Annotated in this window: 51 protein-coding genes and 1 riboswitch (2 of these 52 cut by a window edge); of the genes, 20 read left to right on the top strand and 31 right to left on the bottom strand. The window is 55.7% G+C overall.

Annotated elements, in window-relative coordinates:
* The 16 genes from DWZ82_RS03090 to DWZ82_RS15060 all read right to left on the bottom strand — a co-directional run.
* A protein-coding gene (locus DWZ82_RS03090) for a conjugal transfer protein (protein ID WP_118478650.1) crosses the window boundary here: on the bottom strand, window positions 1–904 show its 5' portion. The gene continues 2 nt to the left of window position 1, outside the view; 904 of the gene's 906 nt are visible here — the first part of the coding sequence; it begins with the start codon at window positions 902–904; only part of the stop codon is in view: it crosses the left edge, with 1 base visible at window position 1.
* 18 nt (window positions 905–922) lie between these two features.
* Window positions 923–1957 carry a lysozyme family protein gene (locus tag DWZ82_RS15955; protein ID WP_199667363.1) on the bottom strand — a complete coding sequence of 345 codons (1035 nt, stop codon included), beginning with the start codon at window positions 1955–1957 and terminating at the stop codon, window positions 923–925.
* On the bottom strand, window positions 1957–4098 hold the full coding sequence (locus DWZ82_RS03080; RefSeq protein WP_118478648.1) for a CD3337/EF1877 family mobilome membrane protein: 2142 nt from the start codon (window positions 4096–4098) through the stop codon (window positions 1957–1959). The genes DWZ82_RS15955 and DWZ82_RS03080 overlap by 1 nt, the downstream gene beginning before the upstream one ends.
* A 3-nt stretch (window positions 4099–4101) precedes the next feature.
* Window positions 4102–6552: an ATP-binding protein gene (locus DWZ82_RS03075; protein WP_118478646.1), complete on the bottom strand. Its 2451-nt coding sequence runs from the start codon at window positions 6550–6552 to the stop codon at window positions 4102–4104.
* Window positions 6536–6928, bottom strand: coding sequence for a conjugal transfer protein (locus DWZ82_RS03070; RefSeq protein ID WP_118478644.1), 393 nt, complete (start codon window positions 6926–6928; stop codon window positions 6536–6538). Before DWZ82_RS03070 ends, DWZ82_RS03075 begins: the two co-directional genes overlap by 17 nt.
* 171 nt (window positions 6929–7099) lie before the next feature.
* A complete protein-coding gene (locus DWZ82_RS03065; RefSeq protein WP_158575064.1) occupies window positions 7100–7429 on the bottom strand; it encodes an antirestriction protein ArdA in 330 nt (109 codons plus the stop codon).
* Between the two features lie 5 nt (window positions 7430–7434).
* Window positions 7435–7926 carry an antirestriction protein ArdA gene (locus tag DWZ82_RS03060; protein ID WP_442861214.1) on the bottom strand — a complete coding sequence of 164 codons (492 nt, stop codon included), beginning with the start codon at window positions 7924–7926 and terminating at the stop codon, window positions 7435–7437.
* 42 nt (window positions 7927–7968) lie between these two features.
* A complete protein-coding gene (locus DWZ82_RS03055; protein WP_117491625.1) occupies window positions 7969–8190 on the bottom strand; it encodes a hypothetical protein in 222 nt (73 codons plus the stop codon).
* Entirely contained in the window at window positions 8187–9344 is a 1158-nt protein-coding gene (locus DWZ82_RS03050) for a replication initiation factor domain-containing protein (protein WP_243022866.1), read from the bottom strand. Before DWZ82_RS03050 ends, DWZ82_RS03055 begins: the two co-directional genes overlap by 4 nt.
* Window positions 9345–9627: 283 nt before the next feature.
* The gene (locus tag DWZ82_RS03045; RefSeq protein WP_110437266.1) at window positions 9628–9933 is read right to left on the bottom strand and encodes a type II toxin-antitoxin system RelE/ParE family toxin; all 306 of its coding nucleotides are present in this window, start codon (window positions 9931–9933) and stop codon (window positions 9628–9630) included.
* Window positions 9930–10232, bottom strand: coding sequence for a type II toxin-antitoxin system RelB/DinJ family antitoxin (locus DWZ82_RS03040; RefSeq protein WP_110437267.1), 303 nt, complete (start codon window positions 10230–10232; stop codon window positions 9930–9932). The genes DWZ82_RS03045 and DWZ82_RS03040 overlap by 4 nt, the downstream gene beginning before the upstream one ends.
* Before the next feature lie 80 nt (window positions 10233–10312).
* Window positions 10313–11623 (bottom strand): FtsK/SpoIIIE domain-containing protein, encoded by a 1311-nt coding sequence (locus DWZ82_RS03035; protein WP_118478638.1) that lies wholly within the window; start codon window positions 11621–11623, stop codon window positions 10313–10315.
* Window positions 11623–12003, bottom strand: coding sequence for a YdcP family protein (locus tag DWZ82_RS03030; protein WP_118478636.1), 381 nt, complete (start codon window positions 12001–12003; stop codon window positions 11623–11625). The genes DWZ82_RS03035 and DWZ82_RS03030 overlap by 1 nt, the downstream gene beginning before the upstream one ends.
* A gap of 22 nt (window positions 12004–12025) precedes the next feature.
* Window positions 12026–12349, bottom strand: a complete 324-nt coding sequence (locus DWZ82_RS03025; protein ID WP_116704820.1) for a YdcP family protein — start codon at window positions 12347–12349, stop codon at window positions 12026–12028.
* A gap of 17 nt (window positions 12350–12366) precedes the next feature.
* A complete protein-coding gene (locus tag DWZ82_RS03020) occupies window positions 12367–13428 on the bottom strand; it encodes a DNA cytosine methyltransferase (protein ID WP_118478634.1) in 1062 nt (353 codons plus the stop codon).
* Entirely contained in the window at window positions 13415–13570 is a 156-nt protein-coding gene (locus DWZ82_RS15060; RefSeq protein WP_158575063.1) for a hypothetical protein, read from the bottom strand. The genes DWZ82_RS03020 and DWZ82_RS15060 overlap by 14 nt, the downstream gene beginning before the upstream one ends.
* Window positions 13571–13829: 259 nt before the next feature.
* Between DWZ82_RS15060 and DWZ82_RS03015 the strand changes: the two genes are divergently transcribed.
* From DWZ82_RS03015 to DWZ82_RS03005, 3 genes are all read left to right on the top strand, one after another.
* Complete coding sequence (locus tag DWZ82_RS03015) at window positions 13830–14090, top strand: manganese catalase family protein (RefSeq protein ID WP_367399550.1); 261 nt, start codon at window positions 13830–13832, stop codon at window positions 14088–14090.
* A 221-nt stretch (window positions 14091–14311) separates the two neighbouring features.
* A complete protein-coding gene (gene fabF, locus DWZ82_RS03010) occupies window positions 14312–15547 on the top strand; it encodes a beta-ketoacyl-ACP synthase II (RefSeq protein ID WP_118478632.1) in 1236 nt (411 codons plus the stop codon).
* A 247-nt stretch (window positions 15548–15794) separates the two neighbouring features.
* Complete coding sequence (locus DWZ82_RS03005) at window positions 15795–17420, top strand: class I adenylate-forming enzyme family protein (RefSeq protein ID WP_199667359.1); 1626 nt, start codon at window positions 15795–15797, stop codon at window positions 17418–17420.
* A gap of 61 nt (window positions 17421–17481) precedes the next feature.
* On the opposite strand, the gene DWZ82_RS03000 is transcribed toward DWZ82_RS03005, so the two are convergent.
* From DWZ82_RS03000 to ychF, 4 genes are all read right to left on the bottom strand, one after another.
* On the bottom strand, window positions 17482–17718 hold the full coding sequence (locus DWZ82_RS03000) for a hypothetical protein (RefSeq protein ID WP_118285072.1): 237 nt from the start codon (window positions 17716–17718) through the stop codon (window positions 17482–17484).
* A 6-nt stretch (window positions 17719–17724) separates the two neighbouring features.
* Window positions 17725–18273: a tRNA (mnm(5)s(2)U34)-methyltransferase gene (locus tag DWZ82_RS02995; protein ID WP_118478630.1), complete on the bottom strand. Its 549-nt coding sequence runs from the start codon at window positions 18271–18273 to the stop codon at window positions 17725–17727.
* A 12-nt stretch (window positions 18274–18285) separates the two neighbouring features.
* Window positions 18286–19059, bottom strand: a complete 774-nt coding sequence (locus DWZ82_RS02990; protein ID WP_118478628.1) for an IclR family transcriptional regulator — start codon at window positions 19057–19059, stop codon at window positions 18286–18288.
* Between the two features lie 349 nt (window positions 19060–19408).
* Window positions 19409–20512, bottom strand: coding sequence for a redox-regulated ATPase YchF (ychF, locus tag DWZ82_RS02985; RefSeq protein ID WP_116704817.1), 1104 nt, complete (start codon window positions 20510–20512; stop codon window positions 19409–19411).
* A gap of 139 nt (window positions 20513–20651) precedes the next feature.
* Between ychF and DWZ82_RS02980 the strand changes: the two genes are divergently transcribed.
* Both DWZ82_RS02980 and DWZ82_RS02975 read left to right on the top strand, forming a co-directional pair.
* Window positions 20652–21554, top strand: coding sequence for a hypothetical protein (locus DWZ82_RS02980; RefSeq protein ID WP_118478626.1), 903 nt, complete (start codon window positions 20652–20654; stop codon window positions 21552–21554).
* A 129-nt stretch (window positions 21555–21683) separates the two neighbouring features.
* Complete coding sequence (locus DWZ82_RS02975; RefSeq protein ID WP_118478624.1) at window positions 21684–22979, top strand: M23 family metallopeptidase; 1296 nt, start codon at window positions 21684–21686, stop codon at window positions 22977–22979.
* A gap of 204 nt (window positions 22980–23183) precedes the next feature.
* On the opposite strand, the gene DWZ82_RS02970 is transcribed toward DWZ82_RS02975, so the two are convergent.
* The 8 genes from DWZ82_RS02970 to proB form a co-directional block, all read right to left on the bottom strand.
* A complete protein-coding gene (locus DWZ82_RS02970; RefSeq protein WP_118478622.1) occupies window positions 23184–24968 on the bottom strand; it encodes a Na/Pi cotransporter family protein in 1785 nt (594 codons plus the stop codon).
* A 673-nt stretch (window positions 24969–25641) separates the two neighbouring features.
* Window positions 25642–26910: a diaminopimelate decarboxylase gene (locus DWZ82_RS02965; protein WP_118478620.1), complete on the bottom strand. Its 1269-nt coding sequence runs from the start codon at window positions 26908–26910 to the stop codon at window positions 25642–25644.
* Window positions 26911–26939: 29 nt separating this feature from the next.
* Window positions 26940–27173, bottom strand: a complete 234-nt coding sequence (locus DWZ82_RS02960; protein ID WP_118360203.1) for a DUF3006 domain-containing protein — start codon at window positions 27171–27173, stop codon at window positions 26940–26942.
* Window positions 27174–27327: 154 nt separating this feature from the next.
* Window positions 27328–28824: a sodium/proline symporter PutP gene (gene putP, locus DWZ82_RS02955; protein WP_118360204.1), complete on the bottom strand. Its 1497-nt coding sequence runs from the start codon at window positions 28822–28824 to the stop codon at window positions 27328–27330.
* 162 nt (window positions 28825–28986) lie between these two features.
* A complete protein-coding gene (locus DWZ82_RS02950; RefSeq protein ID WP_118478784.1) occupies window positions 28987–30204 on the bottom strand; it encodes a cation:proton antiporter in 1218 nt (405 codons plus the stop codon).
* A gap of 49 nt (window positions 30205–30253) precedes the next feature.
* A riboswitch (Fluoride riboswitch) is annotated at window positions 30254–30329 on the bottom strand.
* 41 nt (window positions 30330–30370) lie between these two features.
* The gene (locus tag DWZ82_RS02945) at window positions 30371–30976 is read right to left on the bottom strand and encodes a CYTH domain-containing protein (protein WP_118360206.1); all 606 of its coding nucleotides are present in this window, start codon (window positions 30974–30976) and stop codon (window positions 30371–30373) included.
* Window positions 30976–32223: a glutamate-5-semialdehyde dehydrogenase gene (locus DWZ82_RS02940; protein WP_118478617.1), complete on the bottom strand. Its 1248-nt coding sequence runs from the start codon at window positions 32221–32223 to the stop codon at window positions 30976–30978. Before DWZ82_RS02940 ends, DWZ82_RS02945 begins: the two co-directional genes overlap by 1 nt.
* 31 nt (window positions 32224–32254) lie before the next feature.
* Complete coding sequence (proB, locus tag DWZ82_RS02935) at window positions 32255–33055, bottom strand: glutamate 5-kinase (protein WP_243022865.1); 801 nt, start codon at window positions 33053–33055, stop codon at window positions 32255–32257.
* 287 nt (window positions 33056–33342) lie between these two features.
* Here proB and DWZ82_RS02930 point away from each other — a divergent pair, with 287 nt between their 5' ends.
* The 14 genes from DWZ82_RS02930 (at window position 33343) to DWZ82_RS02865 (ending at window position 50062) form a co-directional block, all read left to right on the top strand.
* Window positions 33343–33654: a cell division protein ZapA gene (locus tag DWZ82_RS02930; protein WP_158574385.1), complete on the top strand. Its 312-nt coding sequence runs from the start codon at window positions 33343–33345 to the stop codon at window positions 33652–33654.
* Window positions 33651–35684, top strand: a complete 2034-nt coding sequence (locus tag DWZ82_RS02925; RefSeq protein ID WP_118478613.1) for a U32 family peptidase — start codon at window positions 33651–33653, stop codon at window positions 35682–35684. The genes DWZ82_RS02930 and DWZ82_RS02925 overlap by 4 nt, the downstream gene beginning before the upstream one ends.
* The gene (locus tag DWZ82_RS02920) at window positions 35684–36244 is read left to right on the top strand and encodes a Maf family protein (RefSeq protein ID WP_118478611.1); all 561 of its coding nucleotides are present in this window, start codon (window positions 35684–35686) and stop codon (window positions 36242–36244) included. The genes DWZ82_RS02925 and DWZ82_RS02920 overlap by 1 nt, the downstream gene beginning before the upstream one ends.
* A 60-nt stretch (window positions 36245–36304) precedes the next feature.
* Complete coding sequence (mreC, locus tag DWZ82_RS02915) at window positions 36305–37150, top strand: rod shape-determining protein MreC (RefSeq protein WP_158575062.1); 846 nt, start codon at window positions 36305–36307, stop codon at window positions 37148–37150.
* A gap of 3 nt (window positions 37151–37153) precedes the next feature.
* Window positions 37154–37666: a rod shape-determining protein MreD gene (mreD, locus tag DWZ82_RS02910; protein WP_118478609.1), complete on the top strand. Its 513-nt coding sequence runs from the start codon at window positions 37154–37156 to the stop codon at window positions 37664–37666.
* A 26-nt stretch (window positions 37667–37692) separates the two neighbouring features.
* Complete coding sequence (locus DWZ82_RS02905) at window positions 37693–40029, top strand: penicillin-binding transpeptidase domain-containing protein (protein ID WP_118478607.1); 2337 nt, start codon at window positions 37693–37695, stop codon at window positions 40027–40029.
* 220 nt (window positions 40030–40249) lie between these two features.
* Window positions 40250–40990, top strand: coding sequence for a nucleotide-binding protein (locus tag DWZ82_RS02900; RefSeq protein ID WP_118478605.1), 741 nt, complete (start codon window positions 40250–40252; stop codon window positions 40988–40990).
* A 40-nt stretch (window positions 40991–41030) separates the two neighbouring features.
* Window positions 41031–41441 (top strand): methylglyoxal synthase, encoded by a 411-nt coding sequence (locus tag DWZ82_RS02895; RefSeq protein WP_110437294.1) that lies wholly within the window; start codon window positions 41031–41033, stop codon window positions 41439–41441.
* Window positions 41442–41517: 76 nt separating this feature from the next.
* A complete protein-coding gene (gene hisS, locus DWZ82_RS02890) occupies window positions 41518–42876 on the top strand; it encodes a histidine--tRNA ligase (protein WP_118478603.1) in 1359 nt (452 codons plus the stop codon).
* A gap of 76 nt (window positions 42877–42952) precedes the next feature.
* Entirely contained in the window at window positions 42953–43162 is a 210-nt protein-coding gene (locus tag DWZ82_RS02885) for a hypothetical protein (RefSeq protein WP_118478601.1), read from the top strand.
* A 103-nt stretch (window positions 43163–43265) separates the two neighbouring features.
* Entirely contained in the window at window positions 43266–45077 is a 1812-nt protein-coding gene (aspS, locus tag DWZ82_RS02880; RefSeq protein ID WP_118478599.1) for an aspartate--tRNA ligase, read from the top strand.
* A 74-nt stretch (window positions 45078–45151) separates the two neighbouring features.
* On the top strand, window positions 45152–47155 hold the full coding sequence (locus tag DWZ82_RS02875; RefSeq protein WP_118478597.1) for an LTA synthase family protein: 2004 nt from the start codon (window positions 45152–45154) through the stop codon (window positions 47153–47155).
* A gap of 416 nt (window positions 47156–47571) precedes the next feature.
* Window positions 47572–49290, top strand: coding sequence for a solute:sodium symporter family transporter (locus DWZ82_RS02870; protein ID WP_118478595.1), 1719 nt, complete (start codon window positions 47572–47574; stop codon window positions 49288–49290).
* Window positions 49291–49657: 367 nt separating this feature from the next.
* Window positions 49658–50062, top strand: a complete 405-nt coding sequence (locus DWZ82_RS02865; protein WP_118285092.1) for a VOC family protein — start codon at window positions 49658–49660, stop codon at window positions 50060–50062.
* A gap of 224 nt (window positions 50063–50286) precedes the next feature.
* Here the strand turns inward: DWZ82_RS02865 and iolD are convergent, their stop codons facing one another.
* Both iolD and DWZ82_RS02855 read right to left on the bottom strand, forming a co-directional pair.
* Window positions 50287–52248 carry a 3D-(3,5/4)-trihydroxycyclohexane-1,2-dione acylhydrolase (decyclizing) gene (gene iolD / locus DWZ82_RS02860; protein WP_118478780.1) on the bottom strand — a complete coding sequence of 654 codons (1962 nt, stop codon included), beginning with the start codon at window positions 52246–52248 and terminating at the stop codon, window positions 50287–50289.
* Window positions 52249–52583: 335 nt separating this feature from the next.
* Window positions 52584–53390 carry a 5-deoxy-glucuronate isomerase gene (locus DWZ82_RS02855; RefSeq protein ID WP_117555212.1) on the bottom strand — a complete coding sequence of 269 codons (807 nt, stop codon included), beginning with the start codon at window positions 53388–53390 and terminating at the stop codon, window positions 52584–52586.
* Window positions 53391–53759: 369 nt separating this feature from the next.
* Here DWZ82_RS02855 and DWZ82_RS02850 point away from each other — a divergent pair, with 369 nt between their 5' ends.
* Window positions 53760–54641 (top strand): helix-turn-helix transcriptional regulator, encoded by an 882-nt coding sequence (locus tag DWZ82_RS02850; protein WP_118478593.1) that lies wholly within the window; start codon window positions 53760–53762, stop codon window positions 54639–54641.
* A gap of 1062 nt (window positions 54642–55703) precedes the next feature.
* On the opposite strand, the gene DWZ82_RS02845 is transcribed toward DWZ82_RS02850, so the two are convergent.
* Window positions 55704–57671: the 3' portion of a hypothetical protein gene (locus tag DWZ82_RS02845; protein ID WP_118478591.1), read on the bottom strand. It continues 240 nt past the right edge of the window; 1968 of the gene's 2208 nt are visible here — the last part of the coding sequence; its start codon lies beyond the right edge, outside the window; the stop codon is at window positions 55704–55706.

Below are 57671 nucleotides of genomic sequence, written 5' to 3'. Positions count from 1 at the left end.
ACCCGACGATTTTCCAATTCCCATCCACCAATTTCAGCACAAGCTCAAACTGCGAAATCTGCGTCATTTGTGTAACGCTGTCCAGATATTCCACCGCCACAGTTGCCGTTACGGTATCGCCGTTCTTATTCAGCACCGTGCTTTTAAGCTGGCTGAACGTATAGTCCGTGCACTTTACCGGCGGCATGGAATCCTCGCTGACATAGTAAGACAGCTCTTTTTCCGTAGCCGTCGGATACAGCGTGAAAAAGGTAATCAGGAAATCCGTAATATCCTCGCTTTCCACCGCAGAAACCGTTCCGTCGGGTTCTGTGTCTTTTGGCATATATGCAGATTTTGCAGGCTTTCCGGTGATCGTCGGCGCTTGCGTAATAACCATATCTCCGTTTTCGTCCTTGTGAACCGCTGTTTTGTACACGCTGGATACAGTGTCTTTTTTCTTGCCGTCCGAAATCGTCTGCGCCACTGTGAACACGACTGCAAAATCGTTTTCACCGCCGCTCTGCTCCACAGACCAAATCTGCACGTCCTGCACGGACGAAGAAACCGCAACGTCACTTTTCACGGTGTCAGTCGTTAAACGCTGCAGGTCCTCGGTCAGATAGCTGGTCAGCGCATCGGTACGCTGTGCCACAGAATCCTTATTACTGCTCCACGAATAGTACGTTTTCGCAAAGTTCCGCACAAACGCTTCTACACCGCTGGTATCCTCCACACGGCGCTCAACAATCTCCTTTTCGTGAACGGTATGTGTATCAATCGCAGTAAAGTTCTTATACACTGCAAACACAAATCCGCAGATGAACAGCAGCCACAGCACAATCACCGCAGGCTTGCGGCTGTTCGCCGTGTAAACGCGCAGTTTCTTTGGTTTCTGCTGTTTTTCTGTCTTTTTCTGAAACATAATTCGTTCTCCTTTGTCTTATTTCTGTGCAACCACAGCGCCGCCCCAGCCCCAACCGCCGAAGCCATAGTAGGCCGTCCAGCCCTCTACGGTATCAATGACAGTGCCGCCGATGTTGGAAATAATCTGGCCCTTGCCAATGTAAATGCCGACATGACCCGCATTTCGTCCGCAGGTGTCGTTCGTTCGGGACTGGTACACCGCCGGGTCATTATAAACCATCGCGCCGAGAGGAATATTCTTGCTGGACTTTCCGACCGTATACAGCGCACGATTTTTGCCCGCACAACAATGCCGGTCGATGGATACACCCGCTTTTCGATAAACTTCTTCCGCCCATGCTTCACAATATCCGCCAGCAGCCGAAATACCGTACTTTTCTGAATTTCGTGCCACCTCGACAATGCGATTCTGTGCGTCCGTTCCGAGTGCGTCACCGCCGGTCTGCGTCAGATATTGCTTTACCAGCTTGACATAGAACATATTGCCGTAGTTATACCGCCAGCCGCCGTTGATCGGCGTGGAAATCTCATTTTTATAGGTGACTTTCACGCCGCCGGAGTGCTGTCGGGAAAACTCCTGTGCCAGTTCAAAGGTATACCGTTTTCCGTTTTTCGCAACGAAATCCAGAAATCCGCTGCCGTAATTGTACGCTTGAATTACAGCGTCCATATCACAGCCGAGTTTGTCCGCCTTTGTCACCAATTCGGCGAAATACTTGCATCCCTGCTTGATACTGTCCTCCGTGCCGAGGGAGTTCACCGGCAGTCCGGCAGATTCAGACGACTGCATAACGTCCTCCAGCTTGCCCTCGCTTTCCACCTGAATAATAGCAAGCAGAACATAAACATAATCGCTGATACCGTTTTGCCGCGCATACTTCTCAACCATGGATTGATGCGCGAGCACTTCCGCTGAGAGGTTCACGCCGATGTACAAACCCGAGCCACTTCCGTCGCTATCCTCATCCGAAGCGATAATCAGAAACATCGACAGAAGTAAAGCAATCAGCAGTCCGAAGCCCAGGGCACCTGCCATTGCCGCCTTTTTCATCACTTGCGCTCACCTCGGCTCTCCGAACGCCGCTGTTTGCGCGTGATTTTTCCGGTTTTCCGTTGTTTGAACTCCGCACCAAAGGTTTCTTCGTCCAGTCCTTTCGGCATTGTATATCGTGTTTTCGGCTTGTCCGGCACCATCGGACGTTCTGCCGGACGGTCCGGCTTGTGGTCTGCAACCACAGTCTGCGGCTTATCCTTGACCGTCGGACGATCTTCCCGCTGTCTGGGTGTCGGTTCAATCCGTTCCGACCGAGGTCGATTCTGCTGTGCAGACGGCTTTTCCGGTTCGGTTTTCTGCTGTTTGGGGACAGTTGGGCGCTCCTTTGGTGCAACACGAGTGCTTTCCGTTCTGGGCTTCTCCGTATTACCCTCATTGCGTTCTCTTTTTCGCTGAGATAACTGCTCACGGTGGCTTGCAGTGGTAGTTCTACGAGATTCCATCTGTGCAGCACGCGCTTCTCGACGTTTCTGCATGGTTTCCCGCACACTTTCCCGTGCAAATTCCACATTGCTGCGGACAGCATATTCCGCATTAGTCGGTGCGTCCTTGACCTTTTGCACGGTTTCTGCCGCCTTATCTCGCACACGAGATGGCGTATCTGCAATCTTGCCTACCGTTTCGCCTATCCGCTGACCGAAATTCTTCTTCTCCGGCTGAACGGTTTCACGGCTTGAATTTTCGTGATTCGCCGAAGGCACCGAAGTCCTCCTGGTGCTCTGCGCGGCACGGCGCTGTGCAGAGCGCTTTCCTACTCCAACACCCGCCGCAAATGGCAGTGCCTTTCTCACAGCACGAGAGATCGTCCGGCGCGGCCGGTTTGTCATAGCTCGACCGACACGACCCGTGCCCTCATCACGCAGACCGATCATGCCGAGCAGCTTGTCGCGCTCCATATACACGCCCGCGAACACAATTACCTGCAGCAACACGACCACCACGAACGGTTTTCCGTTAGCAATCGTGTATGCCAGCGAGGACAGCACCAGCACAAACGTGGTCAGCAGCGTTGTACCGACGCGCAGCATAATTGTATTGAACAGCGAAATCACCGCTCTCCTGCTCGTACCGGAAAACGCCGGAATCATGCTGATCAGCAGGCTCACCGGCAGGAACATCGCGCTGATGATAAACAAAATCTGTGACAGGAGCATACTTCCTGCCAGCATAATCGCAAACGCCGACACAATCAGGTTGAAAATCAGGAAGAACACAGACAGACCGAACCGACTTGTCACCTCGGTTACGGTCAGATTGCCGTTATCGTAATCTTCCAGTTCCGACTTTACGGCTTCTTCCCTGTCTTTGCCGCGATTCTCGTCCGGCGAAGTGCCGAGCAGACTGTTTACTCGTTCTTCTCCGATATTCTCCACATCTGAATCGCCAAACTGCATGATAAGCCACGGCTGTTTCACTTGGATACCGAACAGGCAATCCCGAATCGCAGAAACACCGGTGTTCTCGCCTGCCGTGTCCGGCGCAAGAATTTTCGCGCTCACATCGATAATACCGTTGCTGATGTCGCTCGAAAACTCGTTGACACCGCTAATTGCCGACGGCGCATAGGCAATCAGTCCGACCGACACTACGAACACTACCACAAAATTCAGCGCTGCATGAAACGCCTTTGTGGTTTCGCGTTTGATTAAACCAGCATAAGTGCAGTACACGCCGACAAGCAGCGTAACAATCGCCATCACGCCAGGAAACAGACCCGTGCCGTCAAATCCGCTGGCTGACACACCCGCAATCAACTGAATATTTTTGCCAATCTCGCTTGCTGCACTGCTGATAAAATCCAAATCGTATGCCTGCTGAATCAGGTATCCTACGGCATTTGAAATGTACAAATTCAGCGTCCACAGGAAGTTCGTAAACAGGTAAATTGCGTACTGCGCTGTTTTCCCGATACCGTCCAGCCAGTTCCACGGCAGCCAATCCCACGAGGAATCAACATAAAAATCAAGCTGGTAGTTATCAATCGGATAACGGCTGAACTCGTGCGCCGTATCAATGGTTTCGTCCAGCAGACCGGCGGCGTGCGCCTGCACGGTGAACAAATTGAGAAAAAGAAAAGCCATCACAACCGCGATAAAGGCTGTAATGGCAATTTTCTGAACTTTTGAAGTATTTGTCACACGTTACACCTCATTCCCTGTAACCGGCGGGCGAGTATCAAACGCATGAAACAGGTAATCGAACATGACATGGAACTTAATCACGCCGACACGACCGTAAAGGTCTTGGAAAAGACACTGACCGTTTTCCAGATTGCGAAGCCGCTTCTGATTGTTTTCATCCTCGGAATCCAGACCGAAAAATTCAAGCGTTTTCTTGATTTCGTTCATATCCGTAGAGCGGAACGCAAACTTCATGCCGATATTGTTCTTGATATTCTCGTCTGCCACATCACCGGCGTTCTGGGTGACAAAGTAAACGGCAGCGTTCATCGAACGACCGGCGCGAACCAGCTTGTTTGCCAGCGTTTTGCCCTGTGCCACATTGAGGAACGCCCATGCTTCATCAAGACCGACCATCTTGAAGATACTTCTGTCCGAATGGATAAAGTCCAGCGCAAAGGTGGAAATGACGATCAGCATGGAGATAGACAGCATTTCAATGGTGGTGTAGTCCGCAGGCGCGGTATCCTTATCCGGCAGAACAAGATCGGCAACCTGAATGATATTCAGCTGCTTTTCAAGGCTGATGGTCTGCCGTACCTTGCCATTTGAGAACAGCAGGTGCGCAAAGTCATAGTCGGTAAACGATTCAATGTGATCGGCAATCGCAAGCGCGGTTTCCGAGCCATCCTCCCGCAGCGCGTCAATGACACGGAGCAGACCGCGCGTTTCGCTGTTCGTGACGGCACGAACAGCACGGCGCAGGACAGGGAACAGCTTGCCGTCACGCGAGGAAATGCCCGTAAGGAAAGTGAGTACATCCAGCGCAAGACTTTCTGCGTCCTTAGTTTTCCGCATAATGATATATGGGTCAAGCATACCCTTGTTTTCCTCGTCCGAGGTCAGATTTACAATGTTGATCTCGTCCGCGATCTCCGGCAGCTTCTCTTTCCAAAGACCGCGTTCAGATTTCGGGTCAAGGATAAGAGCCTGTGCGCCGTTCAGAACAGCGTAGTAAGTAAGCAGGTTGAACGACAGCGATTTACCGCCGCCCAGAGAGCCGAGGAACGCACCGGACAGCGCATTGGTAACAGAACCCTTAACGCCTTGTGCCGCTCTTGCAGGCTGCACATACACATTCTGGTCGGTGTCGACATTGTAGCCGAGGTAGATACCGTCACGCTCACCGAGCATTTGCGTTGCGCCGAATCCCAAACCGGCGAGAAAATCACTGGTGACATACTGCACATAGTCATTCATGTACCGCTTACTTGCCGGAATAAATTCGCTGTGCAGTCCCATCATATCACCGATCGGCCGAACCAGCTTGATACTTGCGTCATCGTAGAAATCGCGCACTTGGTTACAGCGGCGTTTGAGTTCTTCCACGTCCGGCGCGGTAACGCGCACAACATAGGACAGCTTGTACATGGATTCTTTGCTCTGGTCAAGAACACTTTCGAGTTCATCTACGCTGTCCAGCGCTTCTGCCACCTGATTGGTGGTTTCCGAGTTATTTTCCCACGCATGATTATCGAGGTCTTTCAGCTCTTTTTTCTTGTTGCGAACCGTATGTAATGCAGCTTTATTCGTGATAATCTCTACATTCATTGAGGTATCAATCGCAAAGTCAAACTGCTGTTCCTGATAGTAGAAAATCTCACTGGATGGGAAATCCAGTTCACCGACCACATCCGAAATCGTAAAGTACGCAACGTAGCTTTCCGAATCCTCGGACTTCATGTGTAAATACCGCTGTTTTTCCTCAATCAGACAACGGGCAGGCTTGATAAGATCGTACTTTTTAACCAGTGTATCACGCTTGCGTTTTTTAAGCGGCAGCGTAAACTCAAAATCTTCATAGGCCGTGCCGGTCCTGCCGTAGATATGCTCCAGCAGATAGCCGAAGTCATTCTTATTTAGCCGACGCACCTTAAAACGACGCGACAGCTTATTTTCCATCAACTTTTCCATGCGGATATATCGACGAATTTCATCGTTCGGCATGGAAACAAAATCACCCATGAACGAATGACCAATAGCATTTGCCGCGTCATGCAGCAGGTTCTTTGCGGTCTTTCCCATTTCCTTGACAGAGAGTTCTTTATCCGTCACGACCAGCTTAAAGCCGAGAAAGAAGCGGTAATCGACCTGTGTATCACCGAGAGAAGCAACGAGATTTTCCGTCTGCTCGTCAATCTCGGCGCAAGCGATCTCTTTCAGCCGTCCGGTCACGCTTTTCTTGGAACGCTCCTGTGCGGCGCAGATACTGCTTTCCGTACTGATCTGCAAAGCGTGAATCTTGCCGTCACGATTCTGTGCGATAAGCTGCCGGAAAGCATCATGCACCGCGTCCTTCTGTTCCAGCGAGAGAAACGAATAGTTGAACGGAATCAATTCGTAATAGGCAAAACACTCGCCCTCAGTGTTCCAAACGAGGTTATTTTCGATATATTTAATGGGGTACGGCACGGATAATCTCACTCCTCACTACGGTAATATCCGCGTTCTCGCGGTGCTTTTTCAGCCGGACAGACTTTCCGGCAAAGGTGACTTTCGAGCGCAGCGCATAGGCAATCACCGAGCGCATGAAACTGTACGGTTTCTTGCCGTCAAAGGTCTTTTTGCTCATAAACCACGTCACACCGAACGGAATACAGCACAAAATCAGCGGATTATGAATAAGCACCAGCGGCGGCACTTTACGGAACACGAATACCAGCACGCCGCTTGCCGCCAGCCAGAGCAGCTGGGTCACGGTGACAGGTGTCGGCAGTTTTGCGTCACCGAACGAGTATATTACCTGTTCGACTTTCCATACACTGCTGTAACTTCTTAGTTTTTTCACATTATAAATTCCTTTCGCTTTCTACATTATATAAAGGGTATAGGGGGAGAGGAACGAGTTCCAGCCGCAGGCGTCTTTCCTCTCCCCCTGCACGGTTGATGTATAACTCCCTGTCGGCAGTTACACACAGCCGTGCTTCACCCCCTCACCATTCTCGCAGCGGCCCTCCTTTTAGAGAACAGGATTCTGGTTCGTTACGAAATGTTCATACAGATTGCGTACATTTCCGTACTCCATGAGCAGCGTTTCAATATTTTTCTGCACACTTTCCGGCAATTCATCTACCATCTGACACAGGCAGTTCAGTTCTTCGATCATCATATCTTCGTCAATCTCGAACGGCAGCTCATAGTCACGGATAACATAATCCGGCTCCTGATCGGTCACGCCAATACGTTCTTCCAGCTCGTCATAGTAGATGGGCGGCGTGAACCACACACCGGGCTGCTCAATTTCGCGGCTCTTATGCCGCTTTTCGATGTAAACTCGCATCTCTAACATCATTTTCACCTCACCAGTTCAAATACGCCGTCTTTGGTTTCCACAAAATCGCCCTCCATCGAGAGGTCGCGCCCGTACTGCACACTGTCAAAATACCGACGCAGCGTTTCATCTGAAATCAAACCATCATCTAACATCTGTTCCGCTACATCGGCTGTTGTGTCACAGCCGCTCCACAGGATAATATCGTCCGCGTGTTCGCAGAAATCCTCCACGCCGCTGTAATAACTGAGCAGCGAACCCATGTTATCCCGAATGTAGTCCGGCAGGTCCTCCACCATTTCGCACAGGCGGTTGATCTCCTCGATAGGCGTATATTCCCCGATCGCAAACGGCAGTTCAAAATCGTGGATGGCGTACTCCTCATACTGGTCGTTCAGCCCGATACGCTCTCTCACTTCGTCCATGTCGATAGGCGGTTCAAACCACGCGCCAACGAGTTCGCCCTCGTTATATTTGCCGAGATTGGCAATATAAACGCGCATTTCTTCCATAATTTCACCTCATTCCATAAGAAAAGGCTGACTTTTCAGCCAGCCTTACGCACCGAGAATCTGATTGAATAGACTCAGCAGAACATCCTTCACGCCTGCCGCGTTGAACACCAGACCAACCGACAGCATGGCCACCACGAGAAAACCAATCAGCTTGGTAAACTCGCGCTTGAACCCGAGATACAGGCCAATCACCACGATAGCCACCAACACCAGCGGCTGGGCGTTCGACAGCAGCCAGTTATACAGATTTACGCCAAAATTCATAAGTTTTCCTCCGTTTTAATCATTTCATTAACCGTTCTCATCTTCTGCTGAATGATTTTGCGGTGCTTGTCCCGCAGTTCCGTGTTGTCCAGAATATCTTTCACATGGGACGTTCCACACTTTTCATCAATCAGCATGAGCATTTTCGCCGTCGGCGCGACCTGATGAGAAAACCAGTTCAGCGTCCGTTCCAGCGTGTATGGTTCGGGTGCAGTCGTCAGTTTGAGCGTATTCCGGTGCTTGCCGATAAAGGTTTCCCACACGGGGTTCAGCGGCCATTCCTCACGCGATGTGCCGCTCTCCTTATCCACAAAACGCACATAGCGGTTGATAATACCGAACGCCGTTTGTTCCGGATTCTCGTTTGACACGAGATCGTACACGGCGTTGTCCGCCCGCTCATTTTTCAGCCGGATTTCAAAGCGGTTCTGAATGTCCGCCTGTTCGAGCGGCGTACCGTTTTTCACCAGTTGCTCATACGCTTTCTCGTAAAGGCAAAAGTACAAATCGGACTGCATCGAGCCGATGTACAGCGTTGCGCCCATGTGGGCGCTGTCCTGCTCCTGCCGACTTACCAGCCCGCCCGAGCGAAACGCCCGAAAACTGCGGAACACCGAAACGCATTCCTCCTTGCGGCATTTGCTGATGAGAAGCGGAATATCCAGCATACCCACCAGATCATTTACTGCGAGGTCTACCCGTTTGAACACCGCCCTTTCTTTCATGCACTTGCGGAAAAATTCGTACCAAGTCCGCTTTTGTCCGTCCAGATACGCTTCAAACTGCCGACAGCCTTTGCCGCGCAGTTCGAGCAGCACGCCCATTTCTTCCAACGGTGAGGTCAGCACCATCACGTCACCAATCCGGTAAGTGCTCGTGTAGCCGTACATTCCACGCGGCTCCTGCACCAGATATTTCATTTTCAGCCGAAGTACATCTTCAATGATGTGCTTCACATCCATTGTTGGAAAGCGGATACGCACATAGTCGAACAGCAGTGTCAGCGGCTCAGGATGCAGCCGAATGAGCGCGTCTTTCAGCCGCTTGCGTACCTTTTGCGATACGGATTGGTTTTCCTGCTCCAACCGGCGGTAATATTCCGGTGTCAGTCCGGCTTCAAGAGCCATATCCTGTTCGGATATGCCAATTTGCATCCGTTTTGCCCGAAACTCCATTATCCAAGTCTTATTTTGCAATTTTACCTCCGTTTCTGATTGATTTTGTTCAAAGTTTTGCGCAGTTTGCCTATCTTGTCCGATTTGTACCCCCCTGTTAGATACAGGGGGTTCCGACGTTTGGGCGCGGCTAACGCCGCGCCCAATGCACCGTTCCGTGCCGTCGGCTTTCGCGCTGCACGCCGCCGCACGGACGGCGCGAGGGCATAGAAAAACGCGCAGAGTTCTTTCCTCTGCGCGTTTTGCGTGTACATATTTAATTTCAAAAAAGCAGCGCCATATAATCCTGACGCCCATCAAGTACACGGGTAACTTCTACATATTCGTTGCCCACAACACGATAGAACACAATCTGCTTTGCTACTACTAAAAACCGAATGTCCGTATCTACCGCATAGCGACTGCACAATTCTGTGCCCATAAACGGATTATCCTCTAACAGCATAATCGCGTCATACACCCGACGAGTTAATTTTGCTGCTGCTGACGGATTGTTAAGCTGCTCCCTAATATATCGTTCCGTTGCCCGCATATCTTCAACAGCAGTTTTCTTAAATTTAATTCTCATTCAGCAATACCCAACATAGCCCGGGCCTGCTCGGCAGAATAGCTTTCGGTGCAATCATCGCCCTTTTTCAGTTCTTTCACCAACCGTGCCAGAGCCTTTGCCTTAACAATTTCCGCATTATCTCCTGTCACTGCAAAGGGGAAACCGCCTGCATTTAATGACTGCTGAAAAAACACATTGATTGCGTCCGTGAGTGTCAACCCCGTTTTTGCATAAATCTGCTCCAATTCTTCACGAATTTCAGGATTCATGCGAATACGGAACATATCTGTTTTTGCAGAAGAAATAACATTATCCATCTTGCAGACCTCCTTTTCAAATTTAGTATAACACATCGTATTCTATGCGTCAATTATATAGCTACATTGTTGCTACATAATTATTTTGCACACCTCCCAATCTCCTGCAAAAAGTCGTACCCTTTCGGCACGATCGGAGTATAAAACTCCGTAATCACCCCCTTTCCGGTATCGGCATAACCTCTGCCCTTGATATTCTTGAAAAAGAACTCCTTTTTCGTTTCGCCAAACATCATGCTGTATCCGAGTTCGGACATTCTGCCAAGCGCGACACGGAAATTAAACTGGTCGCGGATACCGTCACCGAGATATTTAGCATCCGGGCGCTGACAGGCGAGAATCAGGAAGAATCCCGCCTGCCGTCCCAGCATGACAATCTGCCGCAGCTTGTTGAGCACATCTTCGCGCTCCCTGCTGGTTAGCATTTCCATAAACGCAACGTACTCGTCAAATACGAGAAAATGCGTTGAAAGTCCGAGATACGCATAGTTTTCGCCAGTTTTGTAACCCTCCATGCGTTTCATATCTGCACTGCGTTCGTGCATAGCCGTGCAGAAATCGGTGATACACTGCACGATCTCCTCTTTGCGGCTGCACACGTTCGGCAGGACAGTAGACAAATCCGCTAAATCCGCGTTTTTCGGGTCGAGAATGTACAACACCGCACTGGTTTTCAGCAATGCCCGAATCAGCGTCAGGATAAAATACGTTTTGCCGCCGCCTGTGCCGCCCGCAATCAGCATATGCGGCAGGCTGTCAAACTCCCAATAGGTGTTCTGCATAAGCCGCATTTTGCCGTGCTCCACGCACACCTCGGAGATGGGGATACGGTTAGAGATCATGTCATACAGCAGCGTGTACTCCACAAATCCGTCCAACAGTTCTCTGCTGACCAGTTCACAATACAGGCCGCTTTCCAGCTTGTTTTCCAAGTGCAGCAGCGGTTCTTGAAACTTTCCGAGCGTAATTTCTGCCGTGATATGCAAAAGCCCGTTTTCCATGCGGTAATACATTCGCGGAAAACGGGCAATCTTCGGTTTTGAACTTGCAGGCAGGTCCTTAAAAAATCCCTCGGACTGTTTGGTGTCGCTCTGCTCATACCACTGATTTTCCAGCACCATGCACGCCAGCTTTTGCCGATGGCGCATTTCATTCAGCTTGTCCGGAAACCGGCGGTACAGCAGCCACGCCGTCACGGTACACACTTTCCCGCCCATCGCCGCGCTGAACAGCAGGTAAGCCACGGACGGACTGCGCCAGTCTGTGCGGATATTCAGCAGTACAAATGCCACGGCAAACACCGCGAACAGCAGGAAAAACACCGTTCGGAACACCAAATCTTTATCGCTCGGGCGAATCCGCCTGCCGCGATTTCTACACAGCCTGTGCATTACGGTTTCTTATCCGCCGGAACATCCTTGTGCGGCTGGCTGTTCTGTGCGGGCGTTTTGAGCACCAGATCGTCCGCCTTGATGTACCAGTCTACTTCTGCGCTGTTGCCGAACGTCACATGGGCGATAGCGCCGAACATCGGATTGACCAGCTTCACTTCTGCGTTGTACGCAAAATCGCGCACCGGAACGCTCGCCGGAACACTGACCTGAATCATACGGCCCTGCTTGTCGCTTTTCAGATCGTAGGTGCGCTCCTTGACCTCCTCGGACGGCGTGCCGTCTGCGTTCTCCTCGAACACCTCGCGGCGCATTGCCGAAAAACGCAGCGTGCCGAGCGTTGCTTCATTTTCACCGAAAAAACCATTGCTGAATCGCATAAATCGTACCGTCCTTTCTCGTTTACGCCTTTTCCATATCTTCCGCGTGCAGAATGTAGTCCACGAACGCGCGGCCGTTGATAACGTAGCCCTCAGCCGTCACCGACGGATTCTTGAGCTTGACCGGCTCCATGTATGCGAACTGCTTCTGGCCTGCCGCACCGTCGATCACGACCTCAATATCATCCGCACGCTGCACATCGCTGAACAGCTTGTAGCGGCGGTACAGCACCTTGGTCTGGGTGCCGTTGCGGCGGGTGTCGCCGCGCTTCACCTCGGCCGGACCGCCAAATTCCAGATTGCCGAGCGATTTTGCCATGTTCGGGATAACAAATTTCAATTCCATAAAATTACCTCCAAATTTTAATTCATTACTTCCGCGATACCCGCCATCACATATTCTGCACACGGCAGGGCAATCGAGTTACCAAGTGCGCGATAACGGGCATGATCGCTGATTTCTTCATTCTTGCAGCCGTATTTTGTCCAGTTTTCAGGCAGACCCATCAACCGCTCACATTCCAGCGGTGTCAGCACACGCAGGAATCCGTCTTGTTCCTCACCCTCGTACCAAAACGAAAACGGCGCCGTTACACTCGCAAGCAGAGTTGGGAACGGTTCTCCTCCTCGTCCAAAGCTGGCGCAGAACCCTTTCTGATCTCCGACCTGTGCCATAGTTCGCATCCGCCGGAGGGAAAACGGTCTGACAATGGGTACCTGCCGCCCTGTTTGAGCAGCAGGTACTCCACCTCTTTGGGTGGCGGACAACCCGCCCGGACCGCTAATCGTAGAAAACGGGAGCACAGTCCGGGGCTTAAATAATACTTCTCCGGCACGCTGGCCTGCAAAATCCGCCACGACGAACACGCGCTTGCGCCGCTGTGCGAGGGCGGGTTCTCCCCAATACTGGGCGTCCAGCAGTCGCCAAGCGGTATCAGCGCATCCCCCTCGCACCATTCCGGCGTGTGCCCATCCACGAGGAGGCACTGAAACCTCGGCACCTGTGAACGCACTGAGCATGGCTGCAAAATCCAGCCTGTCATTTGAAGAAAACGCTCCCGCAACGTTTTCCCAAATACAGAAAGCTGGATACCGACCATTGGTTGCATATCTCATCTCCTCGATAATTCGCATGGCCTGATAGAACAGGCTGGATTTTTTGCCTGCGAAACCATTTCTCGTGCCAATCTGCGACAAGTCCTGACAGGGCGAACCGAATGTGATCACATCGACCGGCGGTATCTCTGCACCGCTGATCTTCGTAATGTCGCCCAAGTGCAGCATATCCGGGAAATGTCGTCTGGTAATGGAGATCGGGCGTGCTTCGATCTCGCTCGCCCACACAGGTTCCATGCCGCAGTGCATCGCCGCCAGCGGAAACACGCCGATTCCAACAAACAGACTGCCGAGTTTAAGTACGGTCACGCGCGTACCTCGTGCGGCCCATCGTGCCGCGGATACGGCAGTTGCCGGTACGGATTTTCTTGCCGCGCACACGGGCAAGGCAGTCACAATGCTCGTCCGGGTCCAAGTGTGCGCCGCAGTGCGGACAGGTGTTGTAGTACATGAGTATCCCTCCTGCTATTACATGAATTGTCATACTATCTGTACGCTGAACGGCGGCGGTCTGGCAAACAAACAATAGATTTTATATTGAGTAAGCATGATCTTCTCCTTTTTCGGGTAATGAAAAAGCCGTCCTTCTTTGAGAACGGCTTTCGCTTTACCAGTTTTTGGCGTAATATGGTTTGTATTTTAGGAAACAGCTTGTCCTGCTTTATTTTTGTCATTTTACGGTAATTTTGTTGTTCTTGTCACACCGCAGCATGAAAAGGCTTGTACAAATTCCCCTCAAAAGTTGTTCTTATCCCATCGTACCAGAGCAAAAAGCCAGAACAACTTACGACAACCTTCTCCGCCTGATCGACGACCCGGATGTTCGTGAGCCGCTCAAATTCCTGCGGGAACGGGAAGTCGTGCATTTCCAGCGGTTTGGAGATGCGCTGCGCGTTGTGCAGGATAATCTGGATGCCAAGAATTACTACGCCTACAATCCGTCCATCGACATCCGGCCCAAAGAGAAATAACGCATTTGCAAGGAGATGGTCCCTGACCGTCTCCTTTTTTGTGCAAATACTGTATCAATCTGGGGTATTGTGCAAAACAAATTTGAACACTTTACTGTGTAAAGTGACTTTTCTTTTCCGTGCATTTCTGCTATAATGTTATTGAGTAGCGCATATTATATATTTGCCTGATCACTATCGGACAGGCCTTCGCATAAATTTCAGTAAGTAGGGGAACAAGCATGAAAGAACAGAAATTGGTCATCACCGGTATGGGCGCTGTTACGCCGATCGGTATTGGTGTGGACGCATACTGGTCCGCACTGGTGGAGGGACAATGCGGTGTAGGAAAAATTACCCGCTTTGATGCATCCGAGCTGCCCGTGCAGATCGCGGCAGAGCTGAAGGACTTCGATCCCGCTGCCTACATGCCGAAAACGCTGGCCCGCACGATGGACCCGTTCATGCAGTTTGCCTTTGTTGCGGCCGAGGAGGCTCTCAAGGACAGTGAGCTGTCCATCGAGAGCGAAAGCGACCGTATCGGCATCGTCATGGGCACTGCAATGGACGGCGTTACCACCGTTGCACAGACGCAGGCTGCGTTCGACGCAGGCAAGCGCGTCGGCCCTCGCTTTGTGCCGATGACCATCGGCAACATCGCTGCTGCCCAGATCTCGATTGCACACGGCATTCACGGCCCGAGTCTGACGCTCAACACGGCATGCTCGGCAGGCGGCGACGCCATCATGACCGCAGCGATGCTGCTCCGCTCCGGCGAGGCAGACGCGGTTCTGGCAGTCGGCGGCGAGAGCATTCTGTGCCCGATCGTCGTTTCCGGTCTGTCGCAGGCCAAGGCGCTTTCCCGCCGAAACGACGACCCCGAGCAGGCGTGCCGCCCGTTCGACCTTGACCGCGACGGCTTCGTTATCGGTGAGGGCGGCGGCGCTCTCCTGATCGAGACCGAGGAGCATGCACTCGCCCGCGGCGCAAAAATCCACGCCGTACTCGCCGGTTACGCGAACACCTCGGATGCACACCACGTTACCGCGCCCTGCCCGGACGGCGAAGGCGCTTCCCGCTGCATGAAGCTGGCGCTCAAGAGGGCCGGCATGCAGCCGTCCGACATTGGCTATATCAACGCGCACGGCACGTCCACGCCGCTCGGCGACAAGGCCGAAACGCTGGCGGTCAAGACCGTGTTCGGCGGCCGCGAAAGCGCACCGCCGATGAGCTCCACCAAGTCCGCGACCGGCCACCTCATGGGTGCCGGCGGCCTGACCGAAGCCATCGCCTGCATCAAGGCCATCGAGGAAGGCGTTCTGCCGCCCACCCTGCACCTGGCAAAGCCCGATCCGGAATGCGATCTGGATTATGTGCCGAATACCGCGCGCAAGGCGGAAATCAACGCCGCAATGAGCAATTCGCTCGGCTTCGGCGGACAGAATTCCAGCCTGATTGTTGCCAAATACGAGAAATAATTCCTATCAAGAATACGCAGTTAGTGATTATGTATCCTTAAAATTGCGAATCTTTATCCTATTGCAAATAAAAATAACAGGGACATCGGCATGCAGCCTGTGTCCCTGTAAGATTTTTCTTCTTGCAATTCCATGATTGTGTGGTATTATAATATTCGTTAAGTAGTTTTTAACTCTACATACAACCCATTTCCTGAGGTAATTACGAATTGCTAATTCCCCATACAAATTATTACGAGGTGATCCCTTGAGTCACGAATACACCTATGATATTTCCATGTTCCGCGACACATTTGAAACCCGTTTCACCTATCTGAACGGTTTTCTTCGCAATGTTTCGCGTTTCGGCAGCCGACCGGCACTCTTTGACCCGCGTTCCGGCCGCCGCTGGACCTACCGCGAACTGAACGTCGAAGCCAACCGTCTGGCGCATGCGCTGCGCGCGGACGGCGTCGGCAAGAACGACGTTGTCATGTTCACCCTGCTCAACTCGCCGGAGTTTGTTTTCTGTTATCTGGCGGCGCACAAGATTGGTGCGGTCGCGTGTCCGGTCAACTACCGGCAGGGCGCAGGCGAGATTGCACTCGTCATTGATGACAGCACGCCCAAGGCTTTCATCTACGACGCCGAGTTCGGCGAGCTGTCCGGCGGTGCGCTCGACCTGTGCGAGAGCAAGCCTGCCATCAAGATCGTTGTCGGCGCGGACGATGCCGTACCTGCCGGTCAGGTGCGCTACGCAGATTACGTTTCCGATCAGCCGGAGAACGACCCGCCGATCGACTTCGACCCGCACATCTACGACGAGACCACCCGTCTGTACACCTCCGGCACAACCAACCGTCCGAAGGGCGTGCCGATCAACAATATCAACGAGGTGCTTTCCGCGCATGACGTTATGATGCACTTCCCTCTCGGTCCGACCGACCGCACGATGAACATGACCCCGTGGTTCCACCGCGGCGGCATCCACTCCGGCGGCCCGTGCCCGACCCTCTATGCGGGTGGCGAAGTTGTCATTCTGCGTGATTTTGCACCGAAGCGCTGCCTGGAATATGCCTCGAAGTACAACATCTCGTTCCTGATCGGTGTACCGACCATCATCGCCATGCTCGCCCGCACGCAGGAGCGCACCCCGCACGACCTGTCCGCGCTGCGCGGCATTGTCACCATGGGCGCGCCGTTTGAAAAGAGCGCATGTGAGAAGTATATGAAGCTGCTCACGCCGAACATTTTCAACGGATACGGCACAACGGAATCCTTCTGGAACACATTTCTGCGCCCGTTCGACCTGCCGGATAACGCAGGCTCGGCCGGTCGCTCGTGTACGGACGACGAGGTTCGCATCGTAAAGCTGCGCGAGGACGGCTCCCATTCCGAGCCGGACGACATGGTCCCGCACGACAACGTGGCCGAGGGCGAGATCATCATCTCCTCTCCGGCAAAGAGCGCATTTTGTTACTATAATAACCCGGAAATGACCGAGCAGAAGTTCTACAAGGGCTTTCTGTACACCGGCGACGTCGGCACATGGGACGAGAACGAGTTCGTCACCGTGCGCGGCCGCAAGGACGATATGATCGTTTCCGCAGGCGAGAACATCTATCCGCCGCAGATCGAAGCCGTACTGAACGACCATCCCAAGGTTGCAGAGAGCGCCGTTATCGGTGCGCCGGACAAGCTGCGCGGCGAAGTTGTTGCGGCATATGTTGTGCCGAGCGATCCCTCCCTCACCGTTGAGGAGCTGAAGGAGTACTGCACGAACAGCCCCATGCTGTCCTCGTACAAGTGGCCGCGCATCTACAACATCGTTGATTCCCTGCCGCACACCGCGACCGGCAAAATCATGCACCGCGCCCTGCGCAAGCAAAAATAACCCAGACAGCACAAAAGGAGAATGGATTCGTTCCATTCTCCTTTTTACATCTACAACACGTTTACAGTAATCCTTGCAGCGACAGTGCAGCCGCCAGCGCCAGCAAAATGGCGATCAGCGTTTTCAGCACGCGCAGGAATCGTTCTCTTGTGACAAACCGCCGCCAGCCGGTCGGCTTCGGGTCGGGCGGCAGCATTTCGTCCGGTGTCGGCTTATGGTCGAGCAGCCCCACGCCGCAATCCTTGCATTTACGAACATTCTCGACGTATTCCGCGCCGCATTTCGGGCACCAAGGCATAATTCGTTACTCCTTCCAGATGAAAATCGGCAGCGGCGGATCATTTTTGCGGTTCATCCACTCACAGCCGAGCACGGTATAGGTTCGGTCATCCAGTTCCCTCAAGTGAGCCAGAAGCGCATCGCGCTCCTCATAGCCGTTTTCCTTGCCGTAATAGAGCGCAAGCGCCATCAATCCGCCTTTTTTGAGCAGCTTCAGTCCCGCATCAACAGCAGGTAGTGAAGTCTCTGCGGTGGTGAATTTTGTCGGGTCTCCGCCGGGCAGACGGCCGAAATTGAACACGATGCAATCCACGGTCTCCGGTTCGGCGTAGTGTGTCATGTTAGCGTGGCTGTCGAGGTAAACCTCGGCGCTGAGGTGCTCTTTCGCCAGCAGCTCGCGGGTCTGCCGAACGGCATCCTCCTGCACATCAAAGGCAAGCACACGGCCGATTTCGCCTGTCAGACGGCACAGCAGCGCTGTGTCTCTGCCCTTGCCCGCAGTCGCATCAATACAAAAATCGCCTTCCCGAACCTGCCGCCGGAGCACATCATGCACAACCGAAAGTGTGTTCATGCTCTGCCCTCCTCAAAAGCGGCCGCCGCCGAGCGCGCGCGCGATTTCATCCCGCGCAGCCATGAGCGGCGCACGCAGTTCTGCCACGCGCTGGTCGGTCATGCGGCTGACCGGCGCGGACAGCGAAATCGCGTAGGACGCGCGTCCGCGGTAGTCCGGAATGGCGGCTGCAATGCAGCGCACGCCAAGCTCGTTCTCCTCATTGTCGAGCGCATAACCAAGCTGACGCACCTTGTCGATCTCACGGAAGAATGCGTCCTCATCGACGATGGTGTGCTCGGTCCACGCGTGCACATCGCTGTGCTGCCACACGTCGCGCACCTCTGCGGTGTCCCATGTGGCAAGAATTGCCTTTCCAACGCCCGTACAGTAAAGCGGCAGGCGCATGCCGATGCGCGAGAACATGCGGATGGCAGACGAGCCGTTATCCACTTTATGGATGTACACAATGTCCTTGTCGTCGCGCATGACAAGGTGAACGGTCTCATCCGTGCACTGCTCAAGCCGTTCAAGCGACGCGCGTGCTCTCTCAACAATATCCAGATTATCCACAATATAGCTGCTCATCTCGCACAGGCGCATACCGGCGCGGTAGACGCTGGTTTCCGCGTCGCGCTGCACATAGCCGCGCGCACACATGCTGGTCAGCAGACGGTGAACCGTGCTTTTGTGCAGGCCGGTTTCCGCAGACAGGCCGCCGATGCTCATGCCGTTGCGGCTGCGGCACAGAGTTTCCAGCAAATCGAATGCGCGGTCGAGCGATTGAACGGTCGATTGCTCCGCCATGAAAACGCTTCCCTTCGTTCCGTATTATAAAACACATCTCCATTATACAGCAAAGCTGCACAAAAAACAAGGGATTATTTTGGTGTGGTCGCCAAATTGGGATTGGTCACTTGCGAAGCGGACGGAATTTGCGCTGACACCGCGCGGGCGCAACACAAGGCGAATTGCCCGAAGGGCAAGAGAGCGTTCCCTGTGGGATAACAGTGCCGCGCAGCTTTTTAACACGTTATACCGCCTGTCACCTGCGAATAAATCTGCTGATAAACACCATCTTGCAGGAATCGAAATTTCTCCTTTTACAAAGCAAAACCACAGTCAAAACGACTGTGGTCTGCATAAAATTCAGCAATTAAACATTGAAACGGAACAGAACAACATCGCCGTCCTGCATCACATACTCCTTGCCCTCGGAGCGAACTAAACCCTTTTCGCGGGCAGCAGCCAGCGAACCAAGCTCGATGAGGTCCTTATAGTTGATAACCTCAGCACGAATGAAGCCGCGCTCGAAGTCGGTGTGAATCTTGCCGGCAGCCTGCGGCGCCTTGGTGCCCTTCTCGATGGTCCACGCGCGGACCTCCTGCTCGCCGGCGGTAAGGTAGCTCATCAGGCCGAGCAGGTCGTAGCAGACCTTGATCAGACGGTCCAGACCGGACTCGTGCAGGCCGAGTTCGGACAGGAACATCTCCTTCTCCTCTGCGTCCATGCCGGCGATATCCTCCTCCAGCTTTGCGCAGATCGGCAGAACCATCGCGCCTTCTGCGTCTGCGATGGCCTGTACCGCCTTGAGGCGCTCGTTCTCGGTGTCGTTGCCGGTAAAGCCTTCCTCATCCATGTTTGCCGCGTAGATGACCTTCTTCGCGGACAGCAGGTCGCTCTCGCCGATCACGCGGTCAATGTCCTCGTCCTCGCCAAAGCCCTCGAAGGTGCGGGCGGTCTTGCCCTCCTCCAGATGCGCCTTCAGGTTCTCGAGGATTTCCACATCGCGGAGCAGCTTCTTGTCTGCCTTCGCAGCCTTGCGGGTACGCTCGAGACGGCGCTCGAGGTGCTCGATGTCCGCAAGGATCAGCTCGAGGTTGATGGTCTCGATGTCACGGGCCGGATCGACCGAGCCTTCAACGTGCACGATGTTCTCGTTGTCGAAGCAGCGGACAACGTGAACGATGGCGTCAACCTCGCGGATGTGGGACAGGAACTTGTTGCCCAGACCCTCACCCTTGCTTGCGCCGCGCACCAGACCGGCGATGTCCACGAACTCGACCACCGCAGGCGTGGTCTTCTTTGCGTGATAGAGATCGGTCAGCGGCTGCAGACGCTCATCCGGTACAGCAACCATGCCGACGTTCGGGTCGATGGTGCAGAACGGATAGTTTGCGCTTTCCGCGCCCGCCTGCGTAATTGCGTTGAACAAGGTAGACTTGCCGACGTTTGGCAGTCCGACGATGCCGAGTTTCATAATGTAATTCCTCCAACTTTATAAGGGGATTTTCTGCTCCCCGTTTTCTGCATAAAAATAGTATACCGCTTTCGCTGGAATTTTGCAATGTTTTGCGCTATACTAAAGATACCAATTTGTCTGCAAGAGGTGAAAAGCCATGCCTTCTTATGTCACTTACCATATTTTTGCGGCTACCGTACAGCGCGTAACCAGTGATTCGGTTGCCCATATCGCGTCCTCCTATCCGGCGGCCTACCGATGGGGCTCGCAGGGAGCGGACCCGCTGGCGCTCTATCACGCGCCGTTCCCGTCCGCCCTGCGCAGACTGGCGAACCGCATCTGCACCGAACCGCCCGCGCCGCTGTTCGAGTCACTGTGCAAAGCCGCCGTCGCGTCGCACAACACGGCTGCGCTCGCATATGTATTCGGATTCTGCACGCACTATGCACTCAGCCGCGTAACCTATTCGTTTGTTTCCGCACAGGCGGACAGGCTGTCGCAGTTCATGCCGGGCTACTCTGCCGAGGCACGCCGCCATTTAGTCGAGAGCGACATCGACGGTGTGATGATCGCGGATTTTGTCTCGGACACGCCCGCCGAGTACGAAGCGTACCGTCAACTGGAGCCGGATGCGCCCGAGTCCCCTCTCGCGGCGAAAATTCTGGCGCAGGCCCTGCGGGAGACGTATGGCGTGCACATCACCCCTGCCGCCGTCTACCACTCGATGAACGATATGCGCCGCATGCACCATCTCGCGCATCAGGGTGCCTCTGCACTCAGCCGTCTGCAGCGGTTCGAGCACCTGATCGGCAAATCCGGTTTTGCGTCCTCGCTCATCCGTCCGACAGAGCCGCTCTCGGCGGACTGCACCAATCAGGAGCACCGTCCGTGGACATCCCGCACTGGCGAGCGAACGGATTCGTTCTACGATCTGTTTGATGCCGCCGTGCCGCTGGCGGTCTCGCTGCAGCGTGCCGCTCTCGACCGCTATTATCAGCAGAAGCCGCTCGATCCGCGCTTTTTCCCCACGGATTTTACGGGCACACCCATCAAAAAATAAAAATTTGATAACTTAGCGACAGGTTTCGTATGACTTCGCTCCCTGAAATGGGTATTCTTGGTGCTGTTACCAAACTGTAACCATTGAAAGGAGTGAATATGGCGCACATCATTCCGCCATACTACCATCATGCGAAACCTGTTATCTTTTGTTTTGGGCGTGATTTCACGCCTGCTCTACCTGCTTCTGCGGCTCATCCTGCTGCTCGACCGCACGATCTGCCGCGTATACGACCTGCCGGTCTGGAGCCGGTTCGCCGGCGTTCTGCGGCAGGCAGGCCGCCGCCGTTCGGTCTGTGCGCTGAGCGTTTTCGGACTGCTGTTCCTGCTGCCCGCTCTGCTGCTGACCCGGCCGGGTACGCTGCTGCTTGCGGACGGTCAGCCGCTCGGTGTCATCGAGGACAGCGCAACGCTGCTGAACGCAGTAAACGCGGTTGAATCCAGTGCATCTGCCGTTTCCGGCACGGACTATTACCTGCCGCTGCGCCTGCAGGCCAAACCGGTGCGGACAGCTGCTCCGCTGCTGACGCAGGAGGAACTCGAGCGCAATCTCATTACTGCCAGCGGCGAGTTGGACACGCTTGCCATTATTTCAGTAGACGGCAAACAGACCGCCATTGCCGCCGATACGGACGGCGCGCAGGCCGCGCTCGACCGGATCAAGGCCGCGTACACGACAGCGGCAGACGAAAACGTACACTTCCTGCAGACCGTCCGCGTGGACAAGGCCGTTGCGCCAGCCGCGCTTGCAGAGACCGATTCCGCGCTGTATGATACCCTGTCGCAATGCCTTGACGTGACCGCGACCCGCGCCGTCACCTACACCGAGCAGATTCCGTTCGACACCGTGACGCAGGAGAACGAAAATCAGGACCAGACCTATTGCGAGACCGTCCAGCAGGGCTGTGCGGGTACAGCGCAGGTCACCGCCGAGATTGAAACCGTGGACGGCGAGGAGCGCACGCGCACCATCCTTGCTCGCACCGTGCTCCGGCAGGCCACCGACGAAATTGTCGAGGTCGGCACGCGCAATGTCGGCATCGGTACCGGAGAATTTGCCGTGCCGCTGACCAGCTACACGTTCACCTCGGCGTTCAAGTACCGCTGGGGCCGCCTGCACGGCGGCGTGGACCTCGCCGTGGACGAAGGCACGCCGGTCTATGCCGCGGATAACGGCAAGGTCATCGTTGCAGAGGACTCCGGCAACGGCTACGGCAGCTATATCATCCTCGACCACCGGAACGGCTTCAAGACGCTGTACGGGCATAATTCACAGCTGCTCGTGTCGGTCGGCGATGTGGTCAGCAAGGGCGATAAAATCGCGCTTTCCGGCAATACCGGCAATTCCACCGGCCCGCATCTGCATTTTGAGGTGCAGGTGAATGATGAAAAGGTAGATCCGACGCAATACGTTAATCTGTCATAATTTTACAATCATTTCAAATTTATAACCATGTAAACCGTAGGGCGGGATGAGGTCATACCCCAGAGCATCTTCTCTTGCCCTTTGGGCAATTCACCTTGTCCCGCCCTGCAATAAAGTCTCATCATATGCAGCAATAATTACTAATTTCTAACTACTAATTACTAATTAAAAAAGAGAGATTGGTTTCCCAATCTCTCTTTTTGGTTACTCCATCGCCTCGACTTCATCAATCTTGGTGAGGTACTTATTCTGATAGAATTTGAGCTTCTCCGCGAACTGCGGGGTCTCCTTATACGCCTGCTTGACGTAGGCGTGCGTATCAAACTCGGCTGCGCCCTCGGCCAGCTGGATGGTATAAATGGCGATATTCGAGCAGTGGTCGCTGATCTTCTCAAGGTCATGCACAATATCCAGGAAGTGGATACCGGTCTGCATGGTGCACTCGTTCCGGCCCAGACGCTCGATATGGCGGCTCTTGAGACGCTCCTTCATCGTATCCACGACTTCTTCCAGCGGCTCGACCATACGGGCGGTCGAAACAGCCTGATTGTCATAGCCGTCAACGGTCATGTCGAGCACCTCGGCAACCGCTTCGCACATGGTGCGCAGTTCCTGCATCGCACTCGGCGAGAAGGACAGACCGGCCTCACGGAACTCGTCGGCACGCTCGAAGATGTTCTGCGCATAGTCGCCGATCTTCTCAAAATCAGACAGCGAGTGCATCATCTCGGCCATCTGGCGGCGCTGATCAACCGAACGGATGTTGTGGATGGTGGTCAGGTAACGGCCAATCTCAACCTCTGCACGGTCGAGGAAGGCCTCGTGCTCGTGGAAGATCTCCTCGTTTGCAGCCGCGCCGCCGAACAGCGGGTCGGTTGCCAGATGGAAATTCTGCTTGGCAGTGTCGCCCATGTCAGCAATGCAGCGCTGCGCCTGATCGAGTGCCAGAGACGGCGTGGTCAGGAAGCGAGGCTCCAGCTTTGCCAGCGGGTCCTCCTGCGTCTCCTCTGCGGGCACGCTCGCCGTTGCCAGCTTGACCAGCAGACCGGTGAACGGCAGGAACAGAACCGTACAGGTGAGATTGAACAGCGTATGGAAGTTTGCGATGCCGCCCTTGTCGATCGCGTTATCCCAGAAAGAGAAACCAACCGTGTACTGAATCGCATAAATGCCGATCAGGAACAGGATGGAGCCGATCAGGTTGAAGTAGAAGTGTACCATCGCGGTACGGCGGGCATTCTTGGAGCCGCCCACCGAGGACAGGAATGCGGTGATACAGGTACCGATGTTCTGACCGAGGATGATCGGGATAGCAGCCGAATAGGTGATCGCACCCGTGGTGGACAGCGCCTGCAGAATACCAACCGATGCGGAGGACGACTGGATGATCGCGGTAACGCCCGCGCCGACCAGCACGCCGAGCACCGGATTGGAGATAGCAGCGAACAGATCCGCGAACTGCGGCAGATCAGCCAGCGGTGCAACCGCGCCCTCCATGACCGACATGCCGATGAACAGAATACCGAAGCCGGTGAAGATATCCGCGATATCGCGGGTACGGCGCTTTTTTGCAATCATCATAATGATTACGCCGACAAGCACGATGATATATGCCAGATTCTTCGGCTTGAGCAGATCCATGAACAGGCTGCCGCTGCCCTCGCCGCCGGACAGACGCAGGATCTGCGCGGTAATCGTGGTACCGATGTTAGCACCGAGGATAACGCCGACCGACTGCTTGAGCGTCATGATACCGGCGTTTACAAAGCCGACAACCATAACGGTCGTTGCGGACGAAGATTGAATGACCATGGTAACTACCATGCCCATCAGCAGAGCAGTAACGACATTGCCCGTCATTTTTTCAAGCGTTTTCTCCAGTTTAGAGCCTGCTGCGCGCTCCAAACCTTTTCCCATTGTCGTCATACCGTAGATGAACAGCGCAAGACCGCCGATCATCTGCACGATTGACAGCACATCAAAACCCATATGCTTCCTCCCGTTTTGTTACACAATCATTTTCATTATTTCTTTACGATTCGCATACATTTTAATTATATGGTTTTTACATGGTACTGTCAATAAAAATTGCGTTAATACGCAGGCTTTACACACATTTAACATTGGTTTGCCTACCCGGCAGGGGCACAAGAGGGTAGACACCTGCGGTTTCCACCCTCTGATTTTCACCCCTTTCCCTTTGGGATAGCACGGCGAAATTTGCAGAACTGAGACTATAAAGGAACGGCAGAGGATTTTTTCTTCCGTAGGGGCGGACCAATGTGTCCGCCCATTCCCCTACCTCTATGCAATGCCAGATACATTACTGCTACACATATGGTTTACTCTACGCAGGCGCGACACAAGGTGAATTGCCCGAAAGGCAAGAGAAGGTCCTCTGGAGGATACCCGTGTCGCGCAACTCGTTGGCTCGTTATTACGGACGGCACCTACGAATATAATCCATTAATATCATTTAACAACTATCCGTAGGGCGGGGTGCCCTCACCCCGCCGTTCCCCAATACCCCCCTTATGTTAAACCCAACCGGAGACATTGTTTCATCTGTACGTTCATTTTCCATTCTCCATTTTCAATCCTCAATTACTCCACAGAACGCAAAAAAGGACCCGAAACGGGTCCTTTTTGTGTGGTAAGGCTCTTACTTAATATTATCAAACAGTCCGGTAAAATCAAACGTTGCAAAGTAGTCCTTCGGGGTCTCTGCGCGGCGGATCATTTCTACCGAGCCGTCCTCGCGGAGCAGCAGCTCTGCGGAACGCAGCTTTGCGTTATAGTTATAGCCCATCGAGAAGCCGTGCGCGCCGGTATCGTGGATATAAACGTAATCGCCGATGTCAATCTGCGGCAGATTGCGGTCAACGGCAAACTTATCGTTATTTTCGCACAGACCGCCGGTCACATCGTAGGTATGATCGCACAGCGCGTTTTCCTTGCCGAGCACGGTGATATGGTGGTATGCACCGTACATCGCCGGACGCATGAGGTTCGCAGCGCAGGCGTCCAGACCGGCATACTCCTTATAGGTATGCTTCTGGTGGATGCACTGGGCAACCAGAGCGCCGTAAGGGCCAAGGATAAAGCGGCCCATCTCGGTGTAGATGGCAACATCGTCCATGCCGGCCGGAACAAGAACCTCGTCGTAAGCCTGATGTACGCCTTCACCGATGGCCATAATGTCGTTCGGCTCCTGCGACGGACGGTACGGAATGCCTACGCCGCCGGACAGGTTGATGAACGCGATATGCACGCCGGTCTCCTTCTGCACGTCAACCGCCAGCTGGAACAGGATGCGTGCCAGTGCCGGATAGTACGCATTGGCAACCGTGTTGGAGGCGAGGAATGCGTGAATACCGAAATGCTTAACACCCTTTTGCTTCATGTACTTGAACGCTTCGACCAGCTGCTCGCGGGTCATGCCGTACTTGGCCTCCTGCGGGGTATCCATGATGGAGTTGTTCAGCACGAAGTCACCGCCCGGATTGAAGCGGCAGGACATGGTCTCCTTCCAGTCGCCTACTACCTTGTCGTAGAAATCGAGGTGGGTAATATCATCGAAGTTGATGATGGTGTTCAGGTCGGATGCGAGCTTGTAGTCCTCTGCCGGCGTGACGTTAGAGGAGAACATGATGTCATGCTCCTTTACGCCGCACACATCGCTGAGCTGCAGCTCAGGCAGGCTGGAGCAATCACAGCCAAAGCCTTCCTCATGCAGAATCTGGATGAGACGCGGGGTCGGCGTCGCCTTTACAGCGAAGTATTCCTTGTAGCCCGGGTTCCACGCAAATGCTTCCTTTACCTTGCGGGCGTTCTCACGGATCGCCTTCTCATCATAAATGTGAAACGGAGTCGGATAGGTTTTGGTGATCTCCTGCACTTGCTGGAGCGTCAAAAAGGGTTTCTTTTCCATTGGTATTTGCCTTTCCTTTACTGGGGTATTCAATCAGTATTCTTACCGAGAATTCGTTCAAATCGACGGCGCATATCGTTTTCCATGCGCTGGGTCTCGATCTCGTCGATATCAACGATACGGTCGTCCTTGATGATGACCACCATGCCCTCGCACAGCATTGCCGGTGCATCGGCACGGTCGAAATTCACCATTTCGCCGTTTACTTCAACGACTACGGAATCGCCTTCAAAACGGTCTACAATTCCGGTCTGCTTTGTCATAGCAGTCTCCTCCTTGCCTCATTGATTCCGGGCGGTACCACATCGGGTATTCCCTTTACTTACATTACTTACTCTTAAGGCAATATCGCATAATTGAACAAGAGCGATTTGCGAATAAATTTTGCGGTGCTGCCTTAACTTCCGCTTTTGCAGATTACTCTACGCAGTGATGGTAGGAATCGAACTCATCGGTCACTGCCTTGGTCGGTGCCGGCGTCAGCAGGCTGACAACAACGATAGCAAGCAGACCGAACACAAAGCCCGGCACGATCTCATACAGATCGAAGATGCCGCCGGACAGCTGCGCCCATACCAGATCGACCACGCCGCCGACGATAATGCCGGCATACGCACCCTGCTTGTTCGTGCGTCTCCAGAACAGCGAACACAGAACCAGCGGACCGAAGGCAGAGCCGAAGCCGCCCCATGCGTAGGATACCAGACCAAGGATGGTGCTGTTCTGGTTGGTTGCGATCAGAACAGCGATAATTGCTACCGCCATAACGCAGCCGCGGGAGACCCACATCAGCTCCTTCTCGCTTGCGTTTTTGTGAACCTTGTTGTGGTAGAAGTCCTCGGTCAGCGCAGATGCGGTAACCAGCAGCTGACTGTCCGCAGTGGACATGATGGCTGCCAGAATAGCCGACAGGAAGATACCCGCGATGAATACCGGGAAGATCTTCGCCACCATGCTGATATAGATGGTCTCCTGGTTGCCGTCGGTCAAGACAATGCTGTCACCAAGGAACATGCGGCCGGAAATGCCGATCATAATTGCAGCCGTCAGGGAAATCAGCACCCAGATGGTTGCAATGCGGCGCGATTTCTTGATTGCCTGCGGAGACGAAATGCCCATGAAGCGCACGAGGATATGCGGCTGACCGAAGTAGCCGAGACCCCATGCAAGCAGAGAGATAATGCCCATTGCAGTATACGGCACGCCGGTCGCACCGTCAACGAACATATTCAGGAAGTTCGGATTGAACGCTTCCACCTGCGAGAAGAACTCGGTCGGGCCGCCCATCGAGAAGATAGCGATGGTCGGAACCGCGAGCACGCAGAAAAACATCAGAATGCCCTGGAAGAAGTCGGTCCAGCAAACGGCGAAAAAGCCGCCCGCAAACGTATACGAGATAACGACCACCGCACCGATCACCAGCGAAACCAGATACGGGATGCCGAATACGGACGAGAACAGCTTCGCGCAGGACACAAAGCCGGACGCGGTGTAGAACAGGAAGAACACCAGAATGAACACCGCTGCAATAACCGAAATCCAGCCGCTTTCATCGTGGAAACGGTTTTTGAAGAACTGCGGCAGCGTAATCGCGTCGTCTGCGGTCTTGGTGTACTGGCGCAGACGCTTGGCAACAAACAGCCAGTTAAGGTAAGTGCCGATTGCCAGACCAATGGCGATCCAGCCTGCGGAAATACCGGACAGGTACGCCGCACCCGGCAGGCCCATCAGCAGCCAGCCGGACATGTCGGACGCCTGTGCGCTCAGGCCGGTTACCCACGAGCCAAGCTGTCGGCCGCCCAGAAAATACTCATTTGTCGTGCGGTTTTTGCCGACGAAATACATACCTATGCAGAGCATAAAGATCAGGTAACAGCAGAATGCCGCTATTGTGATTATGCTGTCGAAAGTCATATGTTTTACCCTCCTAAAATTTCACTTTAATTATACACGGAAACGTGCAATTTTGCAAGATTTCACGAAGGAAATTGCATCTTTAGCGAAAAAATATACACTTTGCACAATTTTCTGCCAAGAAAAATGACAGCAGTTATCACAAACGCACCCAACATATCCTCATTCTGCAATATCGGACGAGTTCTCCTGCATGAGAAGGCGTCCGGCGGTGCGGTCGATGCCAATGGCGCCAAGCGGCGCGGTAATCAGGATGGCGAGCACCGCCACCGAAAGCACCAGCTGTCCGCACGGCAGACCCATCGACAGCGGCACCGAGCCGATGGCCGCCTGCACGGTTGCCTTCGGCAGATAGGCGATGACGCAGAACAGACGCTCCTTCCGGTTCAGCCTGGTACCGAGCATGCACAGGCTCACGCCGACCGCGCGGAACACGAGTGCCAGCGCGATCATGAGCACAGCGGCTGCACCGGCCTGTGCCGCGCAGCGGATATCCACAGCCGCGCCGACCAGCACGAAAAGAATCGCTTCGGCAGCGATCCACAGCTTGCCGAACTTGGCGGACAGACGTTTGGTGACTTTTTCCGAACTTTTGATCTTGAGGACGCACGCCATGCTCATAACGGCCAGCAGTCCGGACACGGACACGATGCCTTTGAGCCAGGTCTCCACCGCTATCAGCAGGAACGACAGCCCGAGAATCAGAATAACCTTCGTGCTGTTGCGGACATAGCAGCCGTGCCGATAAGCGGTTTCAAGGAACAGGTGCAGCAGCAGACCGACAGCCGCGCCGAGCGCCACACCGAGCGCAATGGAAATTGGGATGTTCACGAAATCCATCATGTTGGCACTGCCGCCCTGTGCCATGCCGACAAAGGTCGAGAACAGCACGATCACATAAATATCGTCGCAGGACGCGCCCGCCAGTATCATCTGCGGAATGCCCTGCCCTGTTCCCCGCTTTTCTTCCATCAGCTGTACCATTCTCGGCACAACCACCGCCGGAGATACCGCGCCGAGCACGGCACCCATGACGGCCGCTTCTATCCGGTTGATGCCCAGAATGTGCGGCGCGAGCAGGAAAAACGCCAGAATCTCACAGCTTGCAGGCACGCACGCCATCATGACCGCCGGACGTCCCACCCGCTTGAGGTCGGACAAATCGAGTGACAGACCCGCTTTAATTAAAATAATGATGAGCGCCATCCGCCGCAGGTCAGACGAGATGGACAAAATGGAATCGTCCAGCCAGTTCAGCACATACGGGCCTATCAGAATGCCCGTAAGCAGCATGCCGATGATGCGCGGCAGACCAATCCGGCTGCACAGTGCCGCCGCAGCCAGACCGAGCAGAAATACGAGCGCGAGTGAAGTTAACATAGTTTTTCCTCCCAGAAACGCAGAAAAGCCGATGGCATCTGCGCAGAAATAGTACGCAGAAGTCATCAGCTTTGAAAGCGGTTTAGGACGTTCGTCCAAGGGAGAACCTCATTCCCCTGTTGCAGTTCTTATTATAAGGTATAGGAACCGGTTTGTAAAGCGGAATTTACAGCGCCATCGCTCTCGCCAGCTTGCTGGTCGGCTCAACCACGAGGTCAAGCTGCTGTGCCAGTTCTGCGGCAAGCGCGTGGAAGGTATCCTCACTGCCTGCGACATACTCAAGTTCGATCTCGCACAGCGGCGCCGCTTTGCCGTTATGACGCAGTTCGCCTTCGTCAAGCGCCATTTCGCACACGGTGTCGTCCTCCTGCAGCAGAACCGCACACCGGCGGAACGAAACCGTGCAGATTTCCTGCAGGTCGGCTGCCAGCGCCCGCTCGCACAGGTCGTTCGGTGCACCAAGTTCGGGCAGTCGGCGCAGACCGTCAAGCAGAGAGACCGCCTCGCACTGGTACTCCTCGTGGGCGCGCATGCCGTCCGGCGTATCCGTGTTGCGCAGCTTCATGCAGCACACGCTGCGGTCGTTTTCGCGGCGCAGACGCAGTGCCGCCTGATGTTCCTTCAGCAGTCCGTCCGCCGTGTCAAAATAGCTGGATTCCATGTTGATGGTTCGGCTCTGGCTGCCAATCCGCGAGGAAGCCCACAGCAGCGCCTGACCGAGCAGCTTTTCGTCGGCACGCCACTTGTATTCCTTCTCCATCGTTTTATCCATTATCGCACCTGTCCGTTTCCGTAAATGATATACTTGGTGGTGGTGAGCGCGGTCAGACCCATCGGACCGCGTGCGTGCAGTTTCTGGGTAGAAATGCCGATTTCAGCGCCGAAGCCGAACTCAAAGCCATCGGTAAAGCGCGTAGAGGCATTGACATAGACAGCCGCCGCGTCCACTTCCTCAAGGAATCGCTGCGACGCATCATAATCGCGGGTGACGATACACTCCGAGTGACCGGTGTTGAAGCGGTTGATGTGCTCGATGGCCTCATCGAGCGAATCGACCACCTTGCACGAAATCTCGTAGCCGAGGTATTCTCTGCCGTAATCCTCATCGGTCGCGGGCGCGATGCTGTCACCGAGGATGTCCATCGTGCGCGGACAGCCGTGAATTGCCACATGATCGGGTGCAAGGCCCTCTGCTGCCATCGGCAGAAATTTCTCCGCAACGTCCTTGTGGACGAGCAGGCTTTCCGCCGCATTGCATACGCTCGGGCGCTGGCACTTGGCGTTGACGAGAATATTCTTCGCCATCTCAAGGTCGGCAGTCGCATCAACGTAAACGTGGCAGTTGCCCGTGCCGGTCTCGATGACGGGCACGGTCGCGTTCATGACAACCGAGCGGATCAGTCCTGCGCCGCCTCGCGGAATCAGCACATCGAGATAGCCGTTCAGCTTCATCATCTGGGTTGCGGTATCGCGGCTGGTGTCCTCCACCAGATTGATGGCGTTCTCCGGCAGACCCTCGGCCGCCAGTGCCTCGCGCATCAGCCTGGTCAGGCACATGGAGGACTTGAACGCCTCCTTGCCGCCGCGCAGAATGCACGCCGAACCGGCCTTGAAGCACAGCACAGCCGCATCCACGGTAACATTCGGACGAGCCTCGTAGATAATGCCGATCACGCCCATCGGCACGCGCTTCTGACCGATGTTCAGGCCGTTCGGACGCTTGTGCATCCAGAGCACCTCACCGACCGGGTCGGGCAGCGCCGCCACCTGACGGCAGCCTTCGGCAATGCCCGCAATGCGCTTTTCGTCCAGCATCAGACGGTCGATCAGGCCGTCGTTCAGACCTGCCGCTCTGCCGTTTTCAATATCAATCCTGTTTGCCGCGATGATCTCGTCCGCATGTGTCATCAGCGTGTCCGCAATGGCGAGAATGCCGCGGTTTTTGTCGTTCGTGCCGAGCTTCGCCACCGCGTACTTGGAGCGGCGTGCGTCCTCGGCAATCTGCATAAGCATTCTCATTATATATTCACCTCAACTCTTCACTCTTTTGTTAGTGTTCGCGTTGGAACAAGGTTCCAACCTCTTTACCGTCCACAATATCATACAAAAGTCCCTGCTTATCGCCGTTGGCGACCATCATTGGAATGCCTGCGTCCATGCAAAGCTCTGCGGCGGTGATTTTGGTCGCCATGCCGCCCGTGCCGTGCGCGGAACCGGCGCCGCCCGCCATACGGCGGATTTTTGCGTCGATCTTGCCGACGTGGTTAATCAGCTTGGCCTGCGGGTTGGTGCGCGGATTGGAGTCGTACAGGCCGTCGATATCCGAGAAGATAACCAGCAGATCGGCATCGCACATGCGTGCCACGACTGCGGACAACGTATCGTTATCACCGAAGTTCTCGATGTGCTTCAGCTCGGCAGTTGCAACCGTGTCGTTTTCGTTGATGATGGGCACAACGCCGATCTTGGTCAGCGCGGTAAACGTGTTATGGATGTTGGTGCGCTGGTCGTCATCGACGATATTCTCGCGCGTCAGCAGGATCTGCGCCACGTTAATGCCATATTCCAGAAACATCTTGTCGTAAATGTGCATCAGCTCGCACTGCCCGACAGCCGCTGCCGCCTGCTTGACCGACAGCTCCTTCGGTCTCTCCGCCAGACCGAGCTTTGCCGTGCCGACCGCCACCGCACCCGAGGATACGAGCACCATCTCGAAGCCGCGGTTCTGCAGGTCGCTGATCGTGCGTACCAGACGCTCGATACGGCGGATATTCGGCTTGCCGTTGTCATAAGTCAGCGTCGAGGAGCCGACCTTGACGACAATGCGCCGGACCTCGTTCATGTTCAGCATAAAAATGACCTCCAAAAGATAACGTGGAAGCCTTTTCCCGGACTTCCGCCAATACACACATTTTATCACACTAAAACGCGCGAGACAAGCCGAACGCAAATCTTTTACACTTTATACACATTGTGAAAATTCTATACGGAGATTTTTATCGTTTGCACAGAATTTTTGTTTCAAAACCTGTCATATTGTGCTATACTATATCTTATCTTCTTATGCCCAAATTCGACAGTACCGCTTTTCAGCGGCGCTGTCCGCATATATATTATAATGAAAGGAAGGGACCCGTTATGGCAAACCGCATGGTTCTTCATATTGCCGGTCAAAAATACAACCTGGTCTCCGACGAGAGCGCGGACTATATGAATGAGGTAGCCGAGCTGGCACGCCAGACCGTGGCGCACTGCGGCGGCTCGCCGTCGTTTGCGTCCACACGCGCGCTGGCACTGGCAACGGTCACGCTGGCGGATGATTACATCAAGGCCAAGTCTGCCGCCGAAGCCGCTGAGGCAAAATGCCGTGCCCTCGAAGCCGAGCTTGCCGCACTGCGCGACCGGCAGGCGCAGAATAACGGCAAGCACCCGAATCACAACCGCAAATGAGGAATAAAGTAGAACTTCTTGCTCCCGCCGGTTCGCCGGAGGGCATTCGCGCCGCTGTGCAGTCCGGCGCAGGCGCGGTCTATATGGGCTTCGGCATGTTCAACGCACGCCGCAACGCACAGGGCTTTTCGCATGACGAGATGGCGGACGCCATCGCCTACTGCCGCGCACGCGACGTAAAAACCAATATTACGCTCAACATTCTTGCAGGCGACCGCGAGCTTGAGGACGCCCTTGAGGACGCAAAATTCCTGTACGAAGCAGGCGCGGACGCGCTCATCATTCAGGATCTGGGACTTGCGCGGCTCATCCACGCACATGCGCCGGATTTCGCGCTGCACGCCTCCACGCAGATGACCATTCACACGCTCGACGCAGCAAAGCAGGCGCGCGACATTGGCTTTTCGCGCGTAGTGCTCAGCCGGGAATGCTCCCGTGAGGAGATCAAACTCATCACCGAGCAGGTCGGTGTCGAGACCGAGGTGTTCGTGCACGGTGCGCTGTGCATGTGCTACTCGGGTCAGTGCTACCTGTCCGCCGTGATCGGTCAGCGCTCGGGCAACCGCGGTCTGTGTGCACAGCCGTGCCGCCTGCCGTACAGCGGCGGCTATCCGCTGTCGCTCAAGGATCTCATGCTCGCCGGACACGTTGCCGAGCTTTCCGACTGGGGTGTGTCCTCGCTCAAGATCGAGGGCCGCATGAAGCGTCCGGAGTACGCCGCTATTGTAACCAAGGTCTACTCCGACCTGCTCCGCGAGCACCGCAGACCGACCGCCGAGGAGCGCGACATTCTGCGCCGCGTATTCTCGCGCGACGGCTTCACCGACGGCTACTACACCGGCAAGCTGGGCGACAGCATGTTCGGCACCAAGACCGATGTGCCGATGAACGAGGTAAAGAAACTCTATGACGAGGCCGCGCACCGCTTTGCCAAGGGCAAGGAGGCGCCGCTCGTGCCGGTTTCGCTCTGCTTTACCGCCCGCAAGGACACCGGCGCGGTGCTCAGCGCGGACGGCGTTTCGGTCGTCATGCCGGTGGAGCAGGCGCAGAACCGCCCGACCACACCGGAGATGATCGAAAAATCGCTCAGAAAGACCGGCGGCACGCCGTTTTATATTGAGAATATGCGTATCGAGGTGCAGGACGGTCTGATGATCCCGGCGTCCGTGATGAACGGCATGCGCCGCGACGTACTCGACCTTCTGCTGGCAAAACGCGGCGTTGCTCCCTCCCGCGACTGGCTGCACGGCAGCGTGCTGCCGCGCGACGATGAGGCCGCTGCCCGCGAGGGCTTCCGCGGCTACACCGCAGCCGTGCGCACCAAGGCGCAGGCGGATGCGCTGCGCGAGCTTGGTCTGGAGACCGTTTACGTCCCGCTTGAAGTTGCGGCACAGACCGGACTGCCCGCCATCCTGCCGCGCGTGTTCTCGGACAACGAGCAGCCACAGATCGAGATGCTGCTCGGTGAAGCCATGAGCCGCGGAACCGACACGGTTCTCGCCGGAAACATCGGCCACATCCCGCTTGCCAAGCGGCTTGGCTTTACCGTGCACGGTGATTTCGGTCTGAACGCCTACAACAGCAAAACGCTGAGTGCGCTGGCTGAAATGGGCGTTTCCCGCCAGACGCTTTCGTTCGAGGCTCGTCTGGCGCAGATTCGAGATATGCGCGGTCCGCTCGAGACCGACCTGATCGTCTACGGCCGTCTGCCGCTGATGATCTTTGAAAACTGCGCCATTCGCCGTCAGCACGGCGGCAAGTGCTCGTGCCAGAACGGCGTGACGTACCTCACCGACCGCCGCAAGGAGCGTTTCCCGCTGCTGAACGAATTCGGCTGCCGCAACACGCTGCTGAACAGCCGTCCGCTGTGTCTGCGCGAGGATTTTTCCCGTCTGGGCATACAGACCGCGCGTCTGCAGTTCACCATCGAATCGCCCGAGGAATGTGCGCGGATTGCCCGCGCGTTCCTGTCCGGCGCACCGCTGGACGGCGAATTTACCAACGGATTATATAAAAGAGGAGTCGAATAATGGAGATCGTTTTAGCGTCCGCTTCGCCGCGGCGCAAAGAGCTTCTGTCGCTTATCACCGAACACTTTACGGTCTGCCCTGCCGATGCGGACGAAACCCTGCGTGATGCGCCGCTCGGTGAGGAAGTCACCCGTCTTTCCCGCCTGAAGGCCGAGGCTGTGCAGGCGCAGCACCCGAACGCCGTGTGCATCGGCTCGGATACCATGGTCACGATCGACGGACTGCGCCTCGGCAAGCCGAAGGACGCGGACGAGGCCGCTTCCATGCTCCGCCGTCTGCGCGGACGCACCCATGAGGTGCTGACCGGACTTGCCGTGCTCACGCCGGACGGCGGGGCGCACACGCTGCACACCTGCACGCGCGTCACCTTCCGCGATTTTGCGGAGGACGAGCTTGCCGCCTACCTCGCCACCGGAGAGCCGCTCGACAAGGCCGGCGCCTACGGCATCCAGGGCCACGGCGCACTGCTCATCGAGGGTATCGAGGGCGACTATTACAGCGTCATGGGTCTGCCTGTGGCTCCGCTTTATACCATTCTGCGCGATATTCATGCAGTATAAGCCGCATTTACCTGCTGAAATTCCACATTTCAGTGCAACATTATGAAAGGAAGATTCGTTTTGCGACGACGTCATAAAGTCGGCTCTCCGCTCCTGATCGGTGCGGCAGTCGTCATTCTGCTGTGCATTCTCTCCGCGGTGTACAGCGGCATCAGCGGCAATTCCTCGCCCATCACGAGAGCCGCCGGTGCGGTTGTCCGGCCGTTTCAGCGGTTCGGCACCGGTGTCGGACACTTTTTCAGCAAGGGACTGGATTATTTCACCGAGTTTGATGCACTCAAGGCCGAGAATGAGCAGCTCAAGCAGCAGATCAGCGACAATGCACAGCTTGTGCGCGACGCACAGATCGCGCTCGAGGAAAACAACCAGCTGCGCTCTCAGCTTGGGCAGCCGGAGAACACCCGCACCACCACCACGGTCAGCGCCGAGGTCATCGCCCGCAGTCCGGGCGACTGGGCGGATACGCTGACGCTGGATAAGGGCAGCTCGAGCGGCGTCAACAAGGACGATCTCGTAACAACCGTGGACGGCATGCTCGGCTTTGTCAGCGAGGTGACCGACAACACCTGCGAGGTGACTTCCATCACCGACCCGAAAATGCAGTGCGGCGCGCTTGTCACCCGCACGCGCGAGACCGCCATCGCGGAAGGCGACTATAACCTGATGACACGCGGTGCGCTTCGCCTGTCCTATCTGCGCGAGGACTCCAAGGTGGTCGTCGGTGATACAGTCGAGACCTCGGGACGCGGCGGTGTATTCCCCAAGGGCATCCTCATCGGCACGGTGGAAAGCGTGCAGCCGGAGGAAAGCGGTCTGTCGTACTACGCGGTCATCAAGCCGTTTGTCAGCGTGGACAGCGTTTCCTCGGTTTCCATTATCACCGAATACACGGACACAGCGGAGTAAGCCATGCAGAGAGAACATATTTCCATCCCGAAGCTGATCGCGTATGTGCTGTTTTCGGTGATTATCTTCGCGCTGCAGACCGGCACGTTCGGCGGCATGCGCATTTTCGGCTCTGCGGTCGATCTGCTGCCCGCACTCGTCACGGCAGCCGCGCTGCTCGGCGGTCCTGCGGAGGCGGCTGTTACCGGCGTGACGGTCGGCATCTGCTATGACCTCAGCTTCACCGGCGTGGACGGTCTCTATCCCCTGTTTTTCCTGCTGTTCGGCTATGCCGCCGGAAGGCTCTGCCAGAGACTGCTCACCCGCAATTACATTTCCATGCTCATCCTCACGGCGTTTGAGTGTGTGCTGCTCGGTCTGCTGCGGTATCTCTTCTCGCTGATGCATGCAGGCGCGTCCTTCCTGATCGTCCTGCGGCAGCTTGCCGTCGGTACGGTGCTGACCTGCCTGTTCTGCTTTGTCGTTTACCTGCCGCTGCGCAGGCTCAGCGGCAAATCCCGCAAGCGCAGCCGCTGACCCTTTGCGGAAAGGAGCACTTCCCCATGTTAAATAAACCTCAACTGCTTCGCCGTCTGCTCGCGCTGTGCGGACTGCTGCTGCTGTGCAGCGGTGTGGCGCTCTCGCAGTTATTCCAGCTGCAGATTTTGAGCGGCGAAAAGTATGTCCGCCGCTCGGCGGAGTTTCTCACCACCACATCTACGGTTTCCGCAGCCCGCGGTGAGATTCTCGACCGCTACGGCAGGCCGCTCGTCACCAACAACACCGGCTTTTCGCTCGTGCTCATCTACTCGTCCTTCTGGGACGGCAACGACAAGCGGTTTGATACCCTGCTCGATCTGACGCACCGTATCCAAACCGCAGCCGTGGACGCGACCGCCAAGCAGAATGCCGCAAAGACGGCTGCTGCCACCGATACCTCGAGTGACACCTCTGCGGATGCCGCAGGCAGCACGGATACGTCCTCGGACACCCCGACCGACACCGCGCAGGCGGTTTCTGCGGACACGGCGGCGATTCCGTCCATCAACGACCGGCTGCCGATCACGCAGTCCGCGCCGTTTACCTACAACAGCTCATCGCTGACCGAATTATCGGGTTATATGAAGGACAGCGCCAAGTCGCTCGGTCTGGATGCGGTTACGGCGGCCGTAGACGCTGCCAAGCAGGCGAGCGAGACCGACCCCAAGACCGACGAGAACGGCAACATCATTGATCAGGCAGCGCAGGTGGATGCGACCAAGCTGGTCTCCCCGACCGAGTTTATCAATGCCATGCGCGCCTATATGGAGAAAAACCTCGGCATGCCGACCGATCTCTCGCTTTCGGATGCCCGCACGATGGTCGGCATCTATTACAGCATGCGCACGGTCGGCTTCAGCAATCAAGCGACCTACACGCTCGCGGACAATGTGCCGATGGACCTGATCGCCTATATCAAGGAGCACAGCGCGGATTTTCAGGGCATTGAAATCCAGAGCGAAGCCGTCCGCCAGTACGACACCGCCACTGCCGCGCACCTGCTCGGCACGATCGGCTCCCTGACCTCCGACGAGTGGAGTTCCGACCAAAACGGCGGCCCTTACAAGGACAAGGCAGGCTACCAGATGAGCGATCTCATCGGCAAGTCCGGTCTGGAGAGCGCGCTCGAGTCCTACCTGCATGGCACGGCAGGCTCCCGCACGGTGGAGACCGACCTTGGCGGTTCGGCTATTGCCGAGCAGACCACCGCTACGGCTCCCAAGCCGGGCGACAATGTTATCACCACGATTGACCTTGACCTGCAGGAAGTTGCCGAGAAATCGCTGGAAAGCAATCTGTCTGCCTACGGCAAGGGCGGCGCGGCTGTTGCGCTCGACCCGAACACAGGCGAGGTGCTCGCGATGGCATCCTACCCGACCTACGACCTGGCAAACTACAACAAAAACTACGCCTCCATCCAGGCGGACAGCCGCCATCCGGAGGTAAACCGTGCAACCTCGGGTGTGTACCCGCCGGGCTCCACCTTTAAGATGGTGACCGCCATCGCGGGTCTGGAGGAAGGCATCATCTCCGGTGACACCTACGTTACCTGCACCGGCACCTACGAGTACGGCGGACAGACCTTCCGCTGCAACAACCACGACACGCCCATGACGCTCAACGTCACGGATGCGCTCAAATACTCGTGCAATACGTTCTTCTACACGGTCGGTCAGAAGCTGACCGGTGAGCACCTCGAGCAGTGGACTAAGAAGTTCGGTCTCGGCACGGCGACCGGCATCGAGGTCGGCGAAGCCACCGGTCAGGCAGCAGGCCCGACCTATCGTGAGCAGCAGCGCAAGGCCGACCCGGCGATCCGCGAGTGGCAGGGCGGCGATGATCTGAACGCAGCGATCGGCCAGTCGGATAACGGCTTTACGCCGCTGCAGCTGGCAAACTATGTTTCCGCTATCGTAAACGGCGGCACGCTGTACAAGCCGACGCTCGTCAAAAGCATCAAAAGCTACGATTACAGCAGCTTTATGAAAACCGATGAATCCGAGGTGCGCGGCAAGATCGACATTTCGGATGCCACGCGCGAGCTTGTCATGCAGGGCATGAGCGAGGTTACCGACGAGGGCGGTACCGCAGGCAGCGTTTTCGCAGACTACCCCATCAAGGTCGGCGGCAAGACCGGTACGGCCGAGATGTTCGAGAACGGCGAGTCATTCGACAACGGTCTGTTCATCGCGTTTGCACCCTTTGACAACCCGCAGATCGTTATCTGCGTGGTCGGTGAAGGCGCAGGCCACGGCGCTTACGTTGCGCCGATTGTACGTGATATGCTCGATGAGTATTTCTCCATCGGCAAGTCGGACAGCGCAGCCTCCCGTCAGGCGGAGAACACCCTGATTCGATAAAACAATTGTAAGCGAAACTGCAGTTTCGCGGCATCCTAAGCCCGGCAAATGTGATTTTGCCGGGTTTTTTCTTTCCAAACCCGGTGCCATTTGAAGTTTTCGTCAAAAAATTCGCGTGGAACGCTTGTAAACCGCCCGCTGTTAGTTTATAATACACTTGTAGGCGAATCTGCAGATTTATGCAGTATTGCCTTAAATAAGGTTTTCTTTCGGAGGCGGTATGTTGAAGGTGATTCTTGTTGCGTCCGGTAAGGGCGGCACAGGAAAAACTTCCCTTACAGCGGGCGTAGGCGCGGCTCTCGCGCAGCTTGGCAGCAAAGTGCTGCTGATTGACGGCGACTGCGGTCTGCGCAATCTGGATATCGTGCTCGGCATGTCCGACCGGGTGGTCTACTCGTTTGCCGATGTGGCAGGCGGCGCGGTCCCCCTCGCGGATGCCATGGCGTGTCATCCGGATATGAAAACGCTGTACTTACTCACTGCACCGGTGGCGCTTCCCGCTCTCAGCGAGCGCGGCATGGAGCAGCTGGCTGTGCAGGCCGAGGATGCCGGGTTCGACTACCTGCTGATCGACGGTCCCGCCGGACTGCCGGCTGAGCTTTCCTTTCTGGCGCATATTGCCACGCAGGCGATCATCGTCACCTCGACCGACCGCGTGTGTGTCCGCGGCGCAGAACGCTGCGCCCGCAAGCTGGAGGAGGAATACTGCATCCAGCGCATCCGCATGGTGCTTAACCGCGTGCGTCCGCAGCTTATCAGCCACGGCAAATCCGGCAACATCGACGACGCGATGGACGAAGCGGGACTTCCCCTGCTTGGTCTCGTGCCCGAGGATGTGGACCTCATTTCGTGCAGCAACAGCGGCAGGAGCATTCATGCCGTCAAGCACACGGGCGCGGCTCGCGCCTTTGTGAATATCGCCCGGCGGCTCAACGGCGAGCGTATTCCACTTAAATTGTAAGAAATCTCGAAATAAATATACAGGAAAGGGGTTATTCCTGATGAACATTGCACTGATCGCACATGACCGCAAAAAAGAACTGATGGTACAGTTTTGCATGGCATACTGCGGTATTCTTGCAAAGCATAACATCTGTGCCACCGGCACCACCGGCAAATTTGTTGAAGAAGCTACCGGTCTGAAAATCGACAAGTGCCTTGCGGGTATGCAGGGCGGCGAGGAGCAGATCTCCGCGCGCGTAGCCTACAACGAGATCGACCTCGTGCTGTTTTTCCGTGATCCGATGTCCAACGCACAGTACGAACCGGACGTTCATGCGATTTCCCGCCTGTGTGACATGCACAATATCCCGATTGCAACCAACTCGGCAACCGCTGAAATGCTCATCCTCGGTCTGGACCGCGGTGATCTGGATTGGCGTAATATTGTCAACCCGAAGAACAAAAAATAAACAATAGCATTCGTTGCACCGGATCGGGTACGCCAATTCGGTGCATACGTCTGTCTTGAGGAGAATCAAAATAGTTATGGAAAAAGTAAAACCCAGAACCTTATCCGGCTTTATGGAGCTGCTTCCGGCACCGCAGGTGCAGATGGAGCGCATCATGCAGGTACTGCGCGAAACCTATGCGCTGTACGGCTTCTATCCGCTGGATACCCCGCTGATCGAGTCCTCCGAGGTGCTGCTTGCCAAGGGCGGCGGCGAGACCGAAAAGCAGATCTACCGCTTCACCAAGGGCGACAGCGATCTGTCCCTGCGATTCGATCTGACCGTACCGCTGGCAAAGTATGTTGCCCAGCACTACGGCGAGCTGACCTTCCCGTTCCGCCGTTTCCAGATCGGCAAGGTTTATCGCGGTGAGCGCGCACAGCGCGGTCGTTTCCGCGAGTTCTATCAGGCGGACATCGACGTCATCGGTGACGGCAAGCTGGACATCATCAACGAGGCCGAGGTGCCGAGCATCATCTACAAGACGTTCACCTCCCTGGGCCTCGAGCGCTTCAAGATCCGCATCAACAACCGCAAGGTGCTCAACGGCTTCTTTGCTATCCTCGGTCTGACCGAGAAGGCTGGCGACGTGATGCGTACCATCGACAAGCTGGAGAAGATCGGCGCAGAGAAGGTAAAGACCATTCTGGTCGAAGATTTCGGCGTGGAAGCTGCTACGGCTGACGAGCTGCTGAAGTTCATCGAGACCCCGGGCGGCACCGAGGGTATCCTCGCGGCGCTGGAGGGATACAAGGGCAGGAACGAGGTATTCGACCTCGGCGCAGAGGAGCTGAAAACTGTTGCAACCTATATGCAGGCGTTCGGCGTTCCGGCTGACCACTTCGAGATCGACCTGACGATTGCCCGCGGTCTGGACTACTACACCGGCACCGTTTATGAGACCGCTATGCTCGACCATCCGGAAATCGGTTCCATCTGCTCGGGCGGCCGCTACGACAACCTTGCCGAGTATTACACCGACAAGCAGCTGCCGGGCGTTGGCATTTCCATCGGCCTGACCCGTCTGTTCTACGTTCTCGGTGAGCAGGGTTATCTGAACGACCAGATGAACAAGGCACCGGCAGACGTACTCATCCTGCCGATGACTGACGACATGGGCGCCGCTATCAAGACCGCTACCGCTCTGCGTGAATCGGGCATCCGCACCCAGCTGTACAGCGAGCAGAAGAAGTTCAAGCACAAGATCGGCTACGCCGACAAGCTGGGCATTCCGTTCGTTATCTTCCTCGGCGAGGATGAAATTAACGCAGGCGTGGTCGCTGTCAAGGATATGGAGAGCGGCGAGCAGGTCAAGATTTCGCTTGACGAGGCAGCTAAGCTGATTCATGACGGTCTGGCGAAGAAGAACGCAGGCAAGGTCATCTGCGACAAATAAATCGCTAAATTGCAGGGCGGGTGCCCCCCCGCCTTTAGTAGAGATAGATTTTCAACTGAATATGGAGGGATTGTTTATGAAACAGCTTATTTACGGCGGTATTCTCATGATAACCGGCATGCTTGGTGTCATTGCGGCTATTCTGGCGCTTTCCGCGTCGATTGCCGACAACGCTTCCATTATGTTCCTTATCGCCTTCGCCGGCATCATTCTGTTTGCGGTTATGGCCTTTCTCGGCTATTATGAGCACGTTCGTCCGGCGATGAAGGATAAGGACAATCAGTAACTTACCATCTATATTTCAGCTAATTCGTGCAACAGCGCGTATTAAATAGAATTTGCTCTGCAAATCAAAACTGTAATAAACAAATCTTAAAGGATTGATAAACATGAATAACACATCTATTGCAGGCATGAAGCGCACGCACATGTGCGGCGAGCTTCGCCTGGAGCACGCAGGCCAGACCGTTACCGTAAACGGCTGGGTTGACCGCGTGCGCGACAACGGCGGCGTTCTGTTCCTGCTGCTGCGCGACCGCGCAGGCATCGTGCAGTGCACGTTCGACAAGTCGGTCAACGCCGACCTGTTCGACATTGCCTTCACCTGCCGCACCGAGTTCGTTGTAGCGGTAAAGGGCAAGCTGGTGGCCCGCGATGAGGCAGCCATCAACAAGAAGATGCCGACCGGCGAGGTTGAAATTATTGCCGAGGACATTCGCATTCTGTCCAAGGCGGAGACCACCCCGTTTGAGATTGACGACACCAAGGAGGTCGGTGACCAGATTCGTCTGAAGTACCGCTACCTCGATCTGCGCCGTCCGTCCATGCAGAAGAACCTGATGCTGCGCCACCGCGTAACGCAGGTTGCCCGCAACTACTTCGACGAGCACGGCTTCCTCGAGATCGAGACCCCGATGCTGACCAAGTCCACGCCGGAGGGTGCGCGCGACTACCTCGTGCCGTCCCGTGTGCATCCGGGCAAGTTCTACGCCCTGCCGCAGTCCCCGCAGCAGTACAAGCAGCTGCTCATGCTGTCCGGCATGGACCGCTACATTCAGATCACCCGCTGCTTCCGCGATGAGGATCTGCGTGCTGACCGTCAGCCGGAATTCACCCAGATCGACCTCGAGATGTCGTTCGTTGAGCAGGATGACGTTATCGCCGTCAACGAGGGCTTCCTCCAGCGCGTATTCAAGGAAGTGCTCGATGTTGACATTCAGCTGCCGCTGCCGCGCATGACCTGGCAGAACGCCATGGACAAGTACGGCTCGGACAAGCCGGACGTTCGCTTTGGCTTTGAGATCAAGGATATTTCCGACATTGCCGCAAACTGCTCGTTCAAGGTGTTCAAGGACACCGTAGCGAACGGCGGTACGGTCCGTCTCATCAACGTAAACGGCTACGCGGACAAGTTCCCGCGCAAGGAGATCGACAAGCTCGGCGAGTTCGTCAAGACCTACCGCGCAAAGGGCCTTGCATGGATGAAGCTCGCCGCAGACGGCAGCATGACCTCCTCGTTTGCCAAGTTCCTGTCCGAGGACGAGATTGCAGCCATCAAGGAGCGCGCAGGTGCAAAGGAGAACGACCTGCTGTTCGTTGTTGCCGACGCAAACTGGCAGACCGCCGCTGTTGCTCTGGGCGCGCTGCGCTGCGAGCTGGCTAAGCGTCTGGGCCTTGCCAAGAAGGACGACTTCAAGCTGCTGTGGGTCACCGAGTTCCCGCAGTTCGAGTACAGCGAGGAGGAGAACCGCCTCGTTGCCATGCACCATCCGTTCACCGCACCGATGGACGAGGATATCCCGCTGCTGGACACCGATCCGGCCAAGGTTCGTGCCAAGGCTTACGACATTATCCTCAACGGCTGTGAGCTGGGCGGCGGCTCCATTCGTATCCACGATCCCGAGCTGCAGACCAAGATGTTCGAGGCCCTCGGCTTCACCGAGGAGAAGGCCAAGGAGCAGTTCGGTCACCTGATCACTGCGTTCTCCTACGGCGCACCTCCGCACGGTGGTCTGGCTTACGGTCTGGATCGTCTGTGCATGCTGCTCGCCGGTCTGGATTCCATCCGCGACGTGATCGCCTTCCCGAAGGTTCAGAACGCGTCCGACCTGATGATGAACTGCCCGGATATTGTAGACGACAAGCAGCTGGACGATCTCTCTATCGCAGTTACCCGCGTAGAGGAAACGCCTGAGGCATAAATTCTAACGACTTGAGAAGCCGCTGCGGAAACACCACAGCGGCTTTTCCGTTTCTGCGAAAGGAGCAACTTTTTTTGAGCATTGAACACAAGGTTCAAAACGAAACCGGAAGAAATCCGTACCGAATCGGTGCAAACGTACTGCTGCTCGTTGCGTTTTTCCTGCTGTTCCATCCCCTGCTGAGCAGGGGCTCGCTGATGTATCAGCCGACCATCTCGCACTGGCTGACCGCAGGCGCATTTGTACCGCTGGTGCTGCGTCCGTGGCGCCGCAACCACCCGTTTGCGGAAAATCACACGCGGCTGTACGCGGCGGTTCTGCTAGTGCATGACGTGCTGCTGTTCCTGTCTGCGGCGGCTGTCAGCCTGATCCTGGTGGAATACATGGTCAAGGGCTGTGTCATCACGCTCAAGCAGTCTTTTTTTCAGGGTTGGATCTGCTATGTGGCGGTTTACGCCGCGGCGTATCTGATCTGCGGCAACGTGCGTATCGGCGTATGCCTCGGCATGGCAATTTCGATGATCCACGGCATGATCGACCACTACGTTATGCTGTTCCGCGGCACGCCTGTCATGCTGAGCGACATTGCCGCCATCGGCACGGCAGCCAACGTGTCCAAGGGCTACTCTGCACCGATAGAGCTTTCCGTGCTCCGCGCCGCGGCGGCGGCTGTGCTGTTCTGCGTGAGCGTGTGCCTGATGCAGCGCAGCTTCAAGGTGCACAAGCGCTGGTACTTCCGCAGACTGTTTTCGCTGCCGTGTGTGCTCGTGCTGGCGTTCATCGCCTACACCGGCATCCAGACGGTCGGCACCGGACTGGCGTTCTGGCAGTCCAGCCGCCAGTACAGCGAGATTTTCTACTTCCTGCGCTGCGCGACCAGCTCGTTTGTCAAGCAGCCGGAGGGCTACAGCGCGGACGCGCTTTCTGCCGCACAGAGCGAATTTACCGGCAAACAGGGCACGAAAACGCCCAATCTGATCGTGATCATGAACGAATCCTTCTCGGATCTCGGCTCGGTCGGTGCGCTTGAGACCAACGAGGACCCCATGCCGTATGTGCACAAGCTGATGCAGGGTCAGGAAAACACCATCAGCGGTCAGCTGACCGTTTCGACCTTCGGCGGCGGCACCGCCAACACCGAGCTGGAGTTCCTCACCGGCGATTCGATGGCGTTCCTGCCGTACAACTGCTCGGCGTATCAGGTGTTCATCAAGAGCGAAATGCCCAATCTGACCTCGGGTCTGGATTCGCTCGGCTACCAGACGGCGGCGATTCATCCCTATCTGTCCACCTCGTGGAACCGCACGAACGTCTACCGCTTCTTCGGCTTTGAAGCGCAGTATTATCAGGACGATTTTGCCGCTGACGCCGGTCGTGTGCGCGATTATATCAGCGACAGCGCAAGCTACAAGAAGATTTTCGAGCTGTACGAGAGCAAGAGGGAAAACACGCCGCTGTTCGTGTTCAACGTAACGATGCAGAACCACGGCGGCTACGACTGGGACGGCGACGGTTACTTCGACAAGCGCATCTGCCTCACCGGCGAGGAGCAGGACAAGTACCCAACGGTCGACCAGTACCTGTCGCTCGTGCGGTACAGCGACGATGCCGTGCAGGAGCTGATCAGCTACTTCTCCAAGGTGGATGAGCCGACGGCGATCGTGTTCTTCGGCGACCACCAGCCCAATCTGCCGGAGGACTTTTACAACACCCTGCTCGAGAGTCAGCGCGGCAATCTCTCGGATGCCGAGCTGCGCCAGAAAAAGATGGTAACGCCGTTCTTCATCTGGGCGAACTACGACATCAAGGAGCAGACAAACATGCAGATCAGCGCGAACTATCTGTCCGCGTATGCGCTGAACGCGCTCGGCTGCTCGACCTCGGGCTTTGACCAGATGCGCCTTGCCCTGCAGCAGCAGATTCCGGTGATGAACGTCAACGGCTACCGCCTGCCGGACGGCTCCTGGTATCCGCAGAGTGAACAGCCGGAAAACGACCTGCTGAACGATTATCACCATGCGGAATATGCGCAGATTTTTGACGCAAAAAATCGCAGCGATGAATGGTATACACCGTAATTCCGTACAGAATCCCCACTTTATGTGGGGATTTTTTCTTGTAAAAAAGATACATTTTTACGAATTTTTTCGTTGTTATTGATAATTTTTTAACGTTCACTTTGTAAATCCGCTTTTAGTTAACGTCGAAATGCACAAATACGCCTTCTTGTTTATGTGCAAGTATCCAAAGTGCAAAAAAAGTAAAAAAAATGTTTTGCTATAGCCTCTGTATAGTGTTAAAATAACTCTCGGACAAACGGCAACGCGGTTTGCCCATTCGACAGATCTTCAGTCCTTCGATTGATGGTCTTGTTTTTTGGGATCTTGCGGGCACGCGCACGCAAGCGCAGACCGAGGCCGTCATTCAGAAATCGTTCCGGTGGATTTTGAGGGATCTCCGCCGGGACACGAAATTTTTACAAGGGGAGAAAAAGATGAACTTCGTAAACTCCATGGCGTTTACCGCGATCACCTTCGTGGCGTTCACGGCACTCGTCGCACTCATCTCGTGGTGGAAAACCCGCGGTGACAACCTCGACACGCAGGACGGCTACTATCTCGGCGGCCGCAGCCTGACCGGCCCGGTCATTGCCGGTTCTCTGCTGATGACCAACCTTTCCGCAGAACAGCTCGTTGGCAACAACGGTCAGGCAGTTCGCGTCGGCATGTCCACCATGGGCTGGGAGGTAACCTCTGCAATCGCTCTGGTAATCCTCGCATTCGTACTGATGCCGAAGTACCTGAAGACCGGTCTGACCACCGTTCCGCAGTTCTTTGAGCAGCGCTACGACGAAGGCACCCGCCGTCTGGTTTCCATCATCGTACTGCTCAGCTACGTTGTAATCATGCTGCCGAACATCCTGTACGCAGGCGCACAGGTATTCGTAAACATCTTCGGCATTGACAAGATGTTCGGTATTTCCCGTTTCGCAGCAATCGCAATCGTATGTGTTGCAACCGCAATCATCGGTTCTATCTACGCCATCTTCGGCGGCCTGAAGGCAATCGCACTGTCCGACTCCATCAACGGCCTCGGCCTGATCGTCGGCGGCCTGCTGGTTCCGGTATTCGGCTTCATGTTCCTGTCCGGTCAGCTCGGCGGCGACGGCTCCTTCGTGGACGGCTTCGACAAGTTCCTGCACACCAATCCGTCCTACCTGAACGCCATCAACGAGGTTAACACCCCGGAGCCGTGGCTCCCGTGGCCGCTGCTGTTCACCGGTCTGCTGGTCAACAACATGTACTACTGGGCAACCAACCAGTCCATCATCCAGCGTACCTTCGGTGCTAAGAACCTGAAGGAAGCACAGAAGGGCGCCGTATTTGCAGGCTTCCTCAAGATCATGACTCCGCTGATCATCGTTGTTCCGGGCGTTATCTGTGCACTGGCTTACCCGGGCATGGACTGGGGTTCCGGCGACTCCGCTTACCCGATGCTGGTAGCACAGGTTATGCCGAAGCCGATCCTGGGCTTCTTCGCTGCTGTAATGTTCGGCGCGATCCTGTCCTCCTTCAACTCGGTACTGAACTCCGCATCCACCATCTACGCACTCGACATTCACCGTCCGCTGTTCAACCCGACCGCATCCGATGCCCGCATGGTTAAGATCGGTCAGAACTTCGGTACTGTCGTAGCAGTTGTTTCCACCATCATGTCCCCGTTCATGCTGTACATGGGCGGCATCACGAGCTTCGTAAACTCTGCTTTCGCTGCGTTCAACACCCCGATCTTTGTTTGCCTGCTGTGCGGCTTCTTCTGGAAGAAGGTTCCGGCTATCGCTGCTAAGATCGTCATCCCGGTACACGTTGTTCTGTACTTCATCCTCCAGTTCGGTCTGCGTAACGTAATCCCGGCACTGAACAACATCCACTACCTGTACTTCACCGCGATCCTGTTCGTATTCGACATGCTGCTGATGTGGGTAATCGTTAAGAAGCATCCGCGTGCAACCGATTTCGAGCTGAAGGACGTAGGCGCTGTAGATCTGACCCCGTGGAAGAACGGCAAGATCTGGGCTACCGTTACCCTGCTGATCATGGTTCTGGCTTATGTAATCTTCTCTCCCCTTGGCTTCGGCAAGAGCGAGAAGACCACCTACCAGAACTACCTCGAGAATCAGACCACTGCTTCTGTTTCCGATTCTGTTCAGTAATGCAACTCAAAACGACCGTCGAAAGACGGTCGTTTTAGTTTGTCAAAAAAGTCGGTATTGAACCAATTTTATCATATCGCGCGGCAGCGCGCGTTAAATAGAATTTGCTTTGCAAATTCATAAAAACCGGGAGCGTGTATCTCGGTTTTTATACCTTAAGAGGGAAAAAGTTTCCGTATGGGAACTTTTGGACGACTTTGGAACGGCCTACGGTCCGTTCCTGCTTGTCGGCGAAACTGTAGTTTCGCGACAGCCTGAAACGACCGTCAAAAGACGGTCGTTTTTTTATGCCTATCCCCTATGCAAATCATGCAAAACGTGCTATGCTAATACTAAGGCGAGAACGCCCGCACAAGGAGGAATCACCATGAAGGAACACTATAAAGGTATCGGCCATATTGCGATTTACACCGTAGATATGGACCAGAGCATTGCATTTTACGAGATGATCGGCGGCAGTGTATTCAAGCGCGACGGCGTAGAGACGCCGGAAGGCCTGAAGAAGCTGGCACTCGTTGAATTCGGCGGCTTCCTGCTCGAGCTGATCGAGCCGCCCGCAGGCACGCTCGTGCCGTCCGGTGAAGGCAGCATCCCGCACTTTGCCGTTTACGTTGATGACCTCGACAAGACCGCGGCTGACCTCAAGGCGGCAGGCGTTATCAGCTTCACCGCACCGGAGAAGAAGGTGCTGCCGAATACCTTCGGCGGCCTGCAGAACTGGTTCTTTACCGGTCCGTCCGGTGAGCAGATCGAGCTGCTGCAGATGCTGTAAAAAAAGAACTCCTCCCGTCTGTATCGATGGGAGGTGTTTTTTATGCAGCCCGCTCTACGGAAACTATTTAATTCGCTCCTTAAAAATGAAACAGCATACAAATAAAAAGCACAACCACCACACTAATTCTCAATTCTCCCTTATTCAGCCCTCAAGCGACAAAAAAGCTCCCAACCTCACGGTTGGGAGCTTTCGTAAACCTAAAGCGAGTTTATCGCGCGCTATTAATAGTGGCGGGACTCGAACAGGTGATCCTCGATGCGCTTGCGGGCAGCCTGAACCTCAGCCTTCTGAGATACCTCAGCTACGCCTACACGCCACCAAGCCTCGTAACCTGCGGACATGGTCTTCGGCAGAACCTTCATGTCGATCAGGGTGGAAACGGTCTGCTTCTTGGAATCCTCGATTGCAGCCTTCAGCTCGTCAAGAGTCTTAACGGTGTAGGTCTTGCAGCCGTAAGCAGCGCCGATTGCAGCGTAATCTACCTGGATTACCTTGCCCTTGTGTACGCCGTTGGTTACGCCTTCCTCAAGCATGTTCTTCTCGGTGCAGATGGAAGCATTGCCGTTGGAAACCTCGAGGTTGTTGATGCAGCCGAAGGAAGCGTTATCGAACAGCATAACGTTGATCTTGTGGCCCATCTGAACCGAAGTGATCAGCTCAGAGTGCAGCATGTCGAAGGAACCGTCGCCGCACATAGCGTAAACTTCCTGATCCGGGCAAGCGATCTTAGCGCCCAGAGCGGAGGCAACCTCGTAACCCATGCAGGAGTAACCGTACTCCATGTGGTAGGTGTTCTCCTTGCGGGCACGCCACAGACCCTGCATGTCGCCCGGCAGAGAGCCTGCTGCTGCACATACGATAGCGTTGTCATCAATGAGATGGTTGATGGTGCCCAGAACGGTGGTCTGGCACAGCTTGCAGCCGGTATCCTCGATGTACTTCTCAACGCACTCACGGTTGTCGTCGTTGCACTCCGGGGTGAAGTGCTCCTTGTCGGTGTACTCAACCTTGTCCAGACGCTCAACCTCAGTCCACCACTCCTTGCGCAGAGCAGCAACTTCCTCAGCGTAAGCCTTGTCGGTGTGGTAGCCGATCTTAGCCAGCTCCTCGCCGATAGCAGTCAGAGCCTCGTTTGCGTCAGCAACGACCGGCGTAGCGTCCATCTTGTAAGCCTGGAACTCAGACGGGTTGATGTTGACGAACTTAGCGTCGGTGCGGTACAGCCACTTGGAAGCGGTGGTGAAGTCGGTGTAACGGGTGCCAACGCCGATTACAACGTCAGCCTCGTGCGCCAGCTTGTTTGCAGCGATGCCGCCGGTGGTGCCCAGACCGCCGAGGTTCAGCTCGTGATCCCAAACAACAGCGGACTTGCCGGCCTGGGTCTCGCCGAATGCGATGCCGAAGTCCTCAGCGAACTTCTTGAATACCTTGTGTGCCTCAGCATAACGAACGCCGCCGCCGCAGATCAGGAGCGGCTTCTTTGCGTTCTTGATGACCTCAACAGCCTTGTCCAGAGCGTACTTGGTAACCGGACGGCGGTCAACGCGCCATACGCGCTTCTTGAAGAAGTCAACCGGGTAATCATATGCTTCAGCCTGAACGTCCTGCGGCAGAGAAATTGCAACAGCACCGGTGTTAGCGGTATCGGTCAGAACACGCATAGCGGAGATCATGTCGGTCATAACCTGCTCCGGACGGTTGATGCGGCCCCAGTACTTGGTAACAGCCTGGAAAGCATCATGAGCGGAGATGGACAGGTTCTGCGGCTGCTCCATCTGCTGGAGAACCGGGTCCGGCTGACGGGAAGCGTAGATGTCGCCCGGCAGGATCAGAACCGGAATGTTGTTAGCGGTAGCGGTTGCAGCAGCGGTAACCATGTTGCACGCGCCGGGGCCTACGGAAGAGGTGCAGGCGAAGATGGACTTGCGGCGCATCTGCTTAGCGTAGCCAACTGCAGCCAGAGCCATGCCCTGCTCGTTCTTGCCCTGGTAAACAACCATGTCCTTGAGCTCCTGCTCAACGCCGTTAGCGAAGCCAACTACGTTGCCGTGGCCCGGCAGCATGAAGATGCCCTTAACGAACTTGTGCTCCTGCTCGTTGCCATCCATATCAATGTAGCTGATATACTGGTTCTCGAGGAAGCGAACGAGTGCCTGAGACGCAGTCAGACGAACGGTTTCCATATGAATCATGTTGGAAATCCTCCTAAATAGAATACAAATAATGATGAATCAAAGCCAGTCTCCAACAAGCCTTGACTTAGCACCCTCCCTCTCCAAAAGGAGGGGCAAGGGAACCATAGGTTCCCAAACGCACGAGACAGGTCTCGTGCCTGCCGCGCGCACGCGGCAGATGCAGTTCCTTATCAAAGTCCAGCTCCGCCGGACTTTGATACCCCTGCCTGCGCCGTGGCGGCGCAGCCACCTTTGCCGTGCAAAGGTGAGAGGGGTATCGCCAAAAGTTTCTACGGAACTTTTGGCGTATATAGGGGAGACGGAGTCGCCCCTATAAGCGGCAATCAGTTGCCGCTCGGGCAGTGCCAGATATGATCGTTGGCATCGTCCTCAAGCAGCCACAGGTGCTCCTCGTCGTCGATGCGGGTCTTGTCCCACGGGTCGCCCGGCAGATGACGGATGCCCCATGCGTAGCAGCAGGAGTAACCCGGTGCGGTTACCTGAGAGTGCATCTTATCGGTGATGATAGCCAGACCGTTGTGATGGGTCTCGTAAATCTCGCCGTTGCCCCAGCCTGCGCCGAAGCCCATCGGCTTGTCGAAGCGGTAGAAGTAGCACTCCGGCTGCGGATGATGATGCGGCGGGTAAGAGGACCACTTGCCCGGCAGGTTGACAACCTCGCCCAGTACCATGTTGGAGTACGGTGCGTTGTCCAGATCGAAGCAGGTGCGTACATCACGCTTGATGCAGCCCATCAGCTCGCCCTTGTTGCCGCGTGCCCAGGTATCGGTGTCTTCCGGCTTGTACATCTTGCTCGGGAAGGTCTTTTCGTTCAGCGTCTTCTGGATGTAGATGTTGCACGGACCGTGTGCGATGATCTCGAACTTTACGCCCTTGCAAACGTGCAGGCAGGACGGGTTGTAATCGAACGGATTCGGACGGTCTACGTCGTAGGACTCATTCTCCCACTTGATGGTGCACTTGCCGTCGAATACCAGTGCTGCAACTTCCTTTTCAGGCTCCTCGCAGCTCCAGGTGTCGCCGTCTTCCATCACGAGGAGCGCAACGTCCATCATGGCATCCTTGCCGATGCCTTCGTCAAGACGGATGTACTCGTTGTATCCGCGCTTGACCTGCTTATCCATGTACATAGGAATTCCCTCCAAAAAATAATTTTTTGGTGCGGTGACCGGTATATCCCACCCGATCACGCAGATTCAGCTGTGCAAAACAGCCTATCTATTATCATTATACCACGCCATAACAGCCAGTTTCAACCACTCATTGAACGGATTCGGCGCGGTGCGGAAAGGCTTTGTCATTCAGCACAAAAAACAACATGGTTTTTCTCGCAAATGATACAACAAAAATACGATTGGTTTGTGTCGCACTCTTGCCTTCCCTTCCTTTTTCATCTATAATTATAGCAGATATTTAAAGGATTGCTTGCAATTTCTTCAGCAGTAATAACACGATTTTAAGGTATGCACGCAGTATGTGCATAAGAAAGGATTTTCGCCATGGATGCAGCCCGCCGAGAGAAAAAAGAGCACGGCACGCTTGCGTTTCCGTTCCAGATCTACCCCGCGTTGGACGGCAGCGAGGCCGATGACAGCGATTTCATCCCCTATCACTGGCACCCGGAGCTGGAAATCATCACGGTGGACGCGGGCCACGTTTCGCTCACCATCGCTGACCACACCTACGAGGGCACGCACGGCGATGTGTTCTTCGCCGCCGGTGAGGAATTGCACGAAATTCGTGCCGCCGGACGGGAAAATCAGTTCCGCTCGTTCGTGTTTGCGGCGGATTTCCTACAGTTTTCGCGTGCCGACCAAAGCGAATTCGCGCTGCTGTCGCCGCTCGCCGAGGGACGGCTGCGGTTTGCCACCTGCATCCGCGCCGGTGAACCCGGGCAGAGTGACATCCGTGCGCTGCTCGCACAGATCGTGCGCGCGTGGCAGGTGCAGGCGCCCGGCTGTCAGCTTGCCGTGAAGGCCGCGCTGCTCGGCATTGTGGCCGTGTGCGCGCAGTACGACAGACTCATCGGACATCAAATGCGCCCGGGCGCGGACTATAAGGCGCAGCAGCTGAAGGAGATCGTCGGCTACCTCGGTGAGCATTTCACTGAACCGCTCTCGCTGTCGGCGGTTGCAGCAGAATTTGGGCTTTCACCGCAGTATTTCAGCACCTTTTTCCGGGATAATTTCGGAAGGACCTTCACCCAGCATATCAATTCCCTGCGGATCGAGCAGGCGGCGCGTCTGCTCCGTGAGACCGATCTGCCGGTCATGGAGGTCGGGTTTCGCGTCGGATTTGATAATTTCAGCTACTTTATCAAGCGGTTTCGGCTTGTGTATGGCGTTTCGCCGTCGCATTATCGGAAAAACAGTTTAACTTAAACACGAGATTTGTTTTCTGCACCGGCTGACCGGAGTGCTCGAACTGCGTCAGCGTGTTCGCCCTAACGGGGCGGCTCCTTTTCTGCACCGATTGTGCGGGGTACGCGAACTGCGTTAGCGGGTTCGCCCTTTCCGGGCGGGGAGTTTTTCGCTGAACCTCAGCAGGGATTCGCCGTCTGCGGACGGCGGGAGCATCGCGGCGCCCGCCGCGGGGGCAAAAAGGAAGGACAACCTGCGGTTTTCCTTCCTCTTTGGACTCCTACCTTTCCCTTGCTTCCTAATCTGGCGCAAATTTCCTATGTGTGACCGCTCCGAAAAGGAGTACGGCAGAGGATTTTTTCTACCGTATCTTTCGCAACCTGTTCGCAGGGTCAGATACATTACTGCTACACATATGGGTTCATCTAAGCAGGCGCGACATAACAGTGTCGCGCAATTTTTTTGCGCGTTATACCGGAAGGCACCTGCGAATTTAGGTGTTTGGTACAATTTATCCTCGCAGGTGCTGTCTATCATAACGCGCTAACGAGTTGCGCGGCACTGCTATGCCGCGCCTGCGAAGACTTTCCGGTCTGTGTAGCAGTAATTTATCTGACGCTGCGAATATGTCGGGACATGGGAGCACACTGTGCTCCCCTACGGAAGAAAAAATCCTCTGCTGTTCCCCTATTTTCGCAGCGGTCACATGTCGGCAATCTACGCCAGGCTAAGAAATAAAAGGAAGTGGGAGTTAAGAGGGTAGAAACCTTGGTGTCTACCCTCTTGCCCCGCCGCGGGGCGCGGCTAATCCCCTCGCTGAGGTTCAGCGAAAAACTCTCCGCCCGTTAGGGGCGAACCCGCCTGCGGCAGTTCGAGTACCCCGCTCAGCCGATGCAGAAAAGGAGCAGCCCGGATAGGGCGAACACGCCAACGGCAGTTCGAGTACCCCGCTCAGCCGGTGCAGAGAAAAAGGCTGCCGCCCGGACAGGGCGAACCCGCTGACGCAGTTCGTGTGCCCCGCCTAATTACTGCCAACAGATGTAAAAAACCTCCGTATGAACCATACGGAGGTTTTTCTATGTCTTATCTCGTCTGCTGGGTAATAATAAACACCGGAATGTACCAAATAAGCTGATACAGCAGAATATTCATCACCGGAAGCGCGTCTGCGGCGTTCTGGTACAGCAGGTAGAACACGATCAGCATACCGAGCAGGCCGGCGAACGTGCCGAGCGTCAGCGCCGAGCGGACGGCGCCCGCCAGCTTATCCGCGCCGCGGAGCACCTGCATGAACGGACCGGCACCCTCGCGGGTGAGGATAGCTGCCGGTGCATCGCCCTTGGCGTAATTCGGATTCAGCAGACGATCCACGCCTGTCGGATCCGGCTGGTCGGCAAAGCCGCGTCGAAGGTCAAACTCCTCCTCAATCATCGCCGGGGAGATATTGAAATCACGAACAGCGAGGACCGCATTCATGTGCATGCGGCGCATGAGGCGCATCGCCTTATAGGTATTCTTGGTGGTCTGGTAACGCATGGTCAGCACGCCTGCGAGCGCGTTATCCACAACCAGATACATGTTAATCTGACCCTTATGGCCGGATTCGATCGGAACGCCCATCTTGACCATGAGCGCCGCCGTGCCGAGCACGATACGGCTGGTGCCGACAGCGCCGGTTACACCGCCCTCGACCAGACGCACGTCACGCGCGGTAAAGGTGATGCCGAAGCGCTCCTTCGTGGTATCAGTCAGCACACGGCCCAGTTCCAGACCGGCGGATTCGGTCAGCGCAGCTGCACAGCCGAGAATCTGCTCGTCCGTGATACGGCCCAGATTGTCGATGGCCTCAAGCTCGATCGAGCCGGTCGGGAACAGATCGTTCTCGAGCAGCATGACCTTCTCCGTGCCGCGCAGCAGGTTGGCCTGACGCGCACCCGCAATGGCTGCACCCGAGCGCAGCAGGCGGCTTGCGGTATTCTTGTAGCTTGCGCCGAACGCGCACAGCAGACCGATCGGCGCGGACACCGACAGGATTGCCGAGAACGCCCAGAAGAAGCGCACCGGCTCGCCGCAGTTGAACGAAGCGACCAGCGACAGGATGATTGCGAGCGCCAGTGCAATCGGCGTGTAGATGAGCGAGAAGCGGTCAACCGTGTCCGGGCGCTCGATCTCGGTCAGGAACGAGCTTGCATCGTACAGCGGGCACTTGACGGCATTGCACGCATCAATCTCGCTGTCGTAGTGGCTGTAAACCGCCAGCGGCTGCTCCGCCTCGCAGACGGCACGATAGGAACGCGCCTGTGCCAGACTGCGGCCGCGTGCCTCACGCATTTCGGCGTAAAGCAGAAGGATGGAAACCGCCGTGTACGGTACGGCAACGCCGCCCTGATCCGGAAATACCAGCAGAGAGGCGCAGTGCAGCAGCGATGCCAGTTCCGCAAACGACACGAGCGTGCCGCGTGCCGGACGGCCGTGCAGCAGCGAGGAAAAGCCGTTGCCGAACACGTCAATACCGATCAGCAGCGCCAGAATCTGCAGGGCAGCCAGTGCGCCGATGCCGATGGTCGGGTTCTGCAGAATATCGAGCACGACCGGAAGCGGCAGCGCCTCAAAGCTCGGTGCAAAGCTGAGATACGCGGCAGCTGCGGCAAGGAGCAGCACCAGCAGCGACCGGAACGACAGAATGCCCGAACGGCGGCGTGCCGCGTGCATAGCCGCCTCCGGATCGACCAGCTTGATGTCCTCCTCTTCCTCAGCCTGATCGGCAGCAATGCGTGCCGCTCTTGCCTGCTTGCGCGAGATGCTCGCCTTGCGGCTTGCTTCCTCGGCGGCGGCTTCTTCCACGATCTCCTGCTGCTCGGCAGCCTGCTCGGCGGCTTCCTTTTCTGCCAGCTTGGCCTCGCGGCGTGCCTGCCGCTCGGCGATCTTCTGCACGGTCCTGCGCTCGCGCTCTGCCATTTTCTGCTCGCGCGCCGCGATGCGCGCTTCGCGCGCTTCTTCAACAGACTCGTGTTCGGCGGCGGCTGCGGTCTCTGCGGCCTTCTTTGCCGT

The sequence above is a fragment of the Butyricicoccus sp. AF35-5AC genome, assembly GCF_003477715.1.
Classification (GTDB): Bacteria; Bacillota; Clostridia; order Oscillospirales; family Butyricicoccaceae; genus Agathobaculum; species Agathobaculum butyriciproducens.
The sequence above is the reverse complement of the archived record's forward strand: the minus strand, read 5'-3'. Positions and strand labels throughout refer to the sequence as shown.

Excerpts from the sequence above, each read along its gene's own strand:
- DWZ82_RS15955 (WP_199667363.1), bottom strand. The coding sequence starts at position 1,957 with ATGAAAAAGGCGGCAATGGCAGGTGCCCTGGGCTTCGGACTGCTGATT.
- DWZ82_RS03065 (WP_158575064.1), bottom strand. The coding sequence starts at position 7,429 with ATGTTAGAGATGCGAGTTTACATCGAAAAGCGGCATAAGAGCCGCGAA.
- DWZ82_RS03055 (WP_117491625.1), bottom strand. The coding sequence starts at position 8,190 with ATGAATTTTGGCGTAAATCTGTATAACTGGCTGCTGTCGAACGCCCAG.
- DWZ82_RS03050 (WP_243022866.1), bottom strand. The coding sequence starts at position 9,344 with ATGCAAATTGGCATATCCGAACAGGATATGGCTCTTGAAGCCGGACTG.
- DWZ82_RS03045 (WP_110437266.1), bottom strand. The coding sequence starts at position 9,933 with ATGAGAATTAAATTTAAGAAAACTGCTGTTGAAGATATGCGGGCAACG.
- DWZ82_RS03040 (WP_110437267.1), bottom strand. The coding sequence starts at position 10,232 with ATGGATAATGTTATTTCTTCTGCAAAAACAGATATGTTCCGTATTCGC.
- DWZ82_RS03035 (WP_118478638.1), bottom strand. The coding sequence starts at position 11,623 with ATGCACAGGCTGTGTAGAAATCGCGGCAGGCGGATTCGCCCGAGCGAT.
- DWZ82_RS03030 (WP_118478636.1), bottom strand. The coding sequence starts at position 12,003 with ATGCGATTCAGCAATGGTTTTTTCGGTGAAAATGAAGCAACGCTCGGC.
- DWZ82_RS03025 (WP_116704820.1), bottom strand. The coding sequence starts at position 12,349 with ATGGAATTGAAATTTGTTATCCCGAACATGGCAAAATCGCTCGGCAAT.
- DWZ82_RS15060 (WP_158575063.1), bottom strand. The coding sequence starts at position 13,570 with ATGTACTACAACACCTGTCCGCACTGCGGCGCACACTTGGACCCGGAC.
- DWZ82_RS03015 (WP_367399550.1), top strand. The coding sequence starts at position 13,830 with ATGAAAAGGCTTGTACAAATTCCCCTCAAAAGTTGTTCTTATCCCATC.
- fabF (WP_118478632.1), top strand. The coding sequence starts at position 14,312 with ATGAAAGAACAGAAATTGGTCATCACCGGTATGGGCGCTGTTACGCCG.
- DWZ82_RS03000 (WP_118285072.1), bottom strand. The coding sequence starts at position 17,718 with ATGCCTTGGTGCCCGAAATGCGGCGCGGAATACGTCGAGAATGTTCGT.
- DWZ82_RS02995 (WP_118478630.1), bottom strand. The coding sequence starts at position 18,273 with ATGAACACACTTTCGGTTGTGCATGATGTGCTCCGGCGGCAGGTTCGG.
- DWZ82_RS02990 (WP_118478628.1), bottom strand. The coding sequence starts at position 19,059 with ATGGCGGAGCAATCGACCGTTCAATCGCTCGACCGCGCATTCGATTTG.
- ychF (WP_116704817.1), bottom strand. The coding sequence starts at position 20,512 with ATGAAACTCGGCATCGTCGGACTGCCAAACGTCGGCAAGTCTACCTTG.
- DWZ82_RS02980 (WP_118478626.1), top strand. The coding sequence starts at position 20,652 with ATGCCTTCTTATGTCACTTACCATATTTTTGCGGCTACCGTACAGCGC.
- DWZ82_RS02975 (WP_118478624.1), top strand. The coding sequence starts at position 21,684 with ATGCGAAACCTGTTATCTTTTGTTTTGGGCGTGATTTCACGCCTGCTC.
- DWZ82_RS02970 (WP_118478622.1), bottom strand. The coding sequence starts at position 24,968 with ATGGGTTTTGATGTGCTGTCAATCGTGCAGATGATCGGCGGTCTTGCG.
- DWZ82_RS02965 (WP_118478620.1), bottom strand. The coding sequence starts at position 26,910 with ATGGAAAAGAAACCCTTTTTGACGCTCCAGCAAGTGCAGGAGATCACC.
- DWZ82_RS02960 (WP_118360203.1), bottom strand. The coding sequence starts at position 27,173 with ATGACAAAGCAGACCGGAATTGTAGACCGTTTTGAAGGCGATTCCGTA.
- putP (WP_118360204.1), bottom strand. The coding sequence starts at position 28,824 with ATGACTTTCGACAGCATAATCACAATAGCGGCATTCTGCTGTTACCTG.
- DWZ82_RS02950 (WP_118478784.1), bottom strand. The coding sequence starts at position 30,204 with ATGTTAACTTCACTCGCGCTCGTATTTCTGCTCGGTCTGGCTGCGGCG.
- DWZ82_RS02945 (WP_118360206.1), bottom strand. The coding sequence starts at position 30,976 with ATGGATAAAACGATGGAGAAGGAATACAAGTGGCGTGCCGACGAAAAG.
- DWZ82_RS02940 (WP_118478617.1), bottom strand. The coding sequence starts at position 32,223 with ATGAGAATGCTTATGCAGATTGCCGAGGACGCACGCCGCTCCAAGTAC.
- proB (WP_243022865.1), bottom strand. The coding sequence starts at position 33,055 with ATGCTGAACATGAACGAGGTCCGGCGCATTGTCGTCAAGGTCGGCTCC.
- DWZ82_RS02930 (WP_158574385.1), top strand. The coding sequence starts at position 33,343 with ATGGCAAACCGCATGGTTCTTCATATTGCCGGTCAAAAATACAACCTG.
- DWZ82_RS02925 (WP_118478613.1), top strand. The coding sequence starts at position 33,651 with ATGAGGAATAAAGTAGAACTTCTTGCTCCCGCCGGTTCGCCGGAGGGC.
- DWZ82_RS02920 (WP_118478611.1), top strand. The coding sequence starts at position 35,684 with ATGGAGATCGTTTTAGCGTCCGCTTCGCCGCGGCGCAAAGAGCTTCTG.
- mreD (WP_118478609.1), top strand. The coding sequence starts at position 37,154 with ATGCAGAGAGAACATATTTCCATCCCGAAGCTGATCGCGTATGTGCTG.
- DWZ82_RS02905 (WP_118478607.1), top strand. The coding sequence starts at position 37,693 with ATGTTAAATAAACCTCAACTGCTTCGCCGTCTGCTCGCGCTGTGCGGA.
- DWZ82_RS02900 (WP_118478605.1), top strand. The coding sequence starts at position 40,250 with ATGTTGAAGGTGATTCTTGTTGCGTCCGGTAAGGGCGGCACAGGAAAA.
- DWZ82_RS02895 (WP_110437294.1), top strand. The coding sequence starts at position 41,031 with ATGAACATTGCACTGATCGCACATGACCGCAAAAAAGAACTGATGGTA.
- hisS (WP_118478603.1), top strand. The coding sequence starts at position 41,518 with ATGGAAAAAGTAAAACCCAGAACCTTATCCGGCTTTATGGAGCTGCTT.
- DWZ82_RS02885 (WP_118478601.1), top strand. The coding sequence starts at position 42,953 with ATGAAACAGCTTATTTACGGCGGTATTCTCATGATAACCGGCATGCTT.
- aspS (WP_118478599.1), top strand. The coding sequence starts at position 43,266 with ATGAATAACACATCTATTGCAGGCATGAAGCGCACGCACATGTGCGGC.
- DWZ82_RS02870 (WP_118478595.1), top strand. The coding sequence starts at position 47,572 with ATGAACTTCGTAAACTCCATGGCGTTTACCGCGATCACCTTCGTGGCG.
- DWZ82_RS02865 (WP_118285092.1), top strand. The coding sequence starts at position 49,658 with ATGAAGGAACACTATAAAGGTATCGGCCATATTGCGATTTACACCGTA.
- iolD (WP_118478780.1), bottom strand. The coding sequence starts at position 52,248 with ATGGAAACCGTTCGTCTGACTGCGTCTCAGGCACTCGTTCGCTTCCTC.
- DWZ82_RS02855 (WP_117555212.1), bottom strand. The coding sequence starts at position 53,390 with ATGTACATGGATAAGCAGGTCAAGCGCGGATACAACGAGTACATCCGT.
- DWZ82_RS02850 (WP_118478593.1), top strand. The coding sequence starts at position 53,760 with ATGGATGCAGCCCGCCGAGAGAAAAAAGAGCACGGCACGCTTGCGTTT.